General features: G+C 60.6%; 58 protein-coding genes and 1 pseudogene (2 of these 59 cut by a window edge). 28 read left to right on the top strand and 31 right to left on the bottom strand.

Annotated features, from left to right (window positions below):
• On the top strand, window positions 1–1,022 hold the final stretch of the coding sequence (gene polA / locus ACN0X0_RS15005; protein WP_417279802.1) for a DNA polymerase I. Its footprint begins 1,786 nt before the window's first position; 1,022 of the gene's 2,808 nt are visible here — the last part of the coding sequence; its start codon lies off the left edge, out of view; its stop codon occupies window positions 1,020–1,022.
• A gap of 92 nt (window positions 1,023–1,114) precedes the next feature.
• On the opposite strand, the gene ACN0X0_RS15000 is transcribed toward polA, so the two are convergent.
• On the bottom strand, window positions 1,115–2,101 hold the full coding sequence (locus tag ACN0X0_RS15000) for an adenosine kinase (protein WP_417279801.1): 987 nt from the start codon (window positions 2,099–2,101) through the stop codon (window positions 1,115–1,117).
• Entirely contained in the window at window positions 2,094–2,741 is a 648-nt protein-coding gene (nth, locus tag ACN0X0_RS14995) for an endonuclease III (protein WP_219785910.1), read from the bottom strand. The genes ACN0X0_RS15000 and nth overlap by 8 nt, the downstream gene beginning before the upstream one ends.
• A 187-nt stretch (window positions 2,742–2,928) precedes the next feature.
• Between nth and ACN0X0_RS14990 the strand changes: the two genes are divergently transcribed.
• The 4 genes from ACN0X0_RS14990 (at window position 2,929) to ACN0X0_RS14975 (ending at window position 6,236) form a co-directional block, all read left to right on the top strand.
• On the top strand, window positions 2,929–3,639 hold the full coding sequence (locus ACN0X0_RS14990) for a Hint domain-containing protein (protein WP_417279800.1): 711 nt from the start codon (window positions 2,929–2,931) through the stop codon (window positions 3,637–3,639).
• 86 nt (window positions 3,640–3,725) lie between these two features.
• Window positions 3,726–4,631 (top strand): methylated-DNA--[protein]-cysteine S-methyltransferase, encoded by a 906-nt coding sequence (locus tag ACN0X0_RS14985; protein WP_417279799.1) that lies wholly within the window; start codon window positions 3,726–3,728, stop codon window positions 4,629–4,631.
• A gap of 79 nt (window positions 4,632–4,710) precedes the next feature.
• Window positions 4,711–5,361: an OmpA family protein gene (locus ACN0X0_RS14980; RefSeq protein ID WP_417264510.1), complete on the top strand. Its 651-nt coding sequence runs from the start codon at window positions 4,711–4,713 to the stop codon at window positions 5,359–5,361.
• A 104-nt stretch (window positions 5,362–5,465) separates the two neighbouring features.
• On the top strand, window positions 5,466–6,236 hold the full coding sequence (locus ACN0X0_RS14975; RefSeq protein ID WP_417279798.1) for a FadR/GntR family transcriptional regulator: 771 nt from the start codon (window positions 5,466–5,468) through the stop codon (window positions 6,234–6,236).
• A 98-nt stretch (window positions 6,237–6,334) separates the two neighbouring features.
• Here ACN0X0_RS14975 and ACN0X0_RS14970 read toward each other — a convergent pair whose 3' ends face one another.
• From ACN0X0_RS14970 to ACN0X0_RS14950, 5 genes are all read right to left on the bottom strand, one after another.
• Entirely contained in the window at window positions 6,335–6,892 is a 558-nt protein-coding gene (locus ACN0X0_RS14970) for a F0F1 ATP synthase subunit B (RefSeq protein WP_417279797.1), read from the bottom strand.
• 4 nt (window positions 6,893–6,896) lie between these two features.
• On the bottom strand, window positions 6,897–7,433 hold the full coding sequence (locus ACN0X0_RS14965) for a F0F1 ATP synthase subunit B' (protein WP_226554266.1): 537 nt from the start codon (window positions 7,431–7,433) through the stop codon (window positions 6,897–6,899).
• A 112-nt stretch (window positions 7,434–7,545) separates the two neighbouring features.
• Window positions 7,546–7,782, bottom strand: coding sequence for a F0F1 ATP synthase subunit C (locus ACN0X0_RS14960; RefSeq protein WP_066608699.1), 237 nt, complete (start codon window positions 7,780–7,782; stop codon window positions 7,546–7,548).
• 61 nt (window positions 7,783–7,843) lie between these two features.
• Window positions 7,844–8,599 (bottom strand): F0F1 ATP synthase subunit A, encoded by a 756-nt coding sequence (locus ACN0X0_RS14955; RefSeq protein ID WP_417279796.1) that lies wholly within the window; start codon window positions 8,597–8,599, stop codon window positions 7,844–7,846.
• Entirely contained in the window at window positions 8,589–8,963 is a 375-nt protein-coding gene (locus tag ACN0X0_RS14950; RefSeq protein WP_417279795.1) for an AtpZ/AtpI family protein, read from the bottom strand. The genes ACN0X0_RS14955 and ACN0X0_RS14950 overlap by 11 nt, the downstream gene beginning before the upstream one ends.
• Window positions 8,964–9,192: 229 nt before the next feature.
• Between ACN0X0_RS14950 and ACN0X0_RS14945 the strand changes: the two genes are divergently transcribed.
• Window positions 9,193–9,528: an ArsR/SmtB family transcription factor gene (locus ACN0X0_RS14945; RefSeq protein ID WP_417279794.1), complete on the top strand. Its 336-nt coding sequence runs from the start codon at window positions 9,193–9,195 to the stop codon at window positions 9,526–9,528.
• A 193-nt stretch (window positions 9,529–9,721) separates the two neighbouring features.
• Here the strand turns inward: ACN0X0_RS14945 and ACN0X0_RS14940 are convergent, their stop codons facing one another.
• From ACN0X0_RS14940 to ACN0X0_RS14930, 3 genes are all read right to left on the bottom strand, one after another.
• The gene (locus ACN0X0_RS14940) at window positions 9,722–10,621 is read right to left on the bottom strand and encodes a DMT family transporter (RefSeq protein ID WP_417279793.1); all 900 of its coding nucleotides are present in this window, start codon (window positions 10,619–10,621) and stop codon (window positions 9,722–9,724) included.
• Window positions 10,622–10,731: 110 nt separating this feature from the next.
• Window positions 10,732–11,625: a LysR family transcriptional regulator gene (locus ACN0X0_RS14935; RefSeq protein ID WP_417262967.1), complete on the bottom strand. Its 894-nt coding sequence runs from the start codon at window positions 11,623–11,625 to the stop codon at window positions 10,732–10,734.
• 66 nt (window positions 11,626–11,691) lie between these two features.
• Window positions 11,692–12,531 carry a hypothetical protein gene (locus tag ACN0X0_RS14930; RefSeq protein ID WP_417279792.1) on the bottom strand — a complete coding sequence of 280 codons (840 nt, stop codon included), beginning with the start codon at window positions 12,529–12,531 and terminating at the stop codon, window positions 11,692–11,694.
• A 320-nt stretch (window positions 12,532–12,851) separates the two neighbouring features.
• Between ACN0X0_RS14930 and ffh the strand changes: the two genes are divergently transcribed.
• From ffh to rpmE, 9 genes are all read left to right on the top strand, one after another.
• Complete coding sequence (gene ffh, locus ACN0X0_RS14925; RefSeq protein ID WP_417279791.1) at window positions 12,852–14,366, top strand: signal recognition particle protein; 1,515 nt, start codon at window positions 12,852–12,854, stop codon at window positions 14,364–14,366.
• A 1-nt stretch (window position 14,367) separates the two neighbouring features.
• A complete protein-coding gene (locus tag ACN0X0_RS14920; protein ID WP_417262964.1) occupies window positions 14,368–14,910 on the top strand; it encodes a GNAT family N-acetyltransferase in 543 nt (180 codons plus the stop codon).
• The gene (locus ACN0X0_RS14915) at window positions 14,907–15,206 is read left to right on the top strand and encodes a chorismate mutase (protein ID WP_219785892.1); all 300 of its coding nucleotides are present in this window, start codon (window positions 14,907–14,909) and stop codon (window positions 15,204–15,206) included. The genes ACN0X0_RS14920 and ACN0X0_RS14915 overlap by 4 nt, the downstream gene beginning before the upstream one ends.
• A gap of 49 nt (window positions 15,207–15,255) precedes the next feature.
• Window positions 15,256–15,645, top strand: coding sequence for a 30S ribosomal protein S16 (rpsP, locus tag ACN0X0_RS14910; RefSeq protein WP_417262962.1), 390 nt, complete (start codon window positions 15,256–15,258; stop codon window positions 15,643–15,645).
• Between the two features lie 205 nt (window positions 15,646–15,850).
• Window positions 15,851–16,498 carry a 5,6-dimethylbenzimidazole synthase gene (gene bluB / locus ACN0X0_RS14905; protein ID WP_417262961.1) on the top strand — a complete coding sequence of 216 codons (648 nt, stop codon included), beginning with the start codon at window positions 15,851–15,853 and terminating at the stop codon, window positions 16,496–16,498.
• 29 nt (window positions 16,499–16,527) lie between these two features.
• The gene (gene rimM, locus ACN0X0_RS14900; RefSeq protein ID WP_417279790.1) at window positions 16,528–17,037 is read left to right on the top strand and encodes a ribosome maturation factor RimM; all 510 of its coding nucleotides are present in this window, start codon (window positions 16,528–16,530) and stop codon (window positions 17,035–17,037) included.
• 5 nt (window positions 17,038–17,042) lie between these two features.
• Window positions 17,043–17,870: a tRNA (guanosine(37)-N1)-methyltransferase TrmD gene (trmD, locus tag ACN0X0_RS14895; protein WP_417279806.1), complete on the top strand. Its 828-nt coding sequence runs from the start codon at window positions 17,043–17,045 to the stop codon at window positions 17,868–17,870.
• A gap of 270 nt (window positions 17,871–18,140) precedes the next feature.
• Window positions 18,141–18,521, top strand: coding sequence for a 50S ribosomal protein L19 (rplS, locus tag ACN0X0_RS14890; protein WP_417262958.1), 381 nt, complete (start codon window positions 18,141–18,143; stop codon window positions 18,519–18,521).
• An 11-nt stretch (window positions 18,522–18,532) separates the two neighbouring features.
• Window positions 18,533–18,754 (top strand): 50S ribosomal protein L31, encoded by a 222-nt coding sequence (rpmE, locus tag ACN0X0_RS14885; protein ID WP_167601517.1) that lies wholly within the window; start codon window positions 18,533–18,535, stop codon window positions 18,752–18,754.
• Between the two features lie 71 nt (window positions 18,755–18,825).
• On the opposite strand, the gene ACN0X0_RS14880 is transcribed toward rpmE, so the two are convergent.
• Window positions 18,826–20,751 (bottom strand): OmpA family protein, encoded by a 1,926-nt coding sequence (locus ACN0X0_RS14880; RefSeq protein WP_417279789.1) that lies wholly within the window; start codon window positions 20,749–20,751, stop codon window positions 18,826–18,828.
• Between the two features lie 251 nt (window positions 20,752–21,002).
• Between ACN0X0_RS14880 and ACN0X0_RS14875 the strand changes: the two genes are divergently transcribed.
• Window positions 21,003–21,815, top strand: a complete 813-nt coding sequence (locus ACN0X0_RS14875) for a division plane positioning ATPase MipZ (RefSeq protein WP_417279788.1) — start codon at window positions 21,003–21,005, stop codon at window positions 21,813–21,815.
• A 453-nt stretch (window positions 21,816–22,268) separates the two neighbouring features.
• Here the strand turns inward: ACN0X0_RS14875 and ACN0X0_RS14870 are convergent, their stop codons facing one another.
• From ACN0X0_RS14870 to ACN0X0_RS14825, 10 genes and pseudogenes are all read right to left on the bottom strand, one after another.
• Window positions 22,269–22,529, bottom strand: a complete 261-nt coding sequence (locus ACN0X0_RS14870; RefSeq protein WP_417279787.1) for a hypothetical protein — start codon at window positions 22,527–22,529, stop codon at window positions 22,269–22,271.
• A 110-nt stretch (window positions 22,530–22,639) separates the two neighbouring features.
• Window positions 22,640–23,590, bottom strand: coding sequence for a glycosyl transferase family protein (locus ACN0X0_RS14865; RefSeq protein ID WP_417279786.1), 951 nt, complete (start codon window positions 23,588–23,590; stop codon window positions 22,640–22,642).
• Window positions 23,591–23,602: 12 nt separating this feature from the next.
• Window positions 23,603–26,251, bottom strand: coding sequence for a molybdopterin-dependent oxidoreductase (locus ACN0X0_RS14860; RefSeq protein ID WP_417279785.1), 2,649 nt, complete (start codon window positions 26,249–26,251; stop codon window positions 23,603–23,605).
• 11 nt (window positions 26,252–26,262) lie between these two features.
• Window positions 26,263–27,504 (bottom strand): annotated as a pseudogene (locus ACN0X0_RS14855) (NAD(P)/FAD-dependent oxidoreductase); the annotation flags it as partial.
• A 6-nt stretch (window positions 27,505–27,510) separates the two neighbouring features.
• Window positions 27,511–29,211 carry an ABC transporter ATP-binding protein gene (locus ACN0X0_RS14850; RefSeq protein ID WP_417279784.1) on the bottom strand — a complete coding sequence of 567 codons (1,701 nt, stop codon included), beginning with the start codon at window positions 29,209–29,211 and terminating at the stop codon, window positions 27,511–27,513.
• A 5-nt stretch (window positions 29,212–29,216) separates the two neighbouring features.
• Window positions 29,217–30,320 carry an ABC transporter permease gene (locus tag ACN0X0_RS14845; protein ID WP_417279783.1) on the bottom strand — a complete coding sequence of 368 codons (1,104 nt, stop codon included), beginning with the start codon at window positions 30,318–30,320 and terminating at the stop codon, window positions 29,217–29,219.
• Window positions 30,321–30,467: 147 nt separating this feature from the next.
• Entirely contained in the window at window positions 30,468–31,835 is a 1,368-nt protein-coding gene (locus ACN0X0_RS14840) for a CmpA/NrtA family ABC transporter substrate-binding protein (protein ID WP_417279782.1), read from the bottom strand.
• Window positions 31,836–32,116: 281 nt separating this feature from the next.
• Window positions 32,117–33,292 carry a CmpA/NrtA family ABC transporter substrate-binding protein gene (locus tag ACN0X0_RS14835; RefSeq protein ID WP_417279781.1) on the bottom strand — a complete coding sequence of 392 codons (1,176 nt, stop codon included), beginning with the start codon at window positions 33,290–33,292 and terminating at the stop codon, window positions 32,117–32,119.
• Window positions 33,289–33,873, bottom strand: a complete 585-nt coding sequence (locus ACN0X0_RS14830; RefSeq protein WP_417262947.1) for an ANTAR domain-containing response regulator — start codon at window positions 33,871–33,873, stop codon at window positions 33,289–33,291. Before ACN0X0_RS14830 ends, ACN0X0_RS14835 begins: the two co-directional genes overlap by 4 nt.
• A 112-nt stretch (window positions 33,874–33,985) precedes the next feature.
• On the bottom strand, window positions 33,986–34,483 hold the full coding sequence (locus tag ACN0X0_RS14825; RefSeq protein ID WP_417279780.1) for a DUF2478 domain-containing protein: 498 nt from the start codon (window positions 34,481–34,483) through the stop codon (window positions 33,986–33,988).
• Window positions 34,484–34,563: 80 nt separating this feature from the next.
• Here ACN0X0_RS14825 and mobA point away from each other — a divergent pair, with 80 nt between their 5' ends.
• On the top strand, window positions 34,564–35,196 hold the full coding sequence (mobA, locus tag ACN0X0_RS14820) for a molybdenum cofactor guanylyltransferase MobA (RefSeq protein WP_417279779.1): 633 nt from the start codon (window positions 34,564–34,566) through the stop codon (window positions 35,194–35,196).
• Here the strand turns inward: mobA and ACN0X0_RS14815 are convergent.
• Window positions 35,183–35,464, bottom strand: coding sequence for a sulfurtransferase TusA family protein (locus ACN0X0_RS14815; protein ID WP_417279778.1), 282 nt, complete (start codon window positions 35,462–35,464; stop codon window positions 35,183–35,185). The genes mobA and ACN0X0_RS14815 overlap by 14 nt on opposite strands.
• A 24-nt stretch (window positions 35,465–35,488) precedes the next feature.
• Window positions 35,489–36,421: an isopenicillin N synthase family dioxygenase gene (locus tag ACN0X0_RS14810; RefSeq protein WP_417279777.1), complete on the bottom strand. Its 933-nt coding sequence runs from the start codon at window positions 36,419–36,421 to the stop codon at window positions 35,489–35,491.
• Window positions 36,422–36,891: 470 nt separating this feature from the next.
• Here ACN0X0_RS14810 and ACN0X0_RS14805 point away from each other — a divergent pair, with 470 nt between their 5' ends.
• From ACN0X0_RS14805 to ACN0X0_RS14785, 5 genes are all read left to right on the top strand, one after another.
• Window positions 36,892–38,196, top strand: coding sequence for an extracellular solute-binding protein (locus tag ACN0X0_RS14805; protein WP_417279776.1), 1,305 nt, complete (start codon window positions 36,892–36,894; stop codon window positions 38,194–38,196).
• Between the two features lie 69 nt (window positions 38,197–38,265).
• Window positions 38,266–39,147, top strand: a complete 882-nt coding sequence (locus ACN0X0_RS14800; protein ID WP_417279775.1) for an ABC transporter permease subunit — start codon at window positions 38,266–38,268, stop codon at window positions 39,145–39,147.
• 9 nt (window positions 39,148–39,156) lie between these two features.
• Complete coding sequence (locus tag ACN0X0_RS14795) at window positions 39,157–40,053, top strand: ABC transporter permease subunit (protein WP_417279774.1); 897 nt, start codon at window positions 39,157–39,159, stop codon at window positions 40,051–40,053.
• An 11-nt stretch (window positions 40,054–40,064) separates the two neighbouring features.
• Entirely contained in the window at window positions 40,065–41,156 is a 1,092-nt protein-coding gene (locus ACN0X0_RS14790) for an ABC transporter ATP-binding protein (protein WP_417279773.1), read from the top strand.
• Window positions 41,153–42,148: an endonuclease/exonuclease/phosphatase family protein gene (locus ACN0X0_RS14785; protein WP_417279772.1), complete on the top strand. Its 996-nt coding sequence runs from the start codon at window positions 41,153–41,155 to the stop codon at window positions 42,146–42,148. Before ACN0X0_RS14790 ends, ACN0X0_RS14785 begins: the two co-directional genes overlap by 4 nt.
• Here ACN0X0_RS14785 and ACN0X0_RS14780 read toward each other — a convergent pair.
• Window positions 42,145–42,750 carry a TetR/AcrR family transcriptional regulator gene (locus tag ACN0X0_RS14780; RefSeq protein ID WP_417262937.1) on the bottom strand — a complete coding sequence of 202 codons (606 nt, stop codon included), beginning with the start codon at window positions 42,748–42,750 and terminating at the stop codon, window positions 42,145–42,147. The genes ACN0X0_RS14785 and ACN0X0_RS14780 overlap by 4 nt on opposite strands.
• A 223-nt stretch (window positions 42,751–42,973) precedes the next feature.
• Between ACN0X0_RS14780 and ACN0X0_RS14775 the strand changes: the two genes are divergently transcribed.
• The 5 genes from ACN0X0_RS14775 to ACN0X0_RS14755 all read left to right on the top strand — a co-directional run bounded on the left by ACN0X0_RS14775 (window position 42,974) and on the right by ACN0X0_RS14755 (window position 48,798).
• Window positions 42,974–43,888 (top strand): shikimate dehydrogenase, encoded by a 915-nt coding sequence (locus ACN0X0_RS14775; RefSeq protein ID WP_417279771.1) that lies wholly within the window; start codon window positions 42,974–42,976, stop codon window positions 43,886–43,888.
• Window positions 43,889–43,951: 63 nt separating this feature from the next.
• Window positions 43,952–44,959 carry a TRAP transporter substrate-binding protein DctP gene (gene dctP / locus ACN0X0_RS14770; protein WP_417279770.1) on the top strand — a complete coding sequence of 336 codons (1,008 nt, stop codon included), beginning with the start codon at window positions 43,952–43,954 and terminating at the stop codon, window positions 44,957–44,959.
• A gap of 81 nt (window positions 44,960–45,040) precedes the next feature.
• Window positions 45,041–45,574, top strand: a complete 534-nt coding sequence (locus ACN0X0_RS14765) for a TRAP transporter small permease (RefSeq protein WP_417279769.1) — start codon at window positions 45,041–45,043, stop codon at window positions 45,572–45,574.
• Window positions 45,571–46,845, top strand: coding sequence for a TRAP transporter large permease (locus ACN0X0_RS14760; RefSeq protein WP_417279768.1), 1,275 nt, complete (start codon window positions 45,571–45,573; stop codon window positions 46,843–46,845). The genes ACN0X0_RS14765 and ACN0X0_RS14760 overlap by 4 nt, the downstream gene beginning before the upstream one ends.
• A 57-nt stretch (window positions 46,846–46,902) precedes the next feature.
• Window positions 46,903–48,798 carry a bifunctional sugar phosphate isomerase/epimerase/4-hydroxyphenylpyruvate dioxygenase family protein gene (locus ACN0X0_RS14755; RefSeq protein ID WP_417279767.1) on the top strand — a complete coding sequence of 632 codons (1,896 nt, stop codon included), beginning with the start codon at window positions 46,903–46,905 and terminating at the stop codon, window positions 48,796–48,798.
• Window positions 48,799–48,864: 66 nt separating this feature from the next.
• On the opposite strand, the gene ACN0X0_RS14750 is transcribed toward ACN0X0_RS14755, so the two are convergent.
• Both ACN0X0_RS14750 and ACN0X0_RS14745 read right to left on the bottom strand, forming a co-directional pair.
• Complete coding sequence (locus tag ACN0X0_RS14750; protein ID WP_417279766.1) at window positions 48,865–49,632, bottom strand: SDR family NAD(P)-dependent oxidoreductase; 768 nt, start codon at window positions 49,630–49,632, stop codon at window positions 48,865–48,867.
• Window positions 49,633–49,661: 29 nt separating this feature from the next.
• Window positions 49,662–50,030, bottom strand: coding sequence for a DUF2255 family protein (locus ACN0X0_RS14745; protein WP_417279765.1), 369 nt, complete (start codon window positions 50,028–50,030; stop codon window positions 49,662–49,664).
• Window positions 50,031–50,300: 270 nt separating this feature from the next.
• Between ACN0X0_RS14745 and ACN0X0_RS14740 the strand changes: the two genes are divergently transcribed.
• Window positions 50,301–51,467: an MFS transporter gene (locus ACN0X0_RS14740; protein ID WP_417279764.1), complete on the top strand. Its 1,167-nt coding sequence runs from the start codon at window positions 50,301–50,303 to the stop codon at window positions 51,465–51,467.
• A 9-nt stretch (window positions 51,468–51,476) separates the two neighbouring features.
• Here the strand turns inward: ACN0X0_RS14740 and ACN0X0_RS14735 are convergent, their stop codons facing one another.
• From ACN0X0_RS14735 to ACN0X0_RS14715, 5 genes are all read right to left on the bottom strand, one after another.
• The gene (locus tag ACN0X0_RS14735) at window positions 51,477–52,502 is read right to left on the bottom strand and encodes an alcohol dehydrogenase catalytic domain-containing protein (RefSeq protein WP_417279763.1); all 1,026 of its coding nucleotides are present in this window, start codon (window positions 52,500–52,502) and stop codon (window positions 51,477–51,479) included.
• Window positions 52,495–53,295, bottom strand: coding sequence for an ABC transporter permease (locus ACN0X0_RS14730; RefSeq protein WP_226554309.1), 801 nt, complete (start codon window positions 53,293–53,295; stop codon window positions 52,495–52,497). Before ACN0X0_RS14730 ends, ACN0X0_RS14735 begins: the two co-directional genes overlap by 8 nt.
• Window positions 53,292–54,146 carry an ABC transporter permease gene (locus tag ACN0X0_RS14725; protein WP_226554310.1) on the bottom strand — a complete coding sequence of 285 codons (855 nt, stop codon included), beginning with the start codon at window positions 54,144–54,146 and terminating at the stop codon, window positions 53,292–53,294. The genes ACN0X0_RS14730 and ACN0X0_RS14725 overlap by 4 nt, the downstream gene beginning before the upstream one ends.
• Window positions 54,143–55,180, bottom strand: a complete 1,038-nt coding sequence (locus ACN0X0_RS14720) for an ABC transporter ATP-binding protein (RefSeq protein ID WP_417279762.1) — start codon at window positions 55,178–55,180, stop codon at window positions 54,143–54,145. Before ACN0X0_RS14720 ends, ACN0X0_RS14725 begins: the two co-directional genes overlap by 4 nt.
• Before the next feature lie 92 nt (window positions 55,181–55,272).
• Window positions 55,273–55,473 carry the final stretch of an ABC transporter substrate-binding protein gene (locus ACN0X0_RS14715; protein ID WP_417279761.1) on the bottom strand. It continues 864 nt past the right edge of the window, so the window shows 201 of its 1,065 coding nt (coding positions 865–1,065); its start codon lies off the right edge, out of view; the stop codon is at window positions 55,273–55,275.

Genomic DNA, 55,473 nt, shown 5'->3' with positions numbered 1-55,473 from the left:
TCTTTGAGAAAATGGGCCTTGAGGGCGGCAAAAAGGGCAAGACCGGCAAATATTCCACCCCCGCCGATGTGCTCGAAGATCTTGCGACCGAACACGACCTGCCCGGACGCGTGTTGGATTGGCGGCAGCTCTCGAAACTCAAATCCACCTACACCGACGCGCTTCAGACCTTTATCCATCCCGAAACCGGCCGCGTGCATACCTCTTACGTACAGACGGGGGCCGTCACTGGCCGTTTGGCGTCGTCAGACCCGAACCTGCAAAACATCCCCGTGCGCTCCGACGAGGGTCGCCGCATCCGCGAGGCCTTTATCGCCGCCCCGGGCAAGAAACTGATTTCCCTCGACTATTCCCAGATCGAGCTGCGCATCCTCGCCCATGTCGCAAACATAGACAGCCTGAAACAGGCCTTCCGCGACGGCTTGGACATTCACGCCATGACGGCGTCCGAAATGTTCAACGTCCCCATCGAAGGCATGGACCCGATGGTCCGCCGCCAAGCCAAAGCGATCAACTTCGGCGTGATCTACGGCATCTCGGGCTTTGGCCTCGCCCGCAACCTGCGCATTCCGCGCAAAGAGGCGCAGGGCTTCATCGACCGCTATTTCGAACGTTTCCCCGGCATTCGCGCCTATATGGACGACACTGTGGAGTTCGCCAAAGCGCATAAATACGTCGAAACCCTCTTTGGCCGCAAAATCCACACGCCGGAAATCGCCGCCAAAGGCCCGCAGGCAGGCTTCGCCAAACGTCAGGCGATCAACGCGCCCATCCAAGGCTCCGCCGCCGACATCATCCGCCGCGCCATGGTCCGCATGCCAGACGCGATCAAGGACCTGCCCGCCACGATGCTCTTGCAGGTGCACGACGAATTGATCTTTGAGGTTGATGAGGATGCCTGCGATCAGGTGATTGAGGTGGTCAAGGACGTGATGGAAACCGCCTCAGATCCGGCCGTGAAACTCGATGTACCGATCGAGGTGGACGCGGGCGTCGGCGACAATTGGGCCGAGGCGCATTAAGTTTCCGCATTAAGTTTCCTTTGTGCCCCAAATACTCAAAAACGGCGCGAGAACCCTCGCGCCGTTTTCACATTTAAAGCATCAGAACAGCCTTAAATCAGGCCTTCTTTCTGGAACAGGGCTTTCAAATCCGCCTCAGGCCGTGGCCCGATGTGAGAAATCACTTCGGCAGCAGCGACACAGCCCATACGGCCACAGGTCGCAAGGCTCTGCCCCGTCGCATAGCCATAGAGGAAACCAGCGGCGAATTGGTCGCCCGCGCCAGTGGTGTCCACAGGCTGGATGCGTTTCACCGGCACCACGGCCTCCTCATCGCCCTGCACCAGAACCACATCTGAGCCGGAGCGCGTACAGACCACGAGACCTGATTCCATCGCCGCCGTTTCCAGTGCCGTCGAAAGGTCGGTCTGGTAGAGGCTTTCCCATTCGTGCTCGTTGCCGATAACGAAATCCAGCTCCTTTACAAAGGTCCGGAAATCGTCGCGATGACGGTCGACGCAGAACGGATCGGACAGGGAAATCCCGACCTTACCCCCCGCCGCCTTGGTCAGTTTTGCGGCTTGATCAAAGGCATGTTTGCCTTTGGGTTTGTCGTAGAGATAGCCTTCAAGGAACATGATCTCCGCGTCGCCCGCGACCGCCTCCGACACATCGGCCTCGGAAATTTCCGACGAAATCCCGAGGTAGGTGTTCATCGACCGCTCACCATCAGGCGAGACGAAAATCATCGAGCGCGAGGTCGGAAGCTCCCCGCCCGGCACCGGCGCGTTGACGAAAGCGGTGCCATCGGCCTCCATCTCGGCGGCGTAAAAACGGCCCAGAGCGTCGTCATGCACTCGGCCGATAAAGCCGGTCTTGAGCCCCAAAGTGCCGAGCCCGGCCAGAGTGTTCGCGACGGAACCACCCGGCGTCTGCACCCGGTTGGACATCGCGCCATAAAGCAATTCGCCCCGCTCACGTTCCACAAGCTGCATGATGCCTTTCTCGATGCCCATGAGCTCAAGGAAACTGTCATCGGCCTGGGTGATCACATCAACGATGGCGTTGCCGATGCCGACAACCTGATAGGTTTTAGTCAAGGTTCTTCTCCTCGAACATGCACAAATCGCGGATCAGACACGCGCTGCATTTCGGTTTGCGCGCAACACAGGTGTAGCGTCCGTGCAGGATCATCCAGTGATGCGCATGTTGTTGAAATTCGGCGGGAATATGGTCTTCGATGGCGCGCTCGACCGCCACCACATCCTTGCCCACGGCCACGCCGGAGCGGTTGCCGAAACGGAAAATATGCGTGTCCACCGCCTGCGTCGGCACATGCCACCACATGTTCAAGACGACATTGGCGGTCTTGCGTCCGACGCCCGGAAGGCTCTCCAAAGCCGCCCGCGACGAGGGCACGATGCCGTCATAGTCATCGACCAAGATCTGGCTCAACTTGATGACATTCTTCGCCTTGTTGCGGTACAGCCCGATGGTTTTGATGTGTTCGATCAGGCCCTCTTCGCCCAGATCGAGCATTTTCTGCGGCGTGTCGGCGATTTTGAACAGCTCTGCGGTCGCCTTGTTCACGCCCTTGTCTGTGGCTTGTGCAGACAGCGCGACGGCCACCACCAACGTATAGGCGTTCACGTGATCCAACTCGCCCTTGGGTTCAGGCTCAGCGGCCTGAAAGCGGGTGAAAATCTCATGGATCGTATGATAATCGAGCTGTTTGGTCATGGGCTTCTAATGCCTTGTCACAGGGATCGGGGCAAGCCGTTCCTTTGATAGATAGATTTTTCCTAAAATCCTTCGAAAATCAGATGAAAATTCGCATCATTTTGTGTCGGAAAACAAACTGCAGTTAATTTTCGATTCAATCCTACCCGGCATTCTAAGCTCAGAGATTTTCAAGCGGGACAACAGAATGGACCCCTTTGCGGCTTACGGCATAAATGCAGGCGCGGCGCTCATGGACGAGGATGAGACCAATCAAACCATCGCGGCACAGCCCCTGTTCAGCTATGGCCTGTCGGGCTTTGGCCTGTCGGGCTTTGGCCCCGGCGTGATGGTTGAGACCAGCGAGGGGTCGCAACCCGTCGAATGGCTGCGTCCGGGCGATCTTTTGCTGACACGTGACGAGGGCTACAAGCCCCTGCTTTGGGTTGGGCGCAGTGCTCTGTCGGACGAGGCGATAAAGCCGCCCTTGCGTATCCATGCGGGCGCCTTCGGAAAACGCACGCCAGAGCGCGATCTGATCCTCGCGCCCGGTCACCATATTCTGCTGCGCTCGGCGCAGGTCGAATTGCATTTCTTTGAGAGTGAGGTGTTGGTGCCCTCTGGCGATCTCGCCACAGAAGCGGAGGTCGACTACACCCCGCCTGCCTCGGACTATGCCTATTGCCATCTCGTCATGGCCGACCATCAGATGCTTTTGGCCGAAGGTGTCTGGACCGAAAGCCTGTTTCCGGACGAAGAGACCCTCTCCGCTTTGGGCGCACAGGCACGGGCGGAAATCACGGCCAAGCTCGGCCCGACTTTGATCCGGGCACAGCGGGCGAGGATGACACTTAACCCCGGCGAGGCGGTCGTGTTGCAACCGCGTTCCGCCATCGCGGCGCGGCGTATGGCCGCGTAATCCGCAAGTTTCGGGTCGGCAAGCCCAGTGCGACAAGATAGGCTCTCTTCTGATCCCATCTTTTATCCTTCGCCGGAGCCCGCCCGATGTCCGCTGACCTCAAAAACCTTACCGAGAGCGCCGCTGCCCCGGAGCCGCTTGAGGATCGCTATCACTTCAACGTCGTGCGCCGGGCCATCGACATCATCGACCAATCCGAACAGCCCCTGTCGCTCGACACTCTGGCCGCCGAGCTGGGCATGTCGCCCTATCACCTGCAAAAGCTCTTTAGCCAATGGGCCGGTGTCTCTCCGAAACGGTTTCAGCAATATCTGACATTGGGTCATGCCAAGGCCCTCATTGCGCAAAACCACAGCCTCTTGGACACGACCGAGGCCACGGGCATGTCCAGTACCGGACGGTTGCACGATCTCTTCGTGCGTTGGGAGGCGATGAGTCCCGGCGAATATGCCCGCAAGGGCGAGGGGCTGACCATTTCCTACGGCTGGTTCGACACGCCTTTCGGGCGCAGCCTCGCCATGGCCACGTCGCGCGGGCTTTGTGCCGTGGCATTCACCTCTGAGTACAGCGATCAGGACGCTTATGCCGACCTCTCTACGCGATGGCCGAAAGCGACATTCGTAGACAACGCCCACGCCGTGCGCCCCTTTATCGAAGCCGCTCTTGGCGGCGGCGAAACCAAACTGCATCTCATCGGCGGCCCGTTTCAGATCAAGGTCTGGGAAGCCCTTCTGTCGATCCCTTCCGGTCAGGTCACCACCTATTCCGACATCGCGCGGGCCATCGGAAACCCCAAGGCGGTGCGCGCGGTCGGCACGGCCGTTGGTCATAATCCGGTGAGCTGGCTCATCCCTTGCCACCGGGTGTTGCGCAAAACCGGGGCCTTGGGTGGCTATCATTGGGGTTTGCCAGTCAAGCGCGCGCTTTTGGCCTATGAAAGCCTCAAAGCCGACGCCCTCACCTCTGAGCGAAAACCCGCCACATTTTCGTGATCGCGATAAATCCACCGTGCCAGAGCCGCGAGACACAGGTAAAACCAGCGTCAAGAGCAGTTTCTCAAGGAGGATCCAAATGAAATCCCCGTTTTATATCGCTATTCCGCTGGTGTCCGCTTTCGGCCTGACCGCCTGTATGGACAGCTACGACCCCAACACCAAAGCCACGCAGGGCGTTGCCCTCGGTGCCGCCCTCGGCGGCATCACCGCTGCCGCCACTTCGGGCAGCAATGACAAACTTGCCAAAGTGGCCGTGGGCGCCATGATCGGTGGGGCCGTCGGCGGCGCTATTGGTCAGCAATTGGACAAACAGGCCGCCGATCTGCGTGAGGATCTTGGCAATGACGACGTGAAAATCGTCAACACCGGCTCGCAGCTGATCGTGACCATGCCACAGGACATCCTGTTCGCCACCGACAGCGCCGTGGTCGTGCCCTCGCTGCAAACCGACCTGCGCAAGCTGGCCTACAACCTGCAGGACTATCCGAACACCACGATTCAAATCATCGGTCACACCGACAGCACCGGATCTGCGGGCTATAACCAAGAGCTGTCGACCCGCCGCGCCTCCGCCGTGTCGACCATTCTGACCGCCAATGGCGTCGCTCCGGGCCGCGTCCGCGCCTATGGGCGTGGCGAAGATCAACCGATCGCCACCAACCTTACGCCCGAGGGCAAGGCGCAGAACCGTCGCGTCGAGATCATCATCACGCCGAACGCGGCCTGATCGCTCTGATATAAGTTTCGAAAGGCCGGGCATGTCCCGGCCTTTTTTATGGCTCACGACTTAGGCTGGTCATATAATCTGACCAGTCACAGCACGAGAGCCCCATGCCTTTTCAAAAAGTCACCCCCGAGAAACTCAGCGCCTCCGTGGCGCGTCAGGTCGAGCTTTTGATCCTGCGCGGGATTTTGCGGCCTGGCGAACGCCTGCCCTCTGAACGCGATCTGGCGGAGCGGCTGGGCGTGTCGCGGCCTTCGGTGCGCGAAGCAGTGGCGGAACTCACCGATAAGGGCCTGTTGGAGACCCGCGCCAATGCAGGCATCTTCGTGGCTGATGTCTTGGGCTCAGCCTTCTCGCCCGCGTTGGTCAAACTCTTCGGCAGCCATGACGAGGCGGTGTTCGACTACATCGCCTTTCGTCGCGATATGGAGGGGCTGGCCGCCGAGCGCGCGGCCAAGATGGCCTCTGACACCGACCTGAAAGTCATCGCCACGATCTTTGAAAAGATGGAAGCGGCACATCCGAAGCGCAATCCGACCGAGGAAGCCCGGCTCGACGCCGAGTTTCATCTGTCGATTATTGAGGCCTCGCATAACGTCATCATGCTGCACATGATGCGCTCTATGTTCGATCTGCTGCGCGAGGGCGTGTTCTACAACCGCTCGGTGATGTTCAAACAACGCACCAATCGCGCACAACTTTTAGAGCAACACCGCGCCATCCACGACGCGCTCCAAGCGCGCGATCCGGAGGCCGCCCGTGCCGCCGTGACCCGGCATCTCGACTATGTTGAAGAGGCGCTTTTGGATCAGCAGAGGTGCGAGCGCAATGAAGAGGTGGCAAAACTCAGGTTCGAACACGAACAGGCGCGTGGCTAACCCTCTTCGTTGCAGGCCAAATACTCAAAAAGCCCCGCCGATGTGGCGGGGCTTTCTATCAGGGTCTGTCTGATCCGGTCAGGAGATCAAACGAGGACTTAGTGCAGCTTGTCACCAACTTCGGCGATCGAAGTATCGATCAGGGCGTTGGCGTCCGCAGCACTCATGTTTTTCGCAATCACGTCGGTTGCAGCAGCCACGGCGACCGTGATCGCGGTGTTGCGCACTTCGCGGATGGCAGCAGCTTCGGCGGCACCGATTTGCTCTTCGGCGGCGGCGAGACGGCGGGCGATGGAGGATTTCAGATCCTCTTTCGCTTTCACCGCAGCAGCTTCCGCGTCTTTTTTCGCTTGAGCGACGATGGCGTCGGCCTGTTCTTGAACTTCGCGCTGTTTGCGCTCGTAAGAGGCGAGGATCGACTGAGCTTCTTCACGCAGAGCGCGGGCTTCGTCCAGTTCGGATTTGATGCCTGCGGCGCGTTGATCGAGCATGCCACCGATCATCGACGGAACTTTCTTCCAGAGAAGAATGCCGATGAAGACCAGGAAGCCCAGAAGCACAACGAAGTTGGTGTTCTTCAGCGAGAAGAACGGACCGGTTGCGGCGAAGGCCGGGCTGGCCGCGGTGAGGGCGATGAGGAGAGAAAGTTTTTTCATGTCCTTAGCCTTTCATCCGTGCGGTGACAGCAGCCGTGATCGAACGCGCATCGGCGGAGGAGCCCATGGCGGCGACAAGTTCCTTGGCGGTGTCTTTGGCCACGTCCTTGACGCTTTCCAAAGCCCCGTCGCGGATCTCAGCGATGGCTTTTTCAGATTCGGCGGCTTTCGCGGAGATCTCAGCATCGGCCTTGGCGGTCGCGGCGTCGAGATCGGCCTGAATGGCCGCACGGGTTTCATTGGCGATCTGCTGGGCCTGGGCTTTCGCCTCAGCCAGAGCAGCATTATACGCCGCTTCCGCTTCTTTCGCTTTGAGCTTGAGCTCTTCGGCGGCGGAAATATCATTCATGATCGTGCCGGAGCGCTCGGCGAGCACCGTGGAGATGCGCGGCAGTGCGATCTTGGACAGCACGAAGTAGATCACGACGAGCGTGACCAGAAGCCAGAAAATCTGGTTGGGGAAAGTGGAGAAGTCGAGCTGCGGCATGCCCGCTTCTGCGGCGCCGTGTGCGGCTTCTGCACCGTGTGTTTCGGTTGCCATCTTGTCCTCCTGGCTCTGACCTGTGTCTCCCGATGCCGGGAGAGACCCCTTTTTACTACGCGAGGGTGGGACTAAACAAAGTCCCACCCTGCCGTAAGGATGGTGCGTCGGATCAGACGGCGAACATCAGGAGCAGAGCGACGAGGAACGAAAAGATCCCCAGAGCTTCTGCGAAGGCCATGCCGATGAAGAGCGTCGCGGTTTGCGAAGCTGCGGCGGACGGGTTGCGAAGAGCGCCGGAGAGGTAGTTACCTGCTACGTTGCCCACACCCATTGCTGCGCCGCCCATGCCGATAGCGGTCAGACCAACACCGATGTATTTGCCGAGTTCTGCGATATTGCCTTCCATTGTGGTATCTCCTTACGTTGGAATTGGCTGGAATTGAGTTCGAACCTGAGTGCTTGCGGTCTTAGTGGACCGGGTGCAGCGCGTCTTTCAGATAGACACAGGTCAGAATGGTGAAAACGTAGGCCTGGATAAAGGCCACGAGGATTTCGAGACCGTACATGGCGGAGATCGCCAGAACGGAGACCGGGGAGATCGCGGCGATAGCAGCGAAACCGGCGAAAACTTTGATCACGGCGTGACCGGCCATCATGTTACCCGCAAGTCGGATAGAGTGGCTGACGGGACGCACGAAGTAGGAGATCAGCTCGATCACCGCGAGAAGCGGGCGCACGGCGAGGGGCGCGGAGCTGATCCAGAAGAGAGCGAGGAATTTGGAGCCGTTTTTCGCAAAACCAAGGATGGTCACGAAGAAGAACACCAGGAGCGCCAGCACGCCGGTGACAGCGATGTGGGACGTTGTGGTGAACGACAGCGGCAGAAGGCCCAGCATGTTCGAGAAGACGATGAAGATGAACAGCGTCATCACATAGGGGAAGTATTTCACGGCATCTTTGCCGGTCACATCCTCAATCATCTTGTAGACGAAGCCGTAGGTCAGTTCCGCGATGGACTGGCCTTTCGACGGCACGATGGCGCGGCCACGGGAGCCAACGACCAGCAGAAGGATAACGCCGATGACGGAGATCGCCATCCAGAGCGTCACGTTGGTGATGGTGTACCAATGCACTGCCCCGTCGCCAAAGAGCGGCGTGACCTTGAACTGGTCCATCGGGTGAAACACCAGGCTGCTTTCCGAACCGTGAGCCTCAGTCGCCATGTTTGTCCCTCTCAGTACCTGCGGACGTCTCCGCGTTGTCATCTCTGGCCGCGTTTTGTTCAGCGACCTGTTGTTTTTCAATGTCCCGCGCGGTGCGCATCATCGTCTTGACGCCGGCCGCGAGGCCAAATCCGATAAACAGCACGAGAAACAGGGGCATTGTGCCCAAAAGCTTATCCAGCCCGTATCCCACACCGAAGCCGATCAGAAGACCGGCCACAAGTTCCGTCACCATCCGCCAGGCCATGTTCGCCTGAGAAAAGTGTTCTTCGCCGCGGGAGGTTTTAGGCTTTTGCGCCTCTTTCACCTTCGTCAGCCGCTCTTCCAAAGCGCGCAAACGCTCGGGATCATGCGGTTCGGACATGTGAATGGCCCCCTACGGTCAGTTGCGGGCAAGCTATGCGGGGGCGGGTTTAGAGTCAACGCGGAATTGACCCTTTGAGAAAGGGGCTAAAATCATGAATTTATTGAGTATTTTTTCAACAAAGGAAACGCAAGAACATGGCAAACAGCGCCGTTAGCGCAAAAGGCTCGCGTTTTCGTTATTCAACCAAATGGTTGACCAAGCCCGCCAGCACGCCTATCGGCAAGACATGACTCACAATCTCGACCTCATCTTTGCAGCCCTTGGAGACCCGACCCGTCGGGCCATCCTGTCGATGCTGTTGGAGGATGACATGGCGGTCACAGATGTGGCCGATCCGTTCGAGATGTCTTTGGCGGCGGTGTCCAAGCATCTGACCATTCTGACCCGCGCAGGGCTCATTGCGCAGGAAAAGCGCGGGCGGGTGAAATGGTGCAAGCTGGAGCCGGACGCGATGCGCGCGGCCTCCGTTTGGATGCAAGGCTTTGGTCAGTTCGACGAGATCGATCTCGACGGGCTGGAGCGTTTTCTTGAACGCGAGCTGTCGCAAGAGGGCGACGCATAAAAAACGCACGGCCACGAGGGAGCCGCGCGTTTTTGATTTCAGATGTCGCTCAGCGCTCAGAAGACAAAGCTCAGGATAGCGCCGACAACCACGACAAGACCGACCAGATAGATAACATTGTTCATAACTGTGCTCCTCTTTCGATTTGAAAGACCAACGCACAGCGATGTGAATTTGTTCCCGACGAGGACCATCAGGCCTCGTGTTTGAGCAAAAGATAAAGCGCCAGAATCGTCAGGCCGATGCCGCCAAACACCAGAGCGGGCGGCGTGCCGTGGCCCAAAGCGATCTCCCAGATGATCACCCAGGACGGCACGAGATAGGTGTAGGCCATGACCTTGGCCGCCGCCAAACGCACGGAGGCATAGGCCAGCAAAGAGGCGGTGATGGTGGTCGCGAAGATGGTGACATAGCCCAGAGTGAACCAGACGATGGCAGGCAGATTGGCCCAATCGGTCTCCAACACCTCACGCCAGCCAAAGAGGAAGATCGCGATGGAGGCGGAGGCGAGGATGAAGAACGTAAAGACAAGCGTGCGTTCGCCACGATGGAACCGCGGCACCAAAGGCGTGTAGAGCGCATGCGCCACAACACCGAGGAAATAGATCGCCTCGCCGCGCCCGACGTGAAAGGCGAGTGCTGCCTGAATGTCGGCACGGAAAATCACCCAAAGCGCGCCCACGCCGCCGATGGCCAGAGCGAGGGCGATGCGGCGCGTGGTTATCTGACGCATGATCAGATAACCAAAGCCCGCCGCGAGCAGCGGGGTGAGGGTAAAGACTGCGGCGGCGGAGACGGGCTCGGCGGTTTTCAGGCCGAAGAACATCATCACAAAGTAGAGCGCGAAGATGCCGCCCAAGATGAAATAGCGCCACGGCTGACGCGTGGCCTCGCGCGGTATGCCGCCCGTCACCATGGCCAGAAGGCCGATCACGATGGCCGCCGCGACAAAGCGCACCCCGTTGAGCGCCAGAGGCGTGATCTCATTGGCGACCATGGCGCCCAAGGAAAACGACCCGGCGACGAGACAGGAAAAGGTGAGCATCGCCAGATGCCCGTTGCGGCGATCCTTGGCGGCGGCAGAATGAGGCAAGGGCGATGCGTCCTCTGATAAATTCAATTGATCGCACGTGTTTTAGCGACAGCGCCGGACAAGGTCCATGAGCCGCTTGCGCACAGCACGCCCGCATAATCCGTCACAGATCAGGAATAGGGCCATTCCTTGGCGCGCGCTTTCAGGAACGTCAAAAAGGACTGAACCTTGGGCGTGCGGTGCAAATCGACGTGGGTCACCAGCCAGTTCTGGCTTTCCCATTCGGGTTGCGGCGGCATGATCTGCACCAGATCGGGATTGTCATGCGCCATCCAGGTCGGCAGGAAGCCAGCCCCCGCCCCCGCAAGGATCGCATCGGACATGGCCGTCAAATCGGAGGTGCGGAACACGATCCGGTCAGACGGCACGTGATCGTTCATCCAGACCATGAAGGGCGCGCGGGAATTGACGTCATCAAGCGACACGAACCGCAGCTCATGCGCGAGCTCTTCGCCCTCGCCCTGCGGCGCACCGAAAGCGTCGATATAGCTTTGATGGGCGTAAAGACCGAAGCCCTGGCGGTAAAACGGCTGTACCACATTGTCGGGTTCCTGCGGCGGCTTGCCGCCCCGGATCGCGATATGCGCCTCGCCATACTCAAGACGAAACACGCGCTCACCCGCCAGATAGCGCACGGTCAGACCGGGGTGATCGCGCTGGAACTCGGCCAGAATGGGCGCCAAGAGCGGCCCCATCCCCGGCAGGGAGGTGACGACCAACTCGCCGACCACCTCTTCGCCCCGGCCTTTGATCCGGGAGACGAGTTGAGAGAATTGATCGTCGGTGGTCTGCGCCACTTTCAAAAGGTCGATCCCCGCCTCGGTCGGCGTGTAGCCGCGGGCGTGGCGCTGGAACAGCTTGACGCCCAGACGGCCCTCAAGCGCATCAATGTGGCGGATCACGGTGGCGTGGTGCACGCCAAGCGCCTGCGCGGCGCCGGAGACGGTGCCCATTTTTGCGACCTGAAACGCGGTGCGGAACTCATCCCAGTTTTCGACGGACATAGCGGCCTCATGTGCAGAGGGGAACGGATTGCGCCGATCATCGTGAGACCTGTTCGGAATTACAAGCTATTTTGCAGCGGAGCGGTTTCTTAATTCGGCCCAGACCCGCGCAGACTCCGGCAAATCCGCGTCTTTGGCCCATTCTTCGGCCAATGCGTCGCGCTCAACCTTGAGAAGCGCTTCCAAGGTGGCGATCCGATCTCCGCGCGCCTCATCGCCCTGTCCACGCATGTGATCCTGAAACCGATGCGAATGCAGGATCGTCGGCACGGCGTCCAAAGGCTCCCAAGCATCGAGCATGGTCACCCGGCGCAGATTGAACTCCGGCGGCAGAACATAATAGCGCAGATCGCTTTCCCAGAGCAGGTCTTTGAGGATGATCTGATCGCGATGGATGTCATCGTCGGCAAAGAATCTCTCGGCCCAGTCGGTCAGGAACGCCAACATCTCGGGGCTGTTGCGATAGAGGAAGACGCCGGAATTGTGCTGAGGAAAGGCGTAAGGCGTGGTGTGATCCCGCCCCTGTCGAATGAGCGACCAATCGCGGCGCACGTCATGACATAGCGCACATTCAAAGCGGTCGAGAATCCCGAAGAGATCGCCCAGAGGGGCCACAAAGAGGGTATCACTGTCGACATAAAGCGTGCGCTCGAACCGGCTCGCAGGCATGGCGCGGAGCTTTTCGCGCGGATGCATGTCGTAGCTGGCCGTGACCCGATCAAACAGCCCGGAGGGCAGGTTTTCCGGCAGGTCCGTCACCAGATCGATGGCAATTCCGGGTTCATGGTCGCGCAAAGAGCGCGCCGATTGGATCGCCAGATCGACATAGTCCTCGCCGCCCGCCACGTAGAGCACACCGCAGGTCAGGCCGTCCTGTCCAGAAATCGCAGGCTGTAGGTCTTGCATCTGTCCCTCCCACCGGGTGCATAAACGGGCTCATAAGGAGTGTAGCGCAACAGGCCACGCAATCCAGTCAGCCCCATGCGCTTTGTCTTGACTCCTCATACGCACGCGCGTAGAGACCGGATCAAATTTCCCGGAAGTGTGCATCTTCCGGTCCTCAGGCCATAGGCCAGGATCGCCCCCCGTCAGCGTTATACGCCCACGGGGGCAAATGTGCATTTGCCGCGTTGTCAGTGTTTGCTGGCGGTGCTCGGGGTGTAAAATTCGCCGCTTCGTCCCCAGATGGAGCATATCGTCAACGGCCCCTTTAAGGAGAACGGCCCATGTTTGAAAATCTGTCCGACCGCCTCTCAGGCGTCTTCGACAAGCTCACCAAACAAGGTGCCCTGTCCGAAGACGATGTGAAAACCGCGCTGCGCGAAGTGCGCGTCGCGCTTCTTGAGGCCGACGTCTCGCTGCCGGTTGCCCGCGATTTCGTCAAGGCGGTAACCGAAAAAGCCACCGGCCAAGCCGTGACCAAATCCGTCACGCCGGGTCAGCAGGTCGTCAAGATCGTGCACGACGAGCTGGTGCATGTGTTGCAAGGCGACGAGGCCGACATCGGCGCGCTCAAGGTCGACAACCCGCCCGCCCCGATCCTCATGGTCGGTCTGCAGGGTGGTGGTAAAACCACAACCACGGCGAAGCTCGCCAAGCGCCTCAAGGAAAAACACGGCAAGCGCGTACTGATGGCGTCCTTGGACGTTTATCGCCCCGCCGCTATGGACCAGCTCAAGGTGCTGGGCGAACAGATCGGCGTCGATACATTGCCGATCGTGCCGGGTCAAAAACCCGCCGACATCGCCAAGCGCGCGAAACAACAGGCCGCGATGGCCGGGTATGACGTCTACATGCTCGACACCGCCGGTCGTCTGTCCATTGACGATGCGTTGATGGCCGAGGTCGAGGAGGTCAAACAGATCACCTCGCCGCGTGAAACTCTGTTGGTCGTGGACGGCCTAACCGGTCAGGACGCTGTGCACACGGCTGAAAACTTTGACGGTCGCATCGGCATCTCCGGCGTCGTTCTGACCCGGATGGACGGCGACGGTCGCGGTGGTGCGGCGCTTTCCATGCGTGCGGTCACCGGCAAGCCGATCAAATTCGTCGGTCTCGGCGAAAAGATGGACGCTCTCGAAGAGTTCCACCCGGACCGCGTCGCGGGCCGTATCCTTGGCATGGGCGACATCGTGGCCCTCGTCGAGAAAGCGCAGGAAACCATCGAGGCCGAACAAGCCGAAAAGATGGCCCGCCGCTTTGCCAAGGGTCGTTTCAATATGAACGACATGAAGATGCAGCTTGAGCAGATGCAGAAAATGGGCGGCATGGAATCGATCATGGGCATGATGCCGGGTATGAAAAAAGCCGCCTCGCAGATCAAAGAGAGCGGCTTTGACGACAGCATCTTCAAACGTCAGGTCGCGCTGATCAACTCGATGACCAAGAAAGAGCGCGCCAACCCGCAGCTTTTGCAAGCCTCGCGCAAGAAACGCATCGCCAAAGGTGCAGGTCTTGAGGTGTCTGAGCTTAATCAGCTCATCAAGATGCACCGCCAGATGTCGGATGCGATGAAAAAGATGAGCAAGATGAAGGGCGGCATGTTCAAACAGGCCTTGAAAGGCATGCTGGGCAAAGGCGGTCCTGAGGGCCTCGAGGACATGGACCCTGCAAAGATGGCCGAGGCGACCAAAGCCCTTGGCGGCGCGATGCCGAAAGGCATGGCTGGACTTGGGGGGCTTCCGGGTCTGGGCGGCGCATCGCTTCCGCCGGGGCTGTCGGGCTTCGGGAAGAAGAAATAACATGACCCTCGCCCCCACCATAGAAACCCAGCGCCTGCGGTTGCGCGGCCATGTCGAGGCGGATTTCAACGCCTTCGCCGACATGTTCGCCTCTGACCGCTCGCGCTACATGCACGGCCCGCTCACGCGGCGTCAGGCGTGGTTTGCGTTCTGTGGGGACATCGCGCAATGGCAACTCTTTGGTCATGGCGCCTGGGGGGTGGAGCGCTTGGAAGACGGTGCTTTCGTCGGTCAGGTCGCGCTGAACAAACCGCCGCATTTCCCCGAACTTGAGCTTGGCTGGTTCGTGCTCGAAGGCTTCGAGGGCCAAGGCTACGCGCTTGAGGCCGCCACAGCCGCCCGCGATCACGCCTATGTCGAGATGGGCCGCGACACGCTTGTGTCCTACATCGACGCGGCCAACACCCGCTCGGTCGCTTTGGCCGAACGCATGGGCGCCGAATGCGACGAGATGGCCGAGACGCCCGATGGCGAAGACTGCCTCGTTTACCGTCACCCCACCCCAGACGCGCTGCAAGACGGCGGCATGGAGGCCTACGCATGAACGAGACCCAAATCCGCGCGCAAGAGGTGCTCAAGGAGCATCGCGAAAGCATCGACCGGCTGGACGCGATCCTCGTCTACACGCTAGGCGAGCGGTTCAAACACACGCAGGCCGTGGGGAAACTCAAGGCCGCCCACGATCTTCCGCCGTCGGACCCGGCGCGCGAAGAAAAACAGATTGCCCGGCTCGAAGAGCTCGCCGTTGCGGCGGATCTCGATCCGGAATTTGCAAAGGAATTCCTGAAATTCATCATTCAGGAAGTCATTCACCACCACGAAAAACACCAGGATTGCTAAGGCCTTACCCGGACCTTGGCTCAATAGTCAGACTTAGGAGAAACACATCATGGCTATGAAAATTCGTCTCGCCCGCGGCGGCTCCAAAAAGCGCCCCTTCTACAGCATCGTTGCCTCCGATTCGCGCATGCCGCGTGACGGCCGCTTCATCGAGAAGCTCGGCACCTACAACCCGCTCCTGCCGAAAGACAGCGAAGAGCGCGTGAAAATGGACATGGAGCGCGTGCAATACTGGCTCGGCCAAGGCGCCCAGCCGACCGACCGTGTGTCCCGTATGCTCGAAGCGGCTGGCGTGCTTGAGAAAAAAGAGCGCAGCAACCCGAAGAAAGCCGTTCCGGGCAAAAAAGCTCAGGACCGCGCTGAAGAGAAAGCTGCAAAAGCTGCCGAGGCCGCTGAAGCTGCTGCTGCTCCGGCTGAAGAAGCCGCTGCGGAAGAGTAAGCACACCCGGATATCCGTCCGAGTGAGGCCTCTCTCATTCGAAAGCGCAGGTGGTTCGCCCATCTGCGCTTTTCTGTTTCCCTCTTGATTTGTGAGCAATAAATTCAGGCCGCCCGTGCATCCTGCGATTTGCGCACACTCAAAGTGGACATAAAATCAACCCGCTACGCTGACGTCATATCTGAGCACTCTCAGGGGATCGAAGATGATCAACACCGCTGCAATCGGACAGTTTTCTGCCGCTTTTCGTAAAGATTTTGCCGAACTTTTGCGCTGGCGCCGCGATGTGCGTAGATTTCAGGACACGCCCGTCGACGAAGCGACGCTCACGCGATGCCTGCAAACATTCACGCTTGCCCCTTCCGTTGGCCTGTCTCAACCATGGCGCATTATCAGAGTATCCAGCCCGGAAGCCCGTCAGGCGGCTCTGGAGAATTTTCAAAACGCGAATAAAAAAGCGCTTGCTGGTTATTCGGGCGACACTGCGCAAGCTTATGCCAATCTCAAGCTGGCGGGCCTGAAAGAAGCGCCCGTGCAACTGGCTGTCTTCTGCGACGAAACGACTGAACAGGGCAAAGGGCTCGGCATTCAAACTATGCCAGAGATGCTTCGTTATTCCGTGACCAGCGCCATCATGCAATTCTGGCTGACCTTACGGGCCGAAGGCATCGGGCTTGGCTGGGTTTCGATCTTTGATCCAGAAGCGCTTGCCGTCAGTCTGGATACACCGCAAAGCTGGTCTTTGGTCGGCTATCTCTGTATCGGTTACCCTGAAGAAATCACGCACGAACCGGAACTGGAACGCGCAGGATGGGAACAGCGCAACGCGCAACCCGAGATTATTGAACGGTAATCACGGCAGACACGGAACCGAAGGGCAAGATGACAAACACACGGATCATCGTCGGAGCCATTGCAGGCGCTTTTGGCGTCCATGGCGAAGTACGCATCAAGAGCTTTTGCTCGGACCCAGAAGCCATCGGCGACTACGCGCCCTTGACCTCGGAAGACGGCACGCAGACCTTTGAGCTGACGCTGACCCGCGCGATCAAGAACGGCTTTGCCGCCGAGATCGAAGGGGTGAACACCAAGGAAGAGGCCGATGCGCTCAAGGGCGTGACGCTGTTTGCCGACCGCGACGCCCTGCCCTCGCTGCCTGATGACGAATATTACCACGCCGATCTGATTGGCCTCACTGTGCTGGACACTGGCGGCACCGAGCTTGGCAAGGTGCACAATGTGCTGAACCACGGCGCGGGCGATCTGTTGGAGGTGCATGGGCCGAGGCTTAAGGCGCCGGTGCTTTTGCCCTTCACCATGGCCAATGTGCCGACGGTCGATCTGGCCGCAGGCCGCATCATCGCCGACCCGCCCGAGGGTCTGTTCGAATGAGCGAGATGGACGACACGCCTAAATCCAAATCCCATGGCCGCCTCGCCGTGCGCCCGACGCTGCGTCCGCGCGAGTTGATGACCAACACGCCCGATCTCGTCGGCGTCTGGAAGGCCAAGGTGATCACGCTCTTCCCCGAGGCCTTTCCCGGTGTTTTGGGCGAAAGCCTGACCGGCAAGGCGTTGCAGGACGGTCGGTGGCAATTGGAACAGATCCACCTGCGCGAGTTCGGTGAGGGCAAGCACAAGAATGTCGACGACACCCCTGCGGGCGGGGGCGCGGGCATGGTGATCCGGCCTGACGTGATGGGCAATGCGATTGATTTCGCGATGAACGGCACGCCGCCGGATCGTCGCGACTGGCCGTTGGTGTATCTCTCGCCGCGCGGCAAGAGGTTCGATCAGGCCACCGCAAAACGCTGGTCGGAGGCGCGTGGCATCACGATGATCTGCGGCCGGTTTGAGGGCGTCGATGACCGCGTGTTGTTTCACTACGGGATCGAGGAAGTGTCTCTTGGCGATTTCGTCCTCACCGGTGGCGAGATCGCGGCGCAGGCTATGATCGACGCCACGGTGCGGCTTTTGCCCGGCGTCTTGGGCAACGCGGAGAGTATCGAAGAGGAAAGCCATTCCAACGGCCTTTTGGAACACCCGCAATTCACCCGGCCCGCCGAGTGGCGCGGCATGGCGATCCCGGAGGTTCTGATGTCTGGCCACCACGGCAAGATCGCCGAATGGCGCCAGAAGATGGCGGAAAAGATCACACGGGATCGGCGCCCGGATATGTGGGAGGCCTATGAGGCCGCGCAAACAGAGCCGAAAGCCAAAAAATAAAGGCCAATCTTCTCTTGATCGACAGACGCGCGCGGCCTATACACCGCTCGTCTGGCACCGGGATTCGGCGCACAGACCTTTTTGTTATGGGCCGGACGACCTCTTCCTCGTCCACATTGGCCCCGGCAGATTGCACAAAGCAAAGACGACCTGAACCCTCCCGCGGGCATCTCCTCTCTCGAGGATGCGATGGACCCGATCGAAGACGCGGAGCTCTGAGGCAGTTGAAACCTTCGTGGAAAAAACCACGAGCAAATTGGAGAACAAGCGATGGATCTTATCGCCCAGCTTGAAGCCGAGCAAATCGAAGCTCTCGGCAAAACCATCCCGGATTTCAAAGCCGGTGACACCATCCGCGTCGGTTACAAAGTGACCGAAGGCACGCGCACCCGTGTGCAGAACTACGAAGGTGTCTGCATCTCCCGTAAGAACGGCAAAGGCATTGCCGGGTCCTTCACGGTTCGCAAAATTTCTTTTGGTGAAGGTGTGGAACGTGTGTTCCCGCTCTACTCCACCAACATCGACTCCATCGAGGTGGTGCGTCGCGGTAAAGTTCGCCGTGCGAAACTCTACTACCTCCGTTCGCGTCGCGGCAAATCTGCCCGTATCGCAGAAGTCACCAACTACAAACCGCTCGACGCCAAAGCCTGAGGAGTATTTCGATGAAAACCGATATCCATCCCGATTACCACTTCATCGACGTCAAAATGACCGATGGCACGATCGTGAAAATGCGCTCCACCTGGGGCGGCGAAGGCGACACGCTTGCACTCGACATCGACCCGACGGTGCACCCGGCCTGGACCGGCGGCAACTCCCGTCTGATGGACGCTGGCGGTCGTGTGTCCAAGTTCAAAAACAAATACGCTGGCCTCGGCTTCTAAGCCCTGTCCAATGCGACGATATGAAAGGCCCGCCAAATTTGGCGGGCCTTTTTGTTTGAGACAGCCTCAGATCACTGATCGCTGGCGACCACTTGGCCCAAAAGCGGCGTAATCACCCGCACGGCGGCACGGCGGTTTGTACGTTCGGCGTCCACGGTCGGCACTTTGAGATAGCGTTCACCATAGCCCTGAACGATCATGTTTTCCGGCGGCACGTCGAAATATTCGGTCAAGGCTAGCGCGAGGCTCTCAGCCCGACGATCCGACAGCGCAAGGTTGGAACTCGCATTGCCGACCGCATCCGTGTGGCCCTCGACCAGAAACACCTCACGCGGGTTCTCGGCGATGGCATCGCGCATCGCCCGGCCCAGTGCAGCCAGTTCCTCGGCCTCCGACGGCGTGATCGCGGCAGAACCAGTGCGGAAGTTCACATTGGTCAGTTCGATCTCAGGCGCCAACTCGCGCACCGCACGAATGGTGCGGATCTGGTTGAGAGAGAAGCTGCGGTTGAGACCTTCCGCGCGGGCTTGGCTCTCGGCAAGCGCGGCGCGCAGGGCGTCTTCTTCCTCGTCCTGCTCATAGCGATAGGTCTGGGTCTTTTGCGGGCTGTCCGGCAGGGCCGACACATCCACCGCAGACACATTGCGCGTATCGTCGAACAGCGTCACCACGGTGCCATCCGTCAACACCCGATCCCGGCGCAGCACGCGGCCGTCGGCGGCGCGCACGGTGATCACCTGACTGCCGTCTTCACGCGCGGTGGTCGTGCGGGCGGAACCGTCCGGGAAGGTCTCCGTCGTCACCTGACTGCCCGGCTGACGCAGCAGCGCGTCGTCGTTTTTCAACACCCGGAGCTGACCGTTGTTTTCCACCACGACGCGGTCGCCGGTGTTGGAAACCACCTGATCGTCATTGCCCAAAATCTGCGACAAGACGGCGGCACCGATGGCCCCTAAGAGGACCTTTTGACCGTCACTCATGCCGCTGTCTTTTTTCGCGGCGGGGGTGTTCGTCGTCACGATCTCATCTGCGGAACTGCGTGCGGTCTCTTGGGTGACGGTCTCCGTCATCACGTCGACCTCGGCCTCGGCCTCCGGGTCTTCCATCGCCGCAGCCGCCGCGCTGTTTTGCTCGGCTTCCAAGGTGGCGGCCATTTCCGCCTCTTCTTCGGCCTGCTCCGCCTGCGCTTCTTCACTCATCGCAGCCTCAAGGCTTTCGTCGGTCTGGAGGTCCTGCAACAGGGTCGCTGCACGATCACGCAGCGTTTCAGCCCCCCCATCCTCCGCAGCCTCAGAGGCGTTTTCATATTCGATGTCCTCTTCCTGAACCGGCGCTTCGCTGACACCTTCTTCGGCAAGCTCTTCGGCAGCCGTGTCATCTCCTGAGGGCGTTTCCATCACGGTGCCTTCTGCGATCTCCTCGCTGGCCGGATTTTCGCTAGTCGGGTTCTCGCTGGCCGGATTCTCCACGGTTTCCGGATCGACCTCGGCCTCTGCCACCGGATCAATCGGCGCCTCTTCCGTCACGACCTCTTCCGCCGCAGTAGCATCGCCTTGCGCCTCTGCCTCGGCCGCTGCCTCCGGCAATTCCTCAGCCAACTCCTCGGCGATTACCTCTTCTTCGACCACCTCGGCATGTTCCATATCCGCCACGGCCTCTTCGCCAGCGGTGGTGACCTCTTCAGGCGACATCTCTTCTGTGGTCACGTCCTCGGCCATCTCTGCGCCGGCCTCAGCCTCCGCCTCAATCTCCGCACGGGGTGCCGCAATCCCCAGAGCCTCATAGGCCTCTTCCAGCGACACTTCGCTGCCATCCTTGAGCATCACGGTGTTCTCAGACGTCATGCACGGCGGCGCGATGTCGTCGCAGACCTCCAACTCAAGCTCTGCCGCCAATTCCGTTTCAAGCGCTGCGTCCTGTGCAGAGGCCGGCCATGTCGCCCCCAGACTCGCCAGACAAAGCCCCGTCGCTGCGGTGCCGAAAATCATACGTTTCATGGATGTCCTCCAGACTTTCCTCTCCAAGCGCTGCGATCAAGACCATGGCCAAGACCAAAGCGCTGCTATCGCGGTTCAACGCGCGACCCCCTCAAAAGGTTTCCGTCACGCTCCCGGAGCAGGACGGCAACAGTTTCATTTAAGCCGTAGAAACGCTCTTGCACGAGAAGCGAAAGAGAGGTCATACAGAACTCCAAAGCAACATGAACGCGCGGAAAAATGCGCGTCGAAGCGGACGGGAATTCGGGAACGTGGCGCATATCATTATCGTCGGAAATGAGAAGGGTGGAGCGGGGAAATCCACGGTCTCCATGCATGTGGCAACCGCTTTGGCGCGGATGGGCCATCGGGTCGGCGCGCTGGATCTGGACCTGCGGCAAAAGACCTTTGCGCGCTATCTGGAGAACCGGCTGAGCTTTTGCCTGAAGGACGGGATCGAGTTGGCGACGCCCGAGTATCGCGATCTGCCGCAGGTCGAAGCGACCGATCTGGCCGAGGGCGAAAACATCTATGACCGCCGCCTGTCTATGGCCGTTGCGGGTCTCGAAGAAACCTGTGATTTCATCCTGATCGACTGCCCCGGGTCGCACACCCGCCTGTCGCAGGTCGCGCATACGCTGGCCGACACTTTGATCACGCCGATGAACGACAGTTTCATCGACTTCGACCTTCTGGCCCGCGTCGATCCGGATTCGAACAAAATCCTCGGACCGTCGGTCTATTCGGAGATGGTCTGGAACGCGCGGCAACTCAGGGCGCAGGCCGGGTTGAAACCCATCGATTGGGTCGTGCTGCGCAACCGTCTTGGCGCCCAGGCCATGCACAACAAAAAGAAAATCGGCGACGCTTTGGATGAGCTCAGCAAGCGCATCGGCTTCCGCGTGGCCCCCGGATTTTCCGAGCGCGTGATCTTTCGCGAATTGTTCCCGCGTGGCCTGACGCTTTTGGATCTCAAGGACATCGGCGTCAAATCCGCGCTCAACATTTCCAACGTCGCCGCACGTCAGGAATTGCGCGATCTGATGAAAGAGCTGTCCCTGCCGGGTGTCGAAATCAACCTCTGAGATAGCACTCTGAGACCGCGCCGGTTCAATCGAGTTTGACCACCGTCACCACATCGGGATTGAGACCCTGTGAGGCCAATTGCGCCGCCAGCGTGTCTTGGCGCGTCTCACTGCCAACCGGGGCCCGCACCGTTTTTACGTTCAGCTCCGCCCTTTGCGGCCGGTCCCGCCAAAGTTTTCTCGGATCGTATTTGACATACCACGGCGTCGTCGCCCCGTAGCCAGAGGTGTGACTCCCAGCCCCCCTGTCAGGCTGGGAAGAGAGATCGGCGTGCTTTGCGTCAGAAAGGCCATATCGCCGGTTTGCGCCGCACGTCTCAGCCCGTCGGATTTCGTCACGATAAAGCCCATTGCTAAGACTGTCAGAAGCAAGGAGTAGAAAACCATTTTGTACATGAACTAAAAACTCGCACGAAAAATTTAAAAAAATCTTATCTTCTCAGGTCATGGCCCTCAGGCCATCCGGTCAAGACGGCGCAAAAAAGCATCGCCTTTTTCCCGCGCGATCACATGACGCTCGCCCGGCACGACATATGCCATCTCGGATTTTTGCGGCATACGGACCGGGTTCTTTTGGGATTTTTCCCGGCTGCGCTGCCACAAAAGGGCTGCGACGGCAAAGATCATAAGGCCAAAACTCACCGCCAAAAGCGTCACATGATCTTCTGCGGTCAGCCCGGCGGCCCAGTTTTGATAGATTGCCATGATATCCATTGACCGGCCTCCTTCGCCGCTTGGGGTCTGATCCAAGTGTCGTGGCGTAAAACGGCGAAAATCGGGCCAAGGCGTGGAGAAAACGGTCGGATTTCGTGGTAAATTCGGGATCAGCCCCGCGCCTCCCAAAGCGCGGCGGCCTTTGCCTCGGCTTCTGTAACGCCCAAAGTATCCAGCGCAAGCGCCGCCGTAGACAGCACGATGCCTTTTGCAAAAGGATCGTCCAGTTCGCCCGACCAAAGCGCCGAAAGCCGCGCCAGATCGGTTTCACCATCATTGAGCCGCCGCGCGTCGTCCTGACTGGGCGGCACGAGCATGTCCCAGGGCTGACCACCTCTCAGGCCAAACACCTGAATGTCCTTCGACGGGTTGCGTTCGAACTCGCCACCGCCACCTTTGATCACCGACATGGCTTTGAGGCCCAAGAGATGCGAGGCATCGGCCTGCAGTTCACGATAGGGCGGATGAAACACGCCCTGCACGGAGGCCCCCGCCCCACCCGGATTGAGCATCCGCGCCACGGTATTGAGACAGGACCGCAGCCCGAAATCCGCGCGCAGTTGCAACAGGCGCAACAATTCCGGCGAGAAATTTTCCAGCGGCAGATAGGCGATGTTGTCGCGCGCCAGAACCTCCGCCGCCTCATCGGGGCCACCGCAGCTCGTGATCCCGGCGTAGGGCAGTCCGTCGCGCACCAGATGTCCGCGCTCACTCAACCCGTTCCAGCCATGCATCAAAACCTTATGTCCGCTCTGTGCCACCAAACGTGCGGAGAGCAAGAACCACGGCAGCCCCCGCGTGCGGCCCGCAGCATAGGAGGGCCAGTCAAGATCGGGGGTGGGCACTTTGGTCAAAACGTCCCGAAAGGCGGCGGTGAAGCCCGCAAGCTCTTCGGGCACCTCGCCTTTCATGCGCATCAGCATCAACATTGCGCCAATGCTCTCGGGCGCTGCCTCACCGCGCAGCACGCGCGCCATGGCCTCATGCGCCTCCTCTTGGGTCAAGGAGCGCGAGCGCCCCGGACCACGGCCAAGGATGCGAACGAATTCAGCGATGCTCATCGGATGTCTGCCCTATTCTGCGGCGTCTTTGCCTTCCGCGCCTTTGATGAGAGCCGCGATTTCCGAGCGACAGGAGCCACAATTCGTGCCCGCCTGCAACGCCTCGCCAATCGCATCGACCGTCATCAATCCGCGTGTCTCGATGGCGTCGAGAATAGTATTCACACCGACGTTGAAGCAAGAGCAGAGCGTCGGTCCCGGATCAGGTTGATCGGCCGGGGATTTGCCCGACAGCACCATGGGCGCGGCGTCTCCGGGCAGGTTGGACAGGTAATCGCGCATCACGGCCACGGGGCTGCGCGAGATGAACAAAGCGGCCTTGAGCGCGCCATCTTGGTGAAGCGCGATGCGCGCGGTGCCTTTGGCCGGGTCGAGCATGGTTTGCACATCCGCCTCGGGCAGGCCGAAAAGAATACGCGCCTCTTCAACCCAGTCTTCAGGGGTCTCTTTACCTGCCATTTCAACACGATAGCCCGCGTAGGTTTTCGCCAAAGCCCAATAGTCGGATGTTGCCTTCACAGGCGTCTGCGAGATTGCAAAACCGTACCACGCGGCCTCAAACAGCGCGATGAAAGCGACCGAGCCTTTGCTTTCGGGCTGGCCCGAGACGGGATCGGTGACAGGGGCCACCAGCGCATCGATCCGCGCGGCGGGGGCGTTTTCGCCGGTCCAATGCATTGGCGCGAAAACCTCGCCCCGCGCGATCCGATCCGTGATCATCGCGCGCAAGATCGCCGTGCCGTTGGGTGTTTTCACCTCGACAAGAGAGGTCGGGCCGATGCCTTTGGCTTTGGCGTCTTCGGGATGAAGCTCAAGGAAGGGTTCGCCCAGATGCGCCGACAGACGCGGCGAGCGCGCCGTGCGGGTCATCGTGTGCCACTGGTCGCGAATGCGGCCGGTGTTGAGGCGGAAGGGGTAGCGCGGTTCTGTCTTGGCGGCTGGCGGTTTCCACGCGACGGGCAGCATCCGGCCCTTGCCATCGGGGGTATAGAACTTGCCATCGGCAAAGAACCGACCGCCCTTTTTGCCGTCCGAAACCGGCCAGCGGGTGGGGGCGAGCGTGTCATATTGCGTGTCCGTCAGGTCCTTGAGACCCGAGATGTCGAAATCTTTGCCGAAGCCCCCCGCAATGCCGGAAAGCGCGGCATATTCGCGGAAAATCTCCGCAGGTGCCTCATAATCGAAGCCGTCCTTGAAGCCCATGCGGCGGGCCACCTCGGCCAGTTGCTCCCAATCGCCCCGGGCCTGACCGGGGACAGGCAGCGCGGGACGTTGGCGGGACATCAGGCGGTCGGAATTGGTCACCGTGCCGCTTTTTTCGCCCCATGCGGTGGCGGGCAAAAGCACATGGGCCAGCCGCGCGGTGTCGGTGGCGCCGGTGATGTCGGAGACGACAACGAAATCACAGCCTGCAATGGCCTCGCGCACCCGGTCGGCGTCGGGCATGGAGACGGCGGGGTTGGTGTGAAGAATCCAGAGCGCCTTGATCTTGCCCTCGCCTACCGCGCGGAACATGTCGACGGCTTTGAGGCCGGGTTTCTCCGGCATCTCGGGGGCGGACCAAAAGGTTTTGACCGCATTGCGATGATCCGCATTCTCGATGTCCAGATGACAGGCGAGCATATTGGCCAAGCCGCCGACCTCGCGCCCACCCATGGCGTTGGGCTGGCCGGTGACGGAAAACGGCCCCTGGCCCGCGCGCCCGATGCGCCCCGTGGCGAGGTGGCAATTGGTGATGGAATTGACCTTGTCGGTGCCCGACGAGGACTGGTTGACGCCTTGGGAAAAGATCGTGACGACTTTCTCCGCGCCGCACCACAGGTCATAGAAGGTCTTGAGCAGATCGTCCGACAGGCCGGTGACGGAGAGATCGTCGGCCTTGGCGGCGGCGATGGCTTCGTCCAACCCTGTGACGTTCTCTGCAAAGGCGTGGTCAATCAACCCGCGTTTGTCGATCTCCGCCAACAACCCGTTGAACAACGCCACATCGGAACCAAGCGCCAGAGGCAAATGCAGATCGGCCAGATCGCAAGACGCGGTGCGGCGCGGGTCGATGACGATGAGCTTTTGCTCGGGGCGTTTCTTGCGGGTGGCGAGGATGCGTTGATAGAGCACCGGGTGGCACCACGCGAGGTTCGATCCTGTGAGCACGATCACATCGGCCTCATCCAGATCCTCATAGGTGCCGGGCACCGTATCCGTGCCGAACGCGCGTTTGTGCCCCGCCACGGTCGACGCCATGCAGAGCCGCGAATTGGTGTCGATATTGGCCGAACCGATGTAACCTTTCATCAGCTTGTTGGCGACGTAATAGTCCTCGGTCAGGAGCTGGCCGGAGACGTAAAAGGCGACGCTGTCAGGGCCGTGTTCAGAGATCGTGTCGGAAAATTTTCGGGCCACGAGGTCCAGTGCCGTGTCCCAATCCGTCTCAAACCCGTCGATCTGCGGCGCCAAGAGGCGGCCCTCAAGCGATACGGTCTCGCCCAAGGCCGAACCTTTGGAACAGAGCCGCCCGAAGTTGGCCGGGTGGTCTTGGTCGCCGCGCACGTCGAGGCCGCCCTGCCCATCCGGCCCCAGAAGAACACCACAACCAACCCCGCAATAGGGGCAGGTCGAGCGGATGGAACACATCGGTTTGAGATTGGATTTCGGGCTTCTCATGCGATCGCCTCCAAAAGAACCGGCGCAGCGGTGGGCGGCGGCGGCGCCTCCTGATAGGCTGGACCAAAGATCATCATCTCGCGCATGGCGGAGACATCGACGCCCTCGCGGATCAGGTTGAAAAACCACCCGCCGTCCTGCGTGTCGCCATACATCACCGCGCCGATCAGCCGATCATTTTCAATCACCAGACGTTTGTAGACGGCAGAGAGCGCGTCGGAATAGGTGATGCATTCCCGGCCCTCGCCGTCGCGGAAATCACCCGCAGAGAACAGATCGCAGCCGGTGACCTTAAGCTTGGTCGAAACCTCTTTGTTCACGTACTGCGCAGGCGCGCCGCGCAGGGTTTTCGCCAACACTTTCGCCTGATCGAACAAGGGCGCGACGAGACCGAAGAGTGCGCCGTCATGTTCCACACATTCGCCCAGCGCAAAGATGTTCGGGTCAGAAGTCAGAAGTTGGTCATCGACGATGACGCCCCGGCCCGTCTCGATCCCGGCTTCTTTCGCCAATGTGATCGAAGGCCGAATGCCCACCGCCATCACCAGCAAATTGCAATGGAGCATGCGACCGTCTTCGAGCAAAAGCGCCCGCACGCGGCCGTCATCTCCGGCGATCACTTCCTTGGAATGGGCGCCGCAGACGATCTCGATCCCGCGCGCTTCCAGAGCCTGTTGCAAAAGTCCCGCCGCCTCGCAATCCAACTGGCGATCCATCAGGTGGCCGTTGAGGTGCACGACGGTGACATGCACCCCGCGCGCGGCCATGCCTGCCGCAGCCTCAAGCCCCAATAGCCCGCCGCCGATCACCACGGCCCGCGCACCGGGGATGTCGCCAAGACGCATCATCTCTTCGGTGTCTTCAAGGTCGCGATAGGCGATCACCCCCGGCAGATCATAGCCGGGCAGCGGCACGATGAAGGGGGTCGAGCCGGTGGCGATGACCAACTTATCGTAGGGCACTTCGCCCTTTTCGCCGATGACAAGTTTGCGCTCCCGGTCGATGCCATGCACCCATTCGCCAAAGCGACAGGTCACGTCGTTCCGGGCATACCAAGCCTCATCATGGGTGACGATGTCGGCATAGCATTTCTCACCCGCAAGCACCGGAGACAGCATCAAGCGGTCATAGGTGCCACGCGGCTCGGCGTTGAACAGCGTGATGTCAAAGGCATCCGGCGCCTCCGCGATCAGATGATCGAGAAGCCGTCCAGAGGCCATCCCCGCGCCGATGATAACGAGACGTTCGACCATATCTTTTTACTCCGCCGCGATGGCTTTCGGCTCAGGCTTTTTTGCGTTGGGCGTTTTTGCCTTAGGTTTCGCGCCGTATTCGTATTCCTCGAGGAAATCGAGCACTTCCTGACGATATGTGTAGTAGTCCGGGTGCTCCAACAGCGCCTTGCGGGTACGTGGACGCGGCAGGTTGACCTCGGTGATTTTACCGATGGTGGCCTGTGGACCGTTGGTCATCATCACCACGCGGTCGGCCAGAAGGATGGCTTCGTCCACGTCATGCGTGACACAGATCGCGGTCACTTTCGTGCGTTCCCAAACCTCCATCAATACTTCTTGGAGCTCCCAGCGCGTGAGGCTGTCGAGCATGCCGAAAGGCTCGTCCAAAAGCAGCAGTTTCGGAGAGAGCGCAAAGGCGCGGGCGATGCCCACACGTTGCCTCATGCCGTTCGACATCTCCGAGGCAGGCTTGTCCATAGCGTCAGCGAGACCGACCCTCTCAAGATAATATTCAACGACATCCTGACGTTCGGGCTGCGAGGCGGTGGGGTACACTCTGTCAACACCAATGGACACGTTCTCCTTTGCTGTGAGCCAGGGGAAAAGGTTTGGCGATTGGAACACCACGGCGCGTTCCGGGTCGGCACCGCGCACCTCGAAGCCGTCGAGTTTGATCGCACCTTTCGAGATATCGTTGAGACCGGCGGCCATGGTGAGCACCGTGGATTTGCCACAACCCGAATGGCCGATGAGCGAGATGAATTCGCCACGGTTGAGTTTCAGGTTGAAATCCTCGACCACCGTCAGCGGGCCTTTTGGCGTCGGATAGACCTTGTGCAGGCCTTCAAAGCTTAGGAAACGATTGTCGATCAGGCCCTCTTGGGCCTTGGTCACGACTTTCGGCACCTGATGGACCGCGGTCACGTTGGGCAAAAGCTTGCTGCCCTCCGTCTTGGCCTCGATCCCCACATCCATGAGGTATGTCGTCACCTCCGCGCGGAGTTTATGAAAGGTCGCGTCATTGTTCATGTCACTGCGGTCACGCGGACGCGGAATGGTGACTTTGAACTCTTCGCCAAGGCTTCCGTCGGGATTGAGCGCGATGATGCGGTCGGCCAAGAGAATGGCTTCGTCCACATCGTTGGTGATCAGCACACAGGTCTTTTTGTCGGCCTCCCAGATGTGCTCGATCTCATCGGCCAGGTTCGCCCGCGTCAGTGCATCGAGCGCCGAGAGCGGCTCGTCCAAAAGCAACACCTCCGGGTTCATCGCCAGCGCACGCGCCACGTTCACCCGCTGACGCATCCCGCCCGAAAGCTCCGCCGGACGGCGCGTCTTGGCATGGCTCAGCCCCACCATTTTGACGAAATGATCGACCTTATCCTGTTTCTCCGCCTTGGGCAGATCGGGGAAGATCGTGTCCACCGCCAGAGCGACGTTCTGATCGACCGTCAGCCAAGGCATCAGCGAATAGTTCTGAAAGATCACGCCGCGCTCGGGGCCGGGACCGGTGATGTCTTTGCCTTTAAACGTGACCTTGCCGGTGGAGGGCATCTCAAGCCCCGCCATCAGGTTGATCAGCGTCGTCTTGCCGGTGCCGGAAAAGCCCAGAAGGACAAGGAACTCGCCCTCCTGCACATCGAGGTTGATGTTTTTTAGAACTTCCGTGCGGTGGAGACCTTCACCGAAGCCTTTGGACACAGTGTCAAACGTCAGGATACCCATGTCGATCACCGATTGTTCGAGAAGGTGAAGAGGGATTGCAGCGCGAACATCACTCGGTCCAAGAGGAAGCCGATGATGCCGATGGTGAGCACTGCGACGATGATTTTCGCGAGTGATTGCGAGGAGCCGTTCTGGAACTCGTCCCAGACAAATTTGCCAAGCCCCGGGTTCTGCGCCAGCATCTCAGCGGCGATCAGCACCATCCAGCCCACACCGAGCGAGAGACGCAAGCCGGTGAAGATCAGCGGCAGGGCGGAGGGCAGGACAAGTTTGGTAATCTTCTGCCAAGTGCCCATTTTCAGCACTTTGGAGACGGAGACGAGGTCCTTGTCGATAGAGGCCACACCGAGCGAGGTGTTGATCAAGGTCGGCCACAAGGAACAAAGCGTCACGGTGATCGCGGACACGAGGAAGGACTTGGCAAAAAGCCCGTCATTCGTGGTGTAGAGCGCGGAGACCACCATGGTCACAATCGGCAACCACGCCAGCGGCGACACCGGTTTGAAGATCTGCACCAACGGGTTGATCGCGGCGTTGGCATAGGGTGACAGACCAGCGAGGATGCCCAGAGGAATGGCAATGGCCGACCCGATCAGAAAGCCGAAGAACACGGTTTTGATCGAGGTCCAGATTTGTTCATAGTAGGACGGCGAGCCGGTGTAAGGGATGTCCTTGACCTTCTCGGGCTGACCATTGGCGATGAAACGTTCGTTGCGGGCCTCGACGCGCTCAAGGAAGGCGGCCTTTTTCTCCGACTTGGCAAGCGCGTCCTGATGCAGATTCACCGCCTCGCCCCACACGGCGGCAGGCCCCGGGATCGCACCCAGAGAGGTCTGCACCTTCGGCGCCAATGTGCCCCAGAGCATCAGGAACCCGACGATGGCCAGAACCGGCACGCCGAGGAGTTTCCAAATCTCCTTGCCCTGCGCCTTCGGGTTGTCGCCCGCGAGCGCTTTCAGGACGGGCGTCATCCACGACAGGCCCAGAACCTGAAACCAGGCGTCGGCCTTGTTGATCCGGGTGAAAAGTTTTGCGCGGCGGGCCGCACGCGCTTTCGCTGTGGCCTCGGCGTCGAGCGCCCGTTCGTCACTTGGGTCGATAGCAGTCATTGCGGCGTCCTCACGAGAGACAAGAGAGTTTGATTTGGAGAGATCGGGGCGCGCTCAGGAAGCGGCGCGCCCCTCAGGGAAATTGATTTGCACCGGGGCTCCGCCTGGTACTGAAATCGCTCCACAGGAGCGATTTCCGGGCGCACCTCACCCCTTAACTTCGGTCCCAACGACCGTCTGCTCGCCTTTCAGGCCAATCGGCAGGCTGTCGAGGTAGGCGTTCGGCGCTTTGCCGTCATAGGCGATGCCGTCGATGATGTCGGCGGAGGGCGTCGGCGCCTTGTAACCGTCGCTGTCCCAGGGGAAATCGGCCTCGTTCGCCAGGCCTTCGTCGACCAGAAGACGCGCGGCTTCGAGGTAGATCTCCGGCTTGTAGACGGATTTCGCGACCTCATCGTACCAGCTGTCCGGCTTGGCCTCGGAAATCTGGCCCCAACGACGCATCTGGGTCAGATACCACACGGCATCGGAGTAGAACGGATAAGTCGCGTTGTAGCGGAAGAACACGTTGAAATCCGGAACCTCACGCACATCGCCCGGTTCATATTCGAAGGTGCCGGTCATGGAGGCGGCAATCACCTCCTGGTCGGCGCCGACGTAATCGGGACGCGACAGGATTTCCACGGCCTCTTCGCGGTTGGCGTTGTCGTTCTCGTCGAGCCACATGGCGGCACGAATGAGCGCCTTGGTCACGGCAAGCGTGGTGTTCGGATATTCTTCGGCAAACTCTGCGGTGATGCCAAAGACCTTCTCCGGGTTGTTCTTCCAAAGCTCATAATCGGTGATCACCGGCACACCGATGCCCTTGGCGACGGCCTGCTGGTTCCACGGCTCACCGACGCAGTAGCCGTAGATGGTGCCTGCCTCCAAGGTGGCGGGCATCTGCGGCGGGGGCGTCACGGAGAGGAACACGTCGGCGCCGATCTGGCCGGTGATGTTCTCCGTCGAGTAGTAGCCCGGATGCAGACCACCCGCGGCCAGCCAGTAGCGCAGCTCGTAGTTGTGGGTGGACACCGGGAACACCATGCCCATGTTAAAGGGCTTGCCTTCGGATTTGTATTTCTCGACCACCGGCGCGAGAGCTTCGGCGGAAATCGGGTGAACCGGTTTGCCGTCATCCCCCACCGGGATGTTCGGCTTCATCTCTTCCCAAACCTCATTCGACACGGTGATGCCGTTGCCGTTCAGGTCCATGGAAAACGGCGTGATGATATGCGCCTCGGTGCCGAACCCGATGGTCGCGGCCAGCGGCTGACCAGCCAGCATATGCGCGCCGTCCAGCGTGCCGTCGATCACACCATCAAGCAGGACCTTCCAGTTGGCCTGCGCTTCGAGCGTCACAAAGAGGCCTTCGTCATCGAAAAAGCCCTGTTCATAAGCGACCGCGAGCGGCGCCATGTCGGTCAGTTTGATAAAGCCAAAGGTCAGTTCGTCTTTTTCCAGATCGAGCATTTCTGCCCAGGCACCCGTGGCGAGTGCGGTCGTGGCTGCGAGGCCGAGGAGAAGGTTCTTCATCTGTATGTCCCTGTTGTTCCCTGTTGAGGAGAAAAAACAAAAAAGCCGCCGATAGACCGCCAGGGAGGAGAAGGGCGGTGTATCGAGCGGCTTTGCTCTGTTGCCCCGTTCGCCGAGGCATATGCAGACTTCCCGATCTTCGGGAAAATGTTCCGTGTCGCGGCATCGTTGCCTTGCGATAAATTTATATTCCCGACGAAATGCTGCGTTGGCAAAGGTGATTTCAGTGCCTTCCCTGAGATTCATGCCGCAGGCGCACAGATCAGCCTAAATTTTGCGCATCATTTCACAAAAGGATCAAAAACGCGTCCGTCGAAAAACTGGTTCTTCTCAAGAATCAGCTGCCCGACCTTCGACGCAACCGCCGTTGGCACGCTCAATCCGCCCTCTTGTTTCGATGACGCGCCGGGCAAATCGGCAGAGGTCGTCTCAAGCGCCTGACGGTAAAGATCGGAGCGGAACACCCCATGCGCCGCGCGCTGTGCGGCCGCGCGATCAAGCCCCATGCGCGCCGCCAATTGCGTGCCGATCCACTCCGCCTGAGAGCGCCACGGAAAACTCGCGGCGCCTTGGTAGAAATCGACAAAGCCCGCGACCCGGCGCACGTCCCCTTGCGCAGAGATCACCAAATTCCCGGTCAAAGCGCGTTCCAGCATCTCAGACGGCAGGTCGAGATATTCGGGACGGCTCAGCAGTTCAGAGGCCAACATCGGGCTGTCCGAGGTGCCCAGCCACCGCGCCGCGCGCCAGACCGCCCGGATCAGCCGCCCCATCAAGGCCTGTTCCTGCTCGGCCCAGTCAGAGCGCACGGCCAGCACTTTTTCCGGCGCTGCCGACCAGATCGCGCAGCCCGGCAGTAGTAACTCGCCCCCGCCATGTTCCACCGCCTGAGAGCCCCAAGGCTCGCCGACACAAAACGCATCAATCTCCCCCGCTTCAATCGCGGCGCCCATCAGGGGCGGCGGCACGGTGCGGATGTCGACGGATTGCGGCGCGGGCAGGCCCAGCGCGGAAAGCCAGTAATACAAAAGCTCGGCATGCATCGAAAACGGAAAGGGCACGCCAATCCTGAGCCGGCCATTCGCCGCCTTGATCAAATCGCGCCCGGCTTTTTCGGCATCATCAAATCCGAAGCCATGGCCCACATCGCGCAACCGCGCGGCCAGATCATTCGACACGCCGATCACGTTGCCATTCATCGACAAGACGGAAAGTGCCGCAAATTGCACCCCCGATCCGCCCAGCCCCAAGGCCGTGGCGACAGGCACCGGCGACAACATATGCGCGGCATCGACGCGCCCAAAGGCCAGCATATCGCGCACCGACGACCAGGACGGCGCGGGTCTCAGATCGAGCGACAGGCCTTCTTCGGCGGCAAAACCCATTTCCTGCGCCACGATCAAAGGCGCGGCATCAATCAGGGGAATATAGCCAACAGACAGCGTGGTGGGTCTCATGACAAAAGCCCCGCCGCCGTCACCAAAGCCTGTGCCACATCGGCGACGCGCTTGCCCTGATCCATCGCGGTTTTGCGCAAAAGCGCATAGGCCTCATCTTCGCCGATGCCTTTGGCGCGCATCAACATGCCCTTGGCGCGGTCGATCACCTTGCGTTCTTCGAGCGCTTTTTTGGTCTCCGCCAGTTCCGTGCGCATGCGTTGGAACATGCGAAACCGGGCGATGGCGGCGTCCATGATTGGCTTGACGCGCTGGGATTGCAGCCCGTCGACGATATAGGCCGACACGCCCGCCTCGATGGCCGCCGAGGACAGGCCAACGTCCGAGCGATCCACGAACATTGCGACCGGACGATCCAGCGGGCCGGAGGCCAGCGCCAGTTCCTCCATCGTATCGCGCGACGGGTTTTCGATGTCGATCAGGACCACATCTGGATTGCGCGCCTGAATTTGACGCGCAAGGCCTGTGACTTCGGAGATGATGAAAATGTCAAAATCCCCGGCATCGCGCAGACTGTCCACGATCAGCTGTGCGCGGGTGCGGTCGGTTTCGACGACGATGATGGAGAGGGCGGCACTCATGGCTTCAAATCGCGCCAAGCCGTGCAGGAAGTAAACGATTCCTGTCGGTGGGCGAGAGCGCCTCTTCTGCTTCGCCTAATTTCCGGACATCATTGCCTAATATTTAATCGGATCAAAGAGTCTCCAGACACCAGTCCCGCAGCGCAGCGCCCTCTGGCGCAAGCTCTTCGGCGAACTCTCCGGCGAAATCCAGAAAGCCCGCGATATTCTTGGCGTTCACACCGACGATGACCGGCACACCCCGCGCCAGAGCCTCTCCGATCAGAGTGCGAAAGCCGCGACCTTCGACCTCTTGCTTGCCGAATTTGTTGATCAAAACCAGCTCGGCCCCGGCGTCGAGCCCCTGTTCCGTCTGAAAAACCGCCTGTTCCAGCCCCTCGGGGTTCAACCGACAGCCTTTCGACAGCGCGCCAAGGCTCTGCGAAATTTGGATGCGTTCACCAGAGGGCAAAAGCTGCAACTCCATCCGGCATTTGACGTCATTCGGCAGGTCGGTGTTGATCTGAACCGCGCCGGTGACGCGATGCCCTTCGGCCAGCAACCGCTCTGCCAAAGCCGCCAGCAGCACGTCGACCACTCCGCGGCCTTCCGCCATCACATATCCGAGCATGTCTTTGCCCCTTGATTTGCCTCTCCCCGGACATACAGAATGGGATGAGCGCAGGGAAGCCCAGACAGGGAGCACAGGATATGACAGAACATCCCAAGGCCTTTGGCCCCTATCCGGGCGTCATCCTCGCGGGCGGGCAAGGCACCCGTCTCGGCGGTGTCGACAAGGGCATGGTGGAGTTGGGCGGCACGCGGTTGATCGAGCGGACCATCGACCGGCTTGCCCCACAATGCGCCACGCTGGCGATCAGCGCCAATGGCGACCCGAAACGCTATTCCGAGTTCGGCTTTCCGATCCTGCCCGATGGCTCGCCTCAGGCTCAGGGGCCTTTGGCGGGGGTTCTGGCCGGGCTCGATTGGGCGGCGATGAAAGGCTTTGAGGCCATTGTCACGGTCGCCACCGACACGCCATTTTTCCCGACCGATCTGGTGGCACGACTGGCCACCGTGTCTCAGCCCGAGGGCTTTGGCATCGCAGTGACAAAGGAGGACGGCGACGTGCGTTGGCATCCGACCTTTGGCCTTTGGCCGGTGACCTTGCGCCATGACCTGCGCGTCGCGCTTCAGCGCAATCAACGCCGGATGCAGCAATTCGCCGAGGGCAAAGGCGCCGTGCCGGTGCTGTTCGAGGCGGAGCATCCCGAGGAGTTGTTCTTCAACATCAACACGCCCGACGATCTGGCGCGCGCCGAGGCGTGGCTTATCCGCGCTTGATCAGGTAACTTTGGCTCTCGCCGTGATCCGTCATGGCGAGATACTGATGCCCCGCCTCCTGACAGAAATGCGGCACGTCGATCACGGCGGCAGGATCGGAGGCCAGAAGCCGCAAGACCTGCCCCGGCGCCATCGCCAAAAGCCGTTTGCGCGCCTTGAGCACCGGCAGGGGACAGATCAGCCCGATGGCATCGAGGGTCTCGTCCCATGCCTCGTGACATGTTTCCGGTCCGGTGTCCTGGGTCTCATGATGTGTCGTCTCTGTCATACCCAGAGGCTTAATCCAGCCTCATCAACCCTGTCCAGAGGCAAGCGGCATATAGGTCTGTTCCAGCCGCACCCGCAGATAATCCGCCGCCCGCACCGGCGGGTATTGCGGCGCGCCCAGCCCCGGCAGAGGCGCGATGACGCTTTCGGGATTGGGATCGAGGTAAAAGGCCGCCAACGTCCTTGGCTGCACCGGCGGCAAGACCCGATGCGGCGCGGCGCGGTAAAGGTCATTGCTCCAGCGCATCAACTCCTCGCCCACCAAGACCGTCAACGTGTCCGGCGTATCGGGGATGTCGTACCAGCGCCCGGCGCGGTTCTGCACCTGTAGCCCCGCCACCCCGTCGGACAGAACGAGGGTCAGTGCACCGTAATCGAATTGCGGTTGATCGGAGGGAACCTCATGGTGCCACCCATCCGCCGGCGTATGCGACAGCCGCAGTGTGGCGTTGGGTTCCGAGAAATGCGGTTTGAAGAAATCCTTCGGCAGGTCGAGATCGCTTTCGACCGCGCGCATGAGGCTGCGCCCGAGGCCCAGCATTTCCTTGAAATAGTCGCGCATCACGTCGCGAAACTGATCGCAATCGGGCCAGACATTGGGGCCGCGAAAGGGTTCCCCCGCCAAAACGCGCGGATCGTCGGGGCGCAGGTCCAAGCCGATGCTGAAACTTTCCTTGCTCAAAGGCGTGCCATCCTGGCCGCCCAGACGTTCGACCCCCATGCCTGCCCAGCCGCGATTGCAATTGGAATGGCGGATGTCGAGCGGGGCTTTGTCCTCTTCGGGCAGGGCAAAGAACTCCTCCGCCGAGGCGATGACATCGCGCAAAAGCCCGCGCGGGATGCCGTGACCTTTCAGTTGAAACACGCCTTCGGTGCGGCAAGCCCGCCCCAATTGCGCAGAAAATCCACCCGGGTCTTTTCCCGAGATCAGGTCGTGGTGGTCCAAAATCTGTATCATATCTGTGCTTTCAAATGACTTGTCTGCGTCCTCCTCCCCGCAATGATCCGCAGACCGATCATCCGGTCTCTCCAAGATACACGCGCCGCACCGCGCCCAAGGCACAACCTATAGGTGTGTCGCGAAAAATCGGGCTTGTGATGAAACGAAGGGCACAAATTTGCCCCTCTGGTCAGTTTCGATGCGGTCGGGATTTTGCCAAAGCGCTTGCATAAAATGCGATTTCAAACCGTCCGCGTGGGAAGCTTGTGTCTGCGAATTTGATCCAAACGATAAAAAACCGTCACAGAACCATCACAGAGCGTGGGTAGGCGAACCTCTATGCAAACCGGCGCGTGGGCGATCTGCCCTGCCCGCTTTGTCTCTCCCAAAGCAATCACGGGAGAAAGGATCGCAACGCCATAGCCCCCGAGGGCCGCGGCGTGAACCGACATAAGGCCCAGAGCGTGGGCCAAACCGGAGACAGTGTGATGAACACGATCAAATTCACGGCAGCTGCTGCCACCTTCGCCCTCGCAGGCACCGCCGCCTTCGCGGAAACCGAGATCACCTGGTGGCACGCCATGGGCGGCAACCTCGGCGAGACCGTCAACAAAATCGCCGAAGGCTTCAACGCCTCGCAGGACGACTACAAGATCACCCCGATCTTCAAAGGTTCCTACGAAGAGACCCTGACCTCCGGCATCGCCGCTTTCCGTGCGGGCGAACAGCCGAACATCATGCAGGTGTTTGACGCCGGTTCCGCCACCGTGATCGGGGCCCAGGGCGCGACTGTTCCGGTGCAGGATCTCCTGTCTGAGAACGGCGTCGATTTCGACATCAACGACTACATCCCGGGCGTGCGTTACTTCTACGCCGACAACCAAGGCAAGATGATCGGCATGCCGTTCAACTCCTCCTCGCCGGTGATGTATTACAACGCCGACGCGCTGGCCGAAGCCGGTGTCGACGTGCCGACCACTTACGAAGAATTCGAAGCCATCGCGCCTGCCCTCAAAGAGGCCGGTTACATCCCGCTCGTGCAGACGCACCTGCCGTGGGAATTCGTCGAGAACTTTCATTCCCGTCACAACATTCCGTTTGCGACCAATGCCAACGGCTATGACGGCGCAGAAGGCACCCAGATTCTCGTCAACTCCGACGAGATGAAAATGCACTTCACCAAGGTCAAAGAATGGCTCGACGAAGGTTACTTCGGCTTCTTCGGCACCGGTTGGGACGACAACCAAGCGCAATTCGAAGATGGCAAAGCCGCGATGTACATCGGCTCCTCGGGCGATTTCGGTGGTCTGAGCACCAAAGGCATGTCCTTCGAGTGGGGCTCCTCCTACCTCCCCTACTGGGCGTCCATCACTGAAGAGGGCTACCAGACCTTCATCGGCGGCGCGTCGCTCTTCGCCATGGCTGGCAAATCCGCAGAGGAAAACAAGGCAACCGCCGAGTTCTTCCGCTACCTGACCTCGCCGGAAGTTCAGTACATGTGGCACCGTGAAACCGGTTATGTTCCGGTCACCACCGCCGCTTACGAGCTGGCCAAAGCCGATGGTCACTATGACCGTTTCCCGGCTGCTGAAACCGGCCCGAAACAGCTGATGCTGCAAGCTGGCGAAAACACCCGTGGCTACCGCATGGGATTCTACGTCCAGATCCGTGACGTGGAAAACCGTGAACTGGGCCGTGTGCTTTCCGGTGAGACCTCCGTCGAGGACGCGCTGGCCACGATCGAGAAAGAGGGCAACGAGCTTCTCGCCCGTTTCGCCAAGACCCAAGGTTAATTCCGGTCTTCAAGACATCTCTGGCGGCCGCGTCCTCGCGGCCGCCAGGCTTTTGCGAAAGGTCCCCTCATGAAACGCGCAGGCTTTGCCTCCCGCTGGTTGCCCATCCTTCTTCTGGTGCCGCAGCTCTCGATCATCCTCGTCTTTTTCTACTGGCCCGCCGCCTATGCGGTAAAATCGTCTTTCTACCTGCAAGACCCCTTCGGCTTTGGCCAAACCTTTGTCGGGCTGGAAAACTACAGCTCACTGGCCGGGTCCGCCGAATATCTCAGGGTGACGAATTTCACTGTGATCTTCACGGTTCTGGTGACGTTTTTCTCACTGGCGCTGGCGCTGTTGCTCGCGGTCAAGGCGGATAAGGTGATCCGGGGCGCGAAGAGCTATCGCACGCTGTTGATGTGGGTCTACGCGGTGGCGCCGCCGGTCGCGGGCTACATGGGGCTGATGCTGTTCAACCAACGCTGGGGGCCGCTCACCGAGTTGTTCGGCAGCCTCGGTTGGGAGTTCAACCTGCGAGCGGATTATTTTGACACGGCCTTTGCCATGGTCGTCGTCTCCGTCTGGAAACAGGTGCCGGTGAATTTCATCTTCTTCCTCTCCGGGCTTCAGAGCATTCCGAAATCCGTGCGCGAAGCCGCCCTGATCGACAACCGTTCCGCCTCTGGCCGGTTCTGGGACGTGACATTCCCGCTCTTGGCCCCCACCGGATTTTTCCTCCTGATCATCAACATCACCTACGCGCTCTTCGACACCTTCGGCGTGATCGACACGCTGGTGAAAGGCGAGCCTGCGAACAACCCGATGACGCTTGTTTACAAGGTCTACATCGATGGTTTCCGCGGCAACGACCTTGGCGGATCGTCGGCGCAATCTGTGGTGCTGATGGTGCTCGTGCTGGCGCTGACCGTGTTCCAGTTCCGCATGATCGAAAAACGCATTCATTATACGTGAGGCAGGACAATGGCTGACATTTCCCTCTCCGCGGCCACCCCGGTCGTGCCCCGCCGCCGCTTTCGCTGGTCCACCGTGGTGGATCACGCGGTGCTCATCACCGGCGCGCTTATCATGTTCCTGCCCTTGCTCATCTTGGTGCAAACCGCCTCGACGCCCGACGTCGAGACGATGAAATACGGCCCCGGCCTCTACTTCGGCGACCAGCTCGATGACAATTTTCGCAAGGCGATGTTCGAGGCCTCGGGATTTTCCGGCGAGAACACCGGGCTATCGATGTTCAAGAACTCGCTGATCCTCGGCCTCGGCTTTGCCATCGGTAAGATCGTCATCGGCATGATGGCCGCCTATGCCATCGTCTATTTCCGCCTTCGGTTCGCGACATTCGCCTTTTGGCTGATCTTCACCACGCTTCTCTTGCCGCTCGAAGTCCGCATTCTGCCGTCTTACGAGATCACGCAGAAACTCGGCCTGTTGAACAGCTACACCGGCCTGATCGTACCGCTCATTGCCTCCGCCACCGCGACGTTCTTTTTCCGCCAATTCTTCCGCTCCGTGCCCGAAGAACTGGTCGAAGCCGCGCGGATTGATGGCGCAGGTCCGGTGAAATTCTTCATCGACATCCTCGTGCCGCTCTCGCAAACCATGATCGCCGCGATGTTCATCATCATGTTCGTTTACGGCTGGAACCAGTACCTTTGGCCCACGATGGTGACCACCGAAGAGGGCATGTACACCCTCGTGCGCGGCATCAAACAGATCGTTCAGGTGCTGCAAGGCGGCAATGAAATCCCCGAATACGGACGCGCGAATGTGCTGGCGATCATCGCCGTTCTGCCGCCCGTCGCCATCGTCATTTTCTTCCAGAGCTGGTTCGTCAAGGGCCTCACGGAATCCGACAAATAAGGACAACATCAATGGCTCAGGTCACTTTGGACTCCGTCCGCAAAATCTATCCGAACGGCGTCGAGGCCGTCACCCCCGCAAGTTTTCAGATCAAGGACGGCGAATTCGTCGTCTTGGTCGGGCCGTCTGGCTGCGGGAAATCCACGCTCCTGCGCATGATCGCAGGGCTTGAGGACATCACCGAAGGCGCGCTCTCGATCGGCGAGAACGTGGTCAACACGCTCGACCCGGCGGATCGCGACATCGCCATGGTGTTTCAAAACTACGCGCTCTACCCGCATATGACGGTGCGCAAAAACATCGCCTACGGCCTCAAAAACCGCAAAACGCCGAAAGACGTGATCGTGCAAAAGGTCGATGAGGCGGCGAAGATGCTCAACCTCACCGAATACCTCGACCGCAAACCGGCGCAGCTTTCCGGCGGTCAGCGTCAGCGCGTTGCCATGGGCCGTGCCATCGTGCGTGACCCGGCGCTGTTCCTCTTCGATGAACCGCTGTCGAATCTCGACGCGAAACTCCGCAATCAGATGCGGATCGAGATCAAAGCCCTGCAACGGCGCCTTGGCGTCACCTCGATCTACGTCACCCACGATCAGGTCGAGGCCATGACCATGGCCGACCGCATCATCGTCTTGAACGGCGGCAGGATCGAACAGATCGGCACGCCGTCCGACATCTACCACAACCCGGCCTCGACCTTCGTCGCCTCCTTCATGGGCGCCCCCCCGATGAACCTCGTGGCCGCCGAAATGCAGGACGGCAGGCTGAGTTTTGCCGGGCTGGAACTGCCGCTGGCCTCGTCGATGCGCGGCCCGGTGACACTGGGCCTGCGGCCCGAGGATTTGATCATCGACCCCCACGGTCCGCTGGCGATGGAGGTCGAGTTGATCGAAGAGTTGGGCGCGCATCGTCTGTTGCACGGCCAGGTCGACGGCCAACGTCTCACGGTACATCTCGCCAAAGAAGAACAGGTCGCGCTTGGGCCTTTGCGCCTGTCCTGCCGGGTGCAGAACCTCTGCCTGTTCGACCCAGAAACCGGCGTGCGCATGGAGGGCGGCTTTGCCTTCAACCTCGCGCAAGCACGTCAGGAAGAACGCGTATGATCTCGCTCCTCGACAGCCTGCCCCCGGTCACCGAAGCCCAACGCAACACGCTTTTGGCTGCGCCCCGTACCGCCGACGCGCATCGTGCCATGATGGCGGATGTGCTGGCGATGAATGCCGTGCAGATCGGCGGCACGGCAACGCAAAAGGCTTTGCCCTCTGACATCACCGTGGCCGCCTGGAATGTCGAACGCTGCTTGTTTCCTGCTGAGACAGCCGCCCATCTTATGCCGCTGGCGCCCGATGTGGTGCTTCTCTCCGAGGTCGATCACGGCATGGCCCGCACCGGCCAGCGCCACACCACCGAAGAGGTCGCCGCAGCGCTTGGCATGAGTTATGCCTATGGTGTCGAGTTCTTCGAAATGGGGCTCGGCGGGCCGACCGAACGGCATTTCTGCCAAGACGATGTCAATGCGCTGGGTTGGCACGGCAATGCGGTGCTCTCCAAGGCGCCGCTCTCCAAAGTGACGCTCATTCGTCTCGACGATCATGGCCATTGGTTTTCCACGGAAAGTGGCGCCGACCCGGAACAGCCCCGCCTTGGTGGACGGATGGCGATTGCCGCTGTGCTGCCAACCGAGGCCGGTGAGATTTGCGTGGTCTCCACCCATTTGGAAAGCAACGCCGGACCCGCGCATCGGCATGCGCAATTCGCGCTCCTGCTCGATGCGGTCGACGCGTTTGCGCCGGGACTGCCCGTGCTGATCGGTGGCGATCTGAACACCGGCAACCACATCCCGCCCCACTTCGACCATCGCGACGAGACGCTGTTCGAGCTGGGCGAAGCGCGCGGTTACGACTGGGGCTTCACGGCCGAGGGCATGACCACGCGTCCGTCCTTGATCACGCCGCACCCGGAGCGGGTGATGAAGCTCGACTGGATCGCCGCGCGCGACATGCGATGTCTCAGCAAAGGCGTGCTCACCTCTCTCGACACCAACGACCGCCCGCTCGCGGATCACGATTGCGTCTGGGCGCGGGTCGCGTTTTAGACGCGATCCGGGCGCAACACCGAGCTTGAAATGCTCTGCACAACCTGTTCGCGCAGCATCAGTTGCGCGTCCTCGGCAAACAGATCATCGCCGAAGTTCATCGAAAACGTCGCCCGGTTCGCGACGTTGAAAAAGCTCATCGCCGAGATTTGCCAGTGGATCACCAGAGGCGACACATCGGGGCGAAACAGCCCGGCCTCAATGCCCCGGCGACAAATCCGATCGAGTTGCTCAATCGCCGCGATGTTCGTCGTTGCCAGCGTTTGAATACGGGACATGTGATTTCCGTCGTGGATGTTTTCGATCATCACGAGGCGGATGAAATCCGGGTTGTTGCGGTGGTGATCGAAGGTAAATTCCACCACTTTCCGGAGCGCCTCATCCGGCGGCAGGTGACGAATGTCAAGATTGGCCTCGGCCTCGCGCACTTCGCGGTATGCCTGATCCAGCACGGCGAGATAGAGGCTCTCCTTGTCGCCGAAATAGTAGAAAATCATCCGTTTCGAGGTCTGGGTGCGCTCCACGATGGCGCTGATCCGCGCGCCCGACAATCCGTGTGCTGCAAACTCTGCACGCGCCGCATTGAGGATGTCCGCCTTCACAGTTTCTGGGTCTTGCTTCCAAGACCGACCCGGTGACCTCCCCTGAGAACGACCTCGAGCACCGGCCTGCGCCGGTTCTGTTTTTGTCTCGCTGACCATAGCTCGCCTCCTCCGCCCCGCCAAAGTTGCACATTTAACCGCGGGGTTCAATTGTCTTGACGCAATTAACCGAGTGGTTCATTCTAACGCTAACGAATCGTCAATACCGCTTGGGAGGAGCGTCTTGACCACGCCAAACGCACCCAAAACCACAACAGAGACCCCCAAGGACTCTGTCCTCACCGGCCTGATCGGTCGCGGCATCGCTTTGTCGCGCACGCCCGCCATGCACATGGCCGAGGCCCGCGCCCAAGGTATCAACGGCGTCTACCGCATTCTCGACATGGACGCGCCAGAACGTGCGAACACCTCCCTCAAAGCGCTGATCGAGCAGGCGGAAATCTTGGGCTACGACGGGTTCAACGTCACCTACCCCTATAAAATCGAGGTCATCGAGCATCTCGACGAGCTGTCGGACAACGCCCGCTCAGTGGGCGCCGTGAACACGGTGGTTTTGAAGGACGGCAAGCGCTACGGGCACAACACCGATCTTTGGGGCTTTGCCGAGAGCTTTCGCCGTGGCTTGCCAGACGCCAAACGCGACCATGCGCTTTTGATCGGCGCTGGCGGGGCCGGTGTGGCCGTGGCGCATGCGCTGGTGGATTGCGGCGTGAAGCTGCTGTCGATCACCGACACCGACCCTGCGCGTGCCGAAAGCCTCGCCGCGCAGGTCCGCGCCAACCGCCCGGATTGCACGACCCGCGCCGTGACCGACATCAAAGCGCTGGTCACCGAAGATCGCCCCGACGGCATCGTCAACGCCACGCCCGTGGGCATGGCAAAACTGCCTGGCACCTCTTTCCCGGTCGAGTTGATTGACCCCGAAATGTGGGTCGCCGACATCGTCTATTTCCCGCTGGAAACCGAATTGCTGCGCGCCGCGCGGGCCAAGGGCTGCGCCGTGCTGCCCGGCTCCGGCATGGCGGTGTTTCAGGCGGTTCGCGCCTTTGAACTGTTCACCGGCCTGCCCGCCAGCCCAGAGCGGATGAAAGCCCGCTTCGATGCCTTTGACGAGGTCCCGCAAGCACAGGCGAGTTAAAACAGGCGCGCTAACGACACGCACACGACAAGACACTGAAGATACGCAAATGGGAGGAACACTATGCGTTTTGAACTGAAAACCCTCACCGCCGCCGCGGCGCTCACGCTCGGCATGGGTGCCATGGCCAGCGCGGAAACCATCCGCATCGCCCACGTCGACCCGGACGAATGGACCGGCTCGAAAAAAGGCGCCGCTGCCCAGATTTTCAAGAACATCGTCGAAGGCGAAACCGACCTCGAGGTCGAGATCTTCCCGGCCGGCGCGCTTGGCAACGAAGATGAGCTGATCGGTCAGGCCCAAGAGGGTCTTCTGCAGATGGCCATCGTCTCTGGCGCCATGTCGAAAGCCTGCCCGGCGGCCTCCGTTCTGGACATCCCCTACACCTTTGCCTCTGCCACCGTGGCTTGGGACGTGCTCGACGGTGAGTTCGGCGACAACCTCGCCCAGCACTGCCTCGAGCAAACCGGCCTGCGCACGCTGGCTTACGGTGAGACCGGTTTCCGCAACTTCACCAACGGCACCCGCGAAATCCGCAGCCCCGAGGATATGGAAGGCCTGAAATTCCGCGTTCAGCCGATCCCGCTCTACGTTGAGATGGTCAAAGGTCTGGGCGGCGAGCCGACCCCGATCGCATGGACCGAACTGCCGAACGCGCTCTCCACGGGTGTGGTCGACGGTCAGGAAAACCCGGTCGGCGTGATCTACAACAACGGTCTGCACAAGCTGCAGCAATACATGACGCTCGACGGCCACGTCTACGCCGCCGACTTCATCGTGATTGACGATGCGTTCTTTGGCGATCTCTCGGCCTCCGAGCAAGAAGTGGTCGCAAAAGCCGCGCGCATCGCGGGCAACATGGGCCGTTCGATCCAACAATGGAACACCGCAGAAGGCGTCAAGAAGGTTCAGGAAGAAGGCATGCAAGTCTACTCCCCGACCGCCGACGAAATCGCCGCATTCGCTGAGAAAGCACAGCCTGCCGTGGTCGAATATCTCCGTGGCGAGCTGGGCGACGATGCCGTCTGGATTGACAACCTGCAGGCCGCCGTGGCCGCCACGAACGAGTGATCCCTCATCCGGATCACGACACGTAACTGACGGCGGACCGGCGCGAAATGTGCCGGTCCAACGCCGTAAAGAGGGGGCTCCATGCACCGTTTCAACGCCATTCTCAGACGGGTTTTCGCCTTTGGCTCCGGCCTGTCCATGGCGCTCGTCTTTGCGATCATCTTCGTGAACTCGCTGCGCCGCTACATCGTCGGGCAATCCGTGCCCTGGGGCGAGGAGCTTCCGATTTACCTGACCATTTACGGTGTGATGTTCGGCGTCGCCTGGGCCTATAGCGTCGATCAGCACATCCGCTTTACGATCCTCGTCGATATGATCAAACGCCGGACTCGCGAGAAACTTTATCTCGTGGTGGATGTGGTCACCATGATCTCCGGGCTGTGTCTGGCCTACTCCGGGCATATGTTCGCGATGCGTCGCGGCAATCTGGCCTCCTCGGGTCTGAAATCCACCGCCGACAGCCTCGCGCAATCGACCGGCATCGAGGCGCTCACCTGGATCGGCAAAGTCGGCACCTGGCAATATGCCATGGCCATCGGCGGCGTGCTTTTGGCACTCGCGGCCTTTGGGAAATTTTTTGAGCGTTACGACGCTTTGAAAGGAGGGCAGCGATGATTTACGCCGTTCTGATCCTTGCGCTGATCGCCGGTGTGCCGATCGCGTTTTCAATCCTCGCCGCGCTGTTTTCTTTCATGGCGACGCAGGACAACCCCTATGTCATGCGCATTGTCGCCACCGAGATGTTCAAAAGCCTGAACTCTTTCCCGCTTCTTGCCATTCCGCTGTTCGTTTTGGCGGGTGAGATGATGAACGAGTCTGGCATCACCGGCCGCATCATCGCCTTTGCCAATGTCCTCGTCGGCCGGATGCGCGCGGGCCTGGCCTTGGTCAATATCTGGGCGTCGGTGATCTTTGCCGGGCTGTCCGGTTCTGCGGTCGCCGACACCTCCGCGATTGGTCGTGTGTTCATCCCGGAGATGGAGAAACACGGCTACAAACGCGATTTCGCCGCCGCTCTGACCGCCGCCTCTTCTGTGATCGGGCCGATCATTCCGCCCTCGATCCCGGTGATCATCTATGCGCTGATCGTCTCCGGCGTGTCCGTGCCCGCGCTTTTCATGGCCGGTGTGATCCCCGGCATCCTTCTGGCCGTGTTCCTCTCGGCCTATGTGATGCTGACGGTCAAGATCGACCACGGCGATCAGTCCAGCGATCTGGTGACGCAGCCTCCGGCGCAGGCGCTTTTGGGCGGAATCCTTCCGCTGTTGATGCCGGTCTTTGTGGTGGGCTCGATCCTTTTGGGCATCGTGACGCCGACTGAGGCCGCCAGCTTTGCCGTCGCCTACGCGCTCTTCCTCGGTCTGTTTGTGTATCGCAAGCTCAAGCTCGACCGCCTGCCGACGATCTTTGCCGCCGCCATGCGCGACAGTGCGGTGATCCTTGTGATCATCTCCGCCGTGGGCGCGGGCAACTGGCTTTTGACCTACAACCGCGTGCCGAACATGCTCACCGATTGGGTGCTGTCGAACGTTGACGGTCAGACCGCCTTCCTGCTCGCCGTGATCCTGTTGTTCCTCTTCGTGGGTCTCTTCCTCGAAGGCATCGCGGCCATGTTGGTCCTCGTGCCGATCCTGCATCCGATTGCCGTCAGCCTTGGCATCGACCCGGTGCATTTCGGCATCCTCGTGATTTTCAACCTGATGATCGGGCTGATCACACCGCCGCTGGGCCTCTGTCTGTTTGTCGCCGAAGGGGTGGCGCAGGTGGGGATGGCAAAGCTCACCCGCGCGATCCTGCCGTTCTTTGCGGTCGAGGTGCTGGTGCTGTTGATCCTCACCTTCGTGCCGCAAACGGTGACCTGGCTGCCGACCGTGCTCGGTTATTGATAAAACAACCTCGGGCCCGTCTTGGGCCTGAGGCCTTTCCCATAGGAGTTCCCCGCGATGAAGACCTCGATTGCCACCGTCTCGATTTCCGGCAACTTCCGGGAGAAACTCGATGCCATCGCCAAGGCGGGCTATGACGGCATCGAGATTTTCGAACAGGATTTCATCGCCCATGACGGCGGCCCGGGCGAGGTGGCGCGGATGGTGCGCGATCACGGCCTCGACATTCCGCTTTTCCAGCCGTTTCGCGATTTCGAATGCCTGCCGGAGCCTTTGCGGTCCAAGGCCTTTGACCGCGCGAAACGCAAATTCGACGTGATGAACGAATTGGGGACGGATCTCATCCTGTTCTGTTCCTCCTGTCACCCGGCAAGCCTTGGCGGCATCGACCGTGCGGCGGATGATTTCGCCGAGCTGGGCGAGGTGGCCAAGGCCCATGGCGTGCGAGTCGGCTATGAAGCGCTCGCCTGGGGGCGGCACATCAACGATCACCGCGACGCTTGGGAAATCGTGCGCCGCGCCGATCACGACAACATCGGCTTGATCGTCGACAGTTTCCACACGCTGGGGCGAAAGCTCGATCCGAATTCGATCCGCTCCATCCCCGGCGACAAGATTTTCTTTGTCCAACTGGCCGATGCGCCGCTCATCGACATGGATCTGCTCTATTGGTCGCGCCACTTCCGCAACATGCCGGGCGAAGGCGATCTCGATGTCACGGGCTTCATGCGCGCCGTCATGGCGTCGGGCTATGCCGGACCGATCAGCCTTGAGATTTTCAACGACCAGTTCCGTGGTGGCAATCCCTTGACCATCGCGCAGGACGGCTATCGGTCACTGATTTCGCTGATGGATGACGTGCGTACAGTCGAGCCGACCATCGCCCTCGACCTGCCGCCGATCCCGCCGCGCGTGGACATTGACGGGATCTCTTTCATCGAATTCGCCGCCCGGGGCGAGGATGCGCAGAAGCTCTCGACATTGCTGAGTTCTCTGGGCTTCGTGCACACCGCACACCACCGCAACAAGGAAATCGGCCTCTGGCAACAGGGCGACATCCGCATCGTGCTCAACTCCGAAGACAGCGGCCACGCCGCCCATGTCTGGAACGCGCGGGGGCTCAGTGTTTGCGACATCGGGCTCAAGGTCGGCTCGGCCAAGGACACCGTCGCCCGCGCCACCGCCTTGGGCGCCAGCCCCTTTGAGCAACCCATCGGCCCCGGCGAATTGTCGATCCCGGCCATTCGCGGGCTTGAGGGATCGGTTCTGCATTTCATCGACGAGGAAAGCGGACTGTCGCGGGTTTGGGACGTGGAATTCGTGGCCACCGGCGAGGCGGCGACCGCCGACGCCGGTCTCAAGCGCATCGACCACATCGCCCAGACCATGAGCTATGACAATATGCTCAGCTGGACCCTGTTCTACACTGCGCTTTTCGACATGGACAAATCGCCGATGGTCGACGTGATCGACCCGGACGGTCTGGTCCGGTCTCAGGTGGTCGAAAGCGAGGGGCGCGGGTTCTGCGTTTCGCTCAACGGTGCGGAGACGCATCGCACGCTGGCCGGGGATTTCTTGGCGCAAAGTTTTGGCGCTTCGGTGCAGCACATCGCGCTTGCGACCGACGACATCTTTGCCACGGCCGAGGCATTGAAAACCTGCGGCTTCGATCCCCTGCCCCTGTCGGAAAACTACTACGCCGATCTCGCGGCGCGTTTCGATCTGGCGCCCGGACTTTTGGAACGTCTGAAGGCCGCCAATGTGTTCTATGACGAGTTGAACGGCAGCCCCTTCTTTCAGCTCTATTCCCGCAGCTTCGCCGGCGGCATGTTCTTTGAGATCGTGCAGCGCGAGCCGGGCTATGGCGGCTATGGCGCGGCCAATGCGCCCTTCCGAATTGCCGCGCAAAAACGTCTGGCGCGGCCAAAGGGCATGCCCGCGATGAAGGGCTGAAACATTTCCAAAACCACAAAGACCGGACCCCAATGAGGCCCGGTCTTTTTTCCTATGTGCTCTCTCTTAGAGGAAAGCGCCGTTGTCGACTTGGATCACCTGACCGGTGACCGCCTTGCCCATTTCGCTGGCGAGATAGAGCGCCGCATAGGCCTGGTCCCGCGGCTCGGTCATCGGCACGGTGGTGTTGGTGTATTTGTCGGAGAACTCCAGCATCACATCGCCACCTTCCTGTTCGCCCGCCGCCCAGGCGCGCGCAGCATCGGTGTCGGTCACGCCCGGCGCGATGGCGTTACAGCGGATGTTGGTGCCCGACAGGCGGATCGCGATGTTTTTGGTCATCGTGTTCAGCCCGCCCTTGGTCGAGGTATAGGCCACGCCGCAGATCGGCAGGGTGCCGTTCACAGACGACACGTTGATGATCCGGCCCTCGTTGCGCGGCATGAAATGCTTCACCGCCTCGCGGCAATAGCGGAACGGCCCGGCGAGGTTCAGCTCCATGATCTTGGCGAAATGCTCATCCGTGGCTTCCTCAATGGCGACCATATCGCCGGAGCCTGCGTTGTTGACCATGATGTCGACCTGACCATAGGCCTTGATCGCCTCTTCGAACACACGCGCGGGGGCTTCGGGATCGGAGGAGTCGGCCACAAGCCCCATCGCCGTGCCGCCCTTGGCGTTGATCTCGGCGACTTTTTCATCGAGCAGGTCCTTGCCGCGTGCGGTCAGGATGACATTGGCCCCCTCTTCGGCGAAAAGCTCGGCAATCGCGAGGCCGATGCCCTTGGTGGCGCCGGTGACAATCGCTGTTTTTCCTTCGAGCATCTTATGCATGGTATTTTCCTTTCTTGAAATCTAACGGCTCAGCGCGGCGTGATGCGCACACTGGCGGCACGGGTTCGGGCGGAAATCATCGGCGCGAGGTAGGAGCTTTTGGCGTATTTCGCCTGATAGGCGGCGTCGATTTCGTCATTGAGCGCTGCGTCAGCGGGCGCGAAAGCCACGTCATAGATCTGCCCTGCGACCGAAATCCGCCCCGCGCCTTCGCGCATCGCGGCCTTGTACCAGCGCGACGAAGTGCCGTTGTAAGGTCGGACATAAAGCCCGTCGCCCACGACCACCGACCAGATGAACGTCGGCGTGCCATAGGTTTTGCCATCTTCGCGGAACGGGGAAATCCTCAGATCGTCCGCAGCCGCAATCGCGGTGAGTTGCTCCTTGGTCCAGTCCATTTTCCAGCTCCTCGTTGTCGTTTCGAACATCCAGCGGACGCTCGCTGGCCGGTTGAAAGGGATATAGCCCGCCCCCTGAGCCAGATTAGAGCCGTGCGGAAACTGGCACTCATGATCTAAATTCATGAAACCAATTGAATATTGTGCCGTCGAAGAATGCCCCGCGTTCATGATCTCCGCTCATCAGTGGTTGAAAATTTCCATGCATAGTCCTGCCAACTCGCGCGCTCTAGATGTCGTACCAACAGCGCCCAAACAGGACCGCACACCATGCACCGCACAGCTCACGCTTCGACCTCCTCCGCCCTGCCCTTGTTGGCTCTGGGCCTCGGCTCCTTCGGCATCGGCACCACGGAATTTGCGCCTATGGGCCTCTTGCCCGCGATCGCTGAGGGCACCGGCACCTCGATCCCAGCGGCGGGCCAATTGGTCACCGCCTATGCCATCGGCGTCATGGTGAGCGCGCCTGTGATGACCCTGTTCATGTCCCGGTTCGACCGCAAAGCCGCGCTGATGGCGATGATGGCGGTGCTTGTTCTGGGCAATCTGGTCTCGGCCCTCGCGCCCGGCTATTGGACGCTTTTGGTCGGTCGGTTGATCACCAGCATGTGCCAAGGCGCGTTTTTCGGCATCGGCGCGGTCGTGGCGACAAGCCTTGTCCCGAAAGAGCGCCAAGCCAGCGCGGTGGCCACCATGTTTATGGGGCTCAGCATCGCCAATATCGGCGGGGTGCCAGCTTCGGCCTGGCTCGGCGCCCATGTCGGCTGGCGCATGGCCTTCGGCGCCGCAGTTGTCATCGGGCTTTTCGCGATTGCCGCGCTGGCGCTTGCCCTGCCGAAAGAAGCCCCCGGCCCGCGCCCGAATGCCAAGGCCGAACTGCGCGCGCTGCTCACTCCGCAGATGGCGATCACGCTCATCGCCACGGTGCTTTTCGCGGGCGGGTTCTTTGCGGTTTACACCTATGTCGCGCCGCTTTTGCACACTCTCGCGGGGGCGAATGACAGTTTTGTCGTGCTGGTGCTGGTGCTGATCGGGCTGGGCCTGACCTTTGGCAATTGGTTCGGCGGGCGGCTGGCCGATTGGTCGCTGGATAAAGGCGCGCGCATCGCGATGCTCGCCCTTGCGCTGTCGTCTCTCCTGCTACCGCTTTTGGCCACCTCTGGTCCCGGCGCGATGATCGGGTTCGTGATCTGGGCTATCACCGCCTTTGCCTGTGTGCCCGCGCTGCAAATCCGCGCGATGCAGGCCGCCGCCGCCGCACCCTCCCTCGGCGCCGCCTTCAACATCGCCGCATTCAACCTCGGCAACGCCGTGGGCGCTGGCGCAGGTGGGGCCGTGATCGGCTGGGATATGGGCTATGCCGCTGTGCCTGTGGCGGGCGGGTTGATCGTGCTTTTGGGGCTCGCCAGCCTCTGGGTCCGCCGCGCCACGCCTTGATCCGACCGCTTAAGCCAAATCCCCCATCGTCAGGACAAGCCGCCCTTTCACATCGCCCGCCGCCAGACGTTCAAGCCCCGCGCCGACCTCTTCGAAGGGCAGAACCTCGATTTCGACCGGCGGCATGTGTTTGGCGGCAAAGTTGAGAAAGGCGCGCAATTCGGCGCGGGTGCCGACCGAGGACCCCATCACCCGGTGCCCGCCATTGATCAGCCACATCATCGATAAGGGCACAGGATCATGCACCAAAGCGACGGCGACAATCTGGCTCAGCGGATTGACGATGGCGGCGATCATGTCCCAGACCTTCGGTGTCGGCGCGAAGTTCAACGTGATGTCGGCCCCGCCCCAGGCGCGCAGGGCCTCGATCTCATCGGGCGCGACGGCGAGGCTGGCCCCATGGCGCAGCGCCTCGGCGCGTTTGTTGGGATCGAGATCGACCACCGCCACCTCAAGCCCGCGCGCCAAGCCGATGGCAATGGCATATTGCCCCAACCCACCGGCACCGACGATCACAAGACGCTTGCCGGCCTGCACCTCGCAACGCTCCAGCGCCGACCAAGCGGTCAGCCCGGCGCAGAGCAAAGGCCCGCCGGTGACCGGGTCGATCTCATCGGGGATTTCGGTGGCAAAGGCGGCCTCGACAATCGCATATTCCGCGAAGGCGCCATAGGCGTCGAGACCGCGCGCCTTTTGCGATTGGCAGAAGGTCTCATGCCCGGTCAGACAGGGATCGCAATGTTGGCAGGTCTCATAGAGCCACGGCAAGCCGATCCGCGTGCCCTCGGCCAAAGGACCGTCACCCGCGACGATCCGACCGATGCCTTCGTGACCGAGGATGAGCGGAAAGGCCTCCTCCGGCATCGGTTCCTCGCCGCGCTGCACATGCAAATCAGAGTGGCAAATGCCGCAGGCCTCAACCTTGACGAGATATTGCCCCGGCCCCGGCACGGGCACGGGCACCTCGGCGATTCGCAACGCTGCCCCGGGCGCATCGCAAAGCGCGGCCTTCATCGTGGTGGGAAGATCAGTCATGTTGGCTCCTTTCGGCGCCCAAAAGTCGCGGCAGATTGCCGAACCGACCAATGAGGCCAAAGATCAGCGCCGAGAGGGCGGCAAAGATCACGGAGACCACGGCGAGGATCGGCGTATAGCCATAGCGGAGCGCGTTGAAAATCTTGATCGGCAGGGTTTCGACGGTGAAGCCCGCGACCATATAGGCGATGATATATTCGTTGAGGCTCAAGACGAAGGCGAAGGCATAGCCCGAAACCATATAGGGGATCAGCAGCGGCAGAATGACGGTGCGAAACACGCCCCATCGCCCGGCGCCCATCACCCGCGCGGCTTCGATGAGGGATCGGTCGATGCCCTTGAGACCCAAGGAGATGGTGACCAGAGGCAAGGTCACGAGGAAGATGCCGTGGGAGATGATGGTGGCGTAAATCCGACCATAGCCGCCGAGCGTCATCCAGAAGATCATGAACCCAAGCGCGGAGATCACCGGCGGCAAGGCGAAGGGCGCAAGCCCCATGCCGGTGAGCGCCTTGGCCGCGATCCCGCGCCGTTCCCAAACGTAAAGCGCCAGAGGCAGGGCAATCGCCACCGCAAGCGCCGCCGCACAGGCCGCGATCACCAAGGAATGGCGCAAAGGCACCAACCATTCGCTTTGCCGAAACAGCTCGCCATACCAGCGCAGCGACGGATCGACCGGCGGAAAGCGCAAGGACTGCGGGCCGTTCAAAGACACCGCCGCCACGATCACCAGAGGCGCCAAAAGCAGGGCGAGGATCACCAGAACATAGGTGGTTTTCAAAGCGCGCGTCATGCCGCCCCCCTTTCGCGTCCGGCCAGAGAGGCCAGCCCCACAAGCGCCAGCGCCACCAGCATGAGAAACACCGACATGGCCGCACCAAAGGGCAGGTTGGATTGATAAACTGCCTGATCGGTGATGTGGACGGACAGGGTCCAATGCTCGGACCGGCCCAGAAGCTGTGGCAAAAGATAAGAGCCCAGCGTGAAGACGAAGACGAGGATAAAGGCGCCGACGATGGCGCCACGGAGGTTCGGGACGATCACGCCAAAGAACGCGCGCGGACCGGAGGCGCCCATGACGCGGGCCGCTTCGACGATCTCGGGATCGAGCCGCGAGACCGGCGGGTAGAGCACCAGAACGGCAAAGGGAAAGCCGATGTAACACAGGCCCGTGATCAGTGCGAAAAGCGAGGGCGTGTAGGCGCGCGGTTCATCAATCAGACCCAGCCAGTGGAACAGATTGCCGATGCCCGCCGTCTGCGACAGGAGCGTCGAGAGCGAAAATCCGATGATCACCTCGGAGAGCGCCAGCGCAGACAAAAGCACCACGAGAATGCGGGTCTGCGCCCGATGCCCCATGTTCGAGAGAAAGACGGTGAAGGGAAAGGCCAGCGCAACACAGATCGCCGCCGCCGTGAGCGAGACGGAGATCGAGACCGCCATGACCTTGCCGAAAAACGCGGAGAGAAACCGCGCGTAGCTGTCCCATTCAAAGGACCATTCGTAAAAGCCGCTCACATCGCGATGGGCGACGGAGACGGCCAACATGATACCGAAAGGCACGAGGAAAAACAGCGTCAGCATGGCGGCGGGCCAAAGCCCGAGCCAGCGCGGCGTGGCGGTTTGCACAGATGTCGCGCTCATTGCACCACCACCTTTTCGCCATCGCGAAAGCAAATGCCGACGGTCTGACCGGTGGCCAGATCATGACCATGACCGGGGGCCAGATGCGCGGTGATCTCCTGATCGCCGACACGCATCAGAACGTGAAGGCTCTCGCCCAGATCGCGCAGAAAACTGATCTCTGCGGGCAGACCGTCGTCCGGCGCGCCGAGCAGCACATGTTCGGGCCGCACCGAAAGATGCGCCTCACCCGATGGGATGGCGATCCGGTCGCCCTCGGTGATCGGGAAGGCATGACCTAGGACGGAGACCGCCCCATCGGCCACGGTGCAGGGCATCAGGTTCGTCGTGCCGATGAACCCGGCCACGAACGCATTGGCAGGCCTGTGATAAAGCTCCATCGGCGCGCCCGCCTGTTGGATCACGCCGTCCTTCATGACGATCACCAGATCGGCCATGGTCAGGGCTTCTTTTTGGTCATGGGTCACGACGACGGTGGTCACGCCGAGGCGTTGTTGAATCTGGCGCAGTTCGATCTGCATATGCTCGCGCAGGCTGGCGTCGAGCGCGGAGAGCGGCTCATCGAGCAAAAACACCTGCGGATCGATCGACAGACCGCGCGCGATGGCGACGCGCTGACGCTGGCCGCCGGACAATTGATGAATGCGGCGCGATCCAAGACCGGGCAGTTGCACCAGCTCCAAAAGCTCCTCGGCGCGGGCCCGCCTTGTCGCCTTGTCAACGCCGCGAATGGCCAGCGGATAGGCGATGTTGTCCGCGACATCGAGATGCGGGAACAGCGCCAGAGATTGGAACACCATGCCCATGCCGCGCTTGTGCGTCGGCACCACGGTCTGATCGGCGCCGCAGACGTAGATACGGCCGTCGGTGGGCGTCTCAAGCCCGGCGATCAGGCGCAAAAGCGTGGTCTTGCCACAGCCCGAGGGGCCAAGCAGACAGACGAATTTACCGTTGGGAATATCGAGCGACACGGAGTCGAGCGCTCTGAACGTGCCGAAGTCCTTGCTCAGGCTGTCGATGCGCAATTCGGTCATATCGGGTCTCCTGTCGTCAAAAATGCGCGCCGCGGCAAGAGGGCCACCGCGACGCGCCAGGGAAAGTTTAGTGGGACAACGTCACGGGCATATCAGCCGGTGATTTTCTCGGACCACATCTGGTTGATCCAATCGCCACGGTCCACATAGATTTCGTTGAGCGGCAGGATCGGCGCCTTGTCGGACGACACGGCGGCGAATTCCTCGTCGGTGAGATCGGTCAGATCGCGCGACACGGTCGGCGCGGTGCCGACGAACCGCGACAACTTCGACTGAATCTCCGGCTGAGCCAT

This window comes from Celeribacter sp. (genome assembly GCF_048270365.1).
In the GTDB taxonomy this organism is placed as follows: domain Bacteria; phylum Pseudomonadota; class Alphaproteobacteria; order Rhodobacterales; family Rhodobacteraceae; genus Celeribacter.
Note: the sequence above shows the minus strand (reverse complement) of the source record. Positions and strands in the feature narration are given on the sequence as shown.

Coding starts and splice junctions, on each gene's coding strand:
- nth (WP_219785910.1), bottom strand. CDS start 2,741: ATGACCAAACAGCTCGATTATCATACGATCCATGAGATTTTCACCCGC.
- ACN0X0_RS14990 (WP_417279800.1), top strand. CDS start 2,929: ATGGACCCCTTTGCGGCTTACGGCATAAATGCAGGCGCGGCGCTCATG.
- ACN0X0_RS14985 (WP_417279799.1), top strand. CDS start 3,726: ATGTCCGCTGACCTCAAAAACCTTACCGAGAGCGCCGCTGCCCCGGAG.
- ACN0X0_RS14980 (WP_417264510.1), top strand. CDS start 4,711: ATGAAATCCCCGTTTTATATCGCTATTCCGCTGGTGTCCGCTTTCGGC.
- ACN0X0_RS14975 (WP_417279798.1), top strand. CDS start 5,466: ATGCCTTTTCAAAAAGTCACCCCCGAGAAACTCAGCGCCTCCGTGGCG.
- ACN0X0_RS14970 (WP_417279797.1), bottom strand. CDS start 6,892: ATGAAAAAACTTTCTCTCCTCATCGCCCTCACCGCGGCCAGCCCGGCC.
- ACN0X0_RS14965 (WP_226554266.1), bottom strand. CDS start 7,433: ATGGCAACCGAAACACACGGTGCAGAAGCCGCACACGGCGCCGCAGAA.
- ACN0X0_RS14960 (WP_066608699.1), bottom strand. CDS start 7,782: ATGGAAGGCAATATCGCAGAACTCGGCAAATACATCGGTGTTGGTCTG.
- ACN0X0_RS14955 (WP_417279796.1), bottom strand. CDS start 8,599: ATGGCGACTGAGGCTCACGGTTCGGAAAGCAGCCTGGTGTTTCACCCG.
- ACN0X0_RS14950 (WP_417279795.1), bottom strand. CDS start 8,963: ATGTCCGAACCGCATGATCCCGAGCGTTTGCGCGCTTTGGAAGAGCGG.
- ACN0X0_RS14945 (WP_417279794.1), top strand. CDS start 9,193: ATGACTCACAATCTCGACCTCATCTTTGCAGCCCTTGGAGACCCGACC.
- ACN0X0_RS14935 (WP_417262967.1), bottom strand. CDS start 11,625: ATGTCCGTCGAAAACTGGGATGAGTTCCGCACCGCGTTTCAGGTCGCA.
- ACN0X0_RS14930 (WP_417279792.1), bottom strand. CDS start 12,531: ATGCAAGACCTACAGCCTGCGATTTCTGGACAGGACGGCCTGACCTGC.
- ffh (WP_417279791.1), top strand. CDS start 12,852: ATGTTTGAAAATCTGTCCGACCGCCTCTCAGGCGTCTTCGACAAGCTC.
- ACN0X0_RS14920 (WP_417262964.1), top strand. CDS start 14,368: ATGACCCTCGCCCCCACCATAGAAACCCAGCGCCTGCGGTTGCGCGGC.
- ACN0X0_RS14915 (WP_219785892.1), top strand. CDS start 14,907: ATGAACGAGACCCAAATCCGCGCGCAAGAGGTGCTCAAGGAGCATCGC.
- rpsP (WP_417262962.1), top strand. CDS start 15,256: ATGGCTATGAAAATTCGTCTCGCCCGCGGCGGCTCCAAAAAGCGCCCC.
- bluB (WP_417262961.1), top strand. CDS start 15,851: ATGATCAACACCGCTGCAATCGGACAGTTTTCTGCCGCTTTTCGTAAA.
- rimM (WP_417279790.1), top strand. CDS start 16,528: ATGACAAACACACGGATCATCGTCGGAGCCATTGCAGGCGCTTTTGGC.
- trmD (WP_417279806.1), top strand. CDS start 17,043: ATGGACGACACGCCTAAATCCAAATCCCATGGCCGCCTCGCCGTGCGC.
- rplS (WP_417262958.1), top strand. CDS start 18,141: ATGGATCTTATCGCCCAGCTTGAAGCCGAGCAAATCGAAGCTCTCGGC.
- rpmE (WP_167601517.1), top strand. CDS start 18,533: ATGAAAACCGATATCCATCCCGATTACCACTTCATCGACGTCAAAATG.
- ACN0X0_RS14880 (WP_417279789.1), bottom strand. CDS start 20,751: ATGAAACGTATGATTTTCGGCACCGCAGCGACGGGGCTTTGTCTGGCG.
- ACN0X0_RS14870 (WP_417279787.1), bottom strand. CDS start 22,529: ATGGATATCATGGCAATCTATCAAAACTGGGCCGCCGGGCTGACCGCA.
- ACN0X0_RS14865 (WP_417279786.1), bottom strand. CDS start 23,590: ATGAGCATCGCTGAATTCGTTCGCATCCTTGGCCGTGGTCCGGGGCGC.
- ACN0X0_RS14860 (WP_417279785.1), bottom strand. CDS start 26,251: ATGAGAAGCCCGAAATCCAATCTCAAACCGATGTGTTCCATCCGCTCG.
- ACN0X0_RS14850 (WP_417279784.1), bottom strand. CDS start 29,211: ATGGGTATCCTGACGTTTGACACTGTGTCCAAAGGCTTCGGTGAAGGT.
- ACN0X0_RS14845 (WP_417279783.1), bottom strand. CDS start 30,320: ATGACTGCTATCGACCCAAGTGACGAACGGGCGCTCGACGCCGAGGCC.
- ACN0X0_RS14840 (WP_417279782.1), bottom strand. CDS start 31,835: ATGAAGAACCTTCTCCTCGGCCTCGCAGCCACGACCGCACTCGCCACG.
- ACN0X0_RS14835 (WP_417279781.1), bottom strand. CDS start 33,292: ATGAGACCCACCACGCTGTCTGTTGGCTATATTCCCCTGATTGATGCC.
- ACN0X0_RS14830 (WP_417262947.1), bottom strand. CDS start 33,873: ATGAGTGCCGCCCTCTCCATCATCGTCGTCGAAACCGACCGCACCCGC.
- ACN0X0_RS14825 (WP_417279780.1), bottom strand. CDS start 34,483: ATGCTCGGATATGTGATGGCGGAAGGCCGCGGAGTGGTCGACGTGCTG.
- mobA (WP_417279779.1), top strand. CDS start 34,564: ATGACAGAACATCCCAAGGCCTTTGGCCCCTATCCGGGCGTCATCCTC.
- ACN0X0_RS14815 (WP_417279778.1), bottom strand. CDS start 35,464: ATGACAGAGACGACACATCATGAGACCCAGGACACCGGACCGGAAACA.
- ACN0X0_RS14810 (WP_417279777.1), bottom strand. CDS start 36,421: ATGATACAGATTTTGGACCACCACGACCTGATCTCGGGAAAAGACCCG.
- ACN0X0_RS14805 (WP_417279776.1), top strand. CDS start 36,892: ATGAACACGATCAAATTCACGGCAGCTGCTGCCACCTTCGCCCTCGCA.
- ACN0X0_RS14800 (WP_417279775.1), top strand. CDS start 38,266: ATGAAACGCGCAGGCTTTGCCTCCCGCTGGTTGCCCATCCTTCTTCTG.
- ACN0X0_RS14795 (WP_417279774.1), top strand. CDS start 39,157: ATGGCTGACATTTCCCTCTCCGCGGCCACCCCGGTCGTGCCCCGCCGC.
- ACN0X0_RS14790 (WP_417279773.1), top strand. CDS start 40,065: ATGGCTCAGGTCACTTTGGACTCCGTCCGCAAAATCTATCCGAACGGC.
- ACN0X0_RS14785 (WP_417279772.1), top strand. CDS start 41,153: ATGATCTCGCTCCTCGACAGCCTGCCCCCGGTCACCGAAGCCCAACGC.
- dctP (WP_417279770.1), top strand. CDS start 43,952: ATGCGTTTTGAACTGAAAACCCTCACCGCCGCCGCGGCGCTCACGCTC.
- ACN0X0_RS14765 (WP_417279769.1), top strand. CDS start 45,041: ATGCACCGTTTCAACGCCATTCTCAGACGGGTTTTCGCCTTTGGCTCC.
- ACN0X0_RS14760 (WP_417279768.1), top strand. CDS start 45,571: ATGATTTACGCCGTTCTGATCCTTGCGCTGATCGCCGGTGTGCCGATC.
- ACN0X0_RS14755 (WP_417279767.1), top strand. CDS start 46,903: ATGAAGACCTCGATTGCCACCGTCTCGATTTCCGGCAACTTCCGGGAG.
- ACN0X0_RS14750 (WP_417279766.1), bottom strand. CDS start 49,632: ATGCATAAGATGCTCGAAGGAAAAACAGCGATTGTCACCGGCGCCACC.
- ACN0X0_RS14745 (WP_417279765.1), bottom strand. CDS start 50,030: ATGGACTGGACCAAGGAGCAACTCACCGCGATTGCGGCTGCGGACGAT.
- ACN0X0_RS14740 (WP_417279764.1), top strand. CDS start 50,301: ATGCACCGCACAGCTCACGCTTCGACCTCCTCCGCCCTGCCCTTGTTG.
- ACN0X0_RS14735 (WP_417279763.1), bottom strand. CDS start 52,502: ATGACTGATCTTCCCACCACGATGAAGGCCGCGCTTTGCGATGCGCCC.
- ACN0X0_RS14730 (WP_226554309.1), bottom strand. CDS start 53,295: ATGACGCGCGCTTTGAAAACCACCTATGTTCTGGTGATCCTCGCCCTG.
- ACN0X0_RS14725 (WP_226554310.1), bottom strand. CDS start 54,146: ATGAGCGCGACATCTGTGCAAACCGCCACGCCGCGCTGGCTCGGGCTT.
- ACN0X0_RS14720 (WP_417279762.1), bottom strand. CDS start 55,180: ATGACCGAATTGCGCATCGACAGCCTGAGCAAGGACTTCGGCACGTTC.